Origin of the sequence: Kitasatospora sp. NPDC087315, assembly GCF_044744345.1 — a bacterium.
Classification (GTDB): Bacteria; Actinomycetota; Actinomycetes; order Streptomycetales; family Streptomycetaceae; genus Kitasatospora.
Genome location: NZ_JBIUYD010000012.1, coordinates 158,432 through 212,982 on the forward strand (window position 1 = coordinate 158,432; position 54,551 = coordinate 212,982).

Genomic DNA, 54,551 nt, shown 5'->3' on the forward strand with positions numbered 1-54,551 from the left:
GTGAGGCGGTGATGCCCGCCCGCCTGCCGTACGCGGTCTACCGGCCGTGGGCCCGCCTGGAGCACTTCCGCCTGCTGCGCGCCACCGTCCGGCGGGGCGGGCCGCTGCTGGTCCACGACTGCGGCAGCCGCGCGTGGATGCGCCGCTGGCTCTCCCGTACGGCCGCCCGGCAGGGGCGGACGCTGCACCTCGTCCTGCTCGACGTCGGCGCCGAGACCGCCCTCGCCGGCCAGCGGGAGCGCGGTCGCTGGGCCTCGCGCCGGGCCTTCGCCCGCCATCGCCGAGGGCTCGACCGCCTCCTGGCGGCGTTCACCCGGCACGCTCGCGGCGCCGCCCCCGCACCCGCGCCGGAGGCCGTCTCCGTCCTCCTGCTCGACCGCGTCTCCCGCGAACGTGCCGCCGCCATCCGGTTCGGCCCGGCCCCGCAGGACGGGTGAGGCGGCGTCGGCCCACCGGGTGGGCCCGGTCGACGCCCGTGACGGGCCGGGGTTCCGTACGGGGGAGACTGGGGCAGGAGTGACACGCGAAGCTGATCCGCACGCAGAGAGGTTGTCCCGCATGCCCGGCAGCATCACCACCGAGAGCCCCTGGTTCCGCCGCTTCCATCCTGTCGACACCGCGCCCGCCCGGCTCGTCTGCTTTCCGCACGCGGGCGGGTCGGCGAGCTACTTCCTCGACTACTCCGCCGCGCTCTCGCCGTACGCCGATGTGCTCGCCGTCCAGTACCCCGGCCGGCAGAACCGGTTCGGCGAGCCGGGGATCGACTCGGTGGACGTCCTGGCGGAGCGGGTGTACGAGGCACTGCTGCCCTGGGCGGACCGGCCGCTGACGTTCTTCGGGCACAGCATGGGCGCGGCCGTCGCCTTCGAGGTCGCCCGCTGCTTCGCCCGGGACGGTGCGCCGGGACCGGTGCGGCTCGTCGTCTCCGGCGGTCGTGCGCCCTCCCGGCCCCGGGACTCGGCCGTCCACCAACTGCCGGACGCCGAACTGCTCGCGGAGCTGGCCAGGCTGGGTGGCACCGACGAACGGGTGCTGGCCGACCCGGAGTTGCGTCTGATCATCCTGCCGTCGCTGCGCAGCGACTACACCGCCATCGAGACGTACCGGTGCGCGCCGGACGCCGTGGTGTCGCAGCCGATCACCGCCCTGGTCGGGGACGCGGATCCGCGGGCCACCCTCGACGAGGTCCGTGACTGGGCCCGGCACACCACCGCCGCCTTCGACCTGAAGGTCTTCCCCGGCGGTCACTTCTACCTGGCCGACCAGCGGCCCGCCGTGCTGGACGTGCTGGCCGCCCACCTCGGCGGCTGACCGGGTCTCGGGGAGGGCGGGGAGCCGGGGGCCGGCGCCGGGGCCGGCCGGGGTGGTCGGCCCCGGCCGACATCGAAAGTTGACACGTTTGTGACAAGCGGTCGCGCGTAAAGCCTTCCCCAAGTGTGCCGCTTTCTGGCATGTTGCGTTCAACTCCGTGCGTACCCCCTCGCGCACGGGTTGATCGGAGGACGCACATGTCACCCCTGATATCCCGGCGGCTCGGCCGACCGGTCGCCGCGCTCGCCTTCCTCACCGCCGTGGCGCTGGCCGCTCCCGGGTCGCTCGCCACCGCCGCCCCCACAACTCCCGGCGGTTCCAAGGGCGCTGTCGTCGCCTCCGCGGTCACCGCTCCGGGCGCCGCCGCCGGCTGGGTGGCGGGGACCCGGGCCTACCTGGTCATCGGCGCGCCGGGCGACACCACCGCCGCCAAGGCCGCGGTCACCGCCAACGGCGGCACGGTCTTCGCGAGTTACGACGCGATCGGCGTGGTCGTCGCCCACTCGGCGTCCGCCTCGTTCGCCGTCACCCTGCGCGGTGTCGCCGGCATCCAGCAGGTCGGAGCGACCCGGACCTCCGACGTTCCGGCGGACGCCTACAACCCGGCGCTGCCCGCCAACCCCGCGCAGGCGACGACCACGCTCACCGAGTCCAACCGCTGGGACATGACCCAGATCAAGGCCGACCGGGCGTGGGCCGTGACGACCGGTTCGCCCACCGTCAAGGTCGGGGTGCTGGACACCGGCGTGGACGACCAGCACCAGGACCTCGCGCCGAACTTCGACGCGGCCGACTCGGTGTCCTGCGCGTACGGGAAGCCGGACACCCGTACCGGGGCCTGGCGGGACGTCGACACCCACGGCACACACGTCGCGGGCACCATAGCGGCGGCGAAGAACGGCAAGGGCGTCGTCGGCGTCGCACCGGGCGTGAAGATCGCGTCGGTGCGGATAGCCGAACCGAGCAGCACCCTGTTCTTCGCCGAGAACACCGTCTGCGGCTTCGTCTGGGCCGGTGACCACGGCTTCAAGGTGACCAACAACAGCTACTACACCGACCCGTGGGCCTTCAACTGCCCGAACGACCCCGACCAGGCGGCCATCATCGAGGGCGTCAGGCGCGCCCAGGAGTACGCCGAGGGCAAGGGCTCGCTGCAGGTCGCGGCGGCCGGGAACTCCAACTACGACCTCGCCAACAAGACCACCGACACCACGAGCCCCAACGACTCGGCCCCGGTCACCCGGACCATCACCAACGCCTGCCTGGACATCCCGACCGAACTCCCGGGCGTGGTGACCGTCGCCGCGATGGGCAGCGGCAGCGTCAAGGCCTCCTACTCGAACTACGGCAAGGGCGTCATCGACATCGCGGCACCCGGCGGGGACGGTGCCAACGGCGTCTACTCCACGCTGCCCGGCGGCCGTTACGGGACCAAGAGCGGCACCTCGATGGCGTCACCGCACGTCACCGGCGTCGCCGCGCTGATCGCGAGCACCAACCCGGCCCTCACCCCGGCCGACATCCGGGCCCGCCTCGCCGCCCAGGCCGCCGATGTGGCCTGCCCGGTCTCCGACAGCCGTTGCACCGGCACCACCGCGAACAACGCGTTCTTCGGCGAGGGCCAGGTGGACGCGTTGAAGGCGGTCGGCGGCAGTACTCCGACGCCCGGCGCCTACTTCGAGAACCTGAACGACGTCGCGATCGGCGACAACACCACGGTGGAGAGCCCGATCACGGTGTCGGGCGTCAGCGGCAACGCCCCCGCGGCCCTCAAGGTCGGCGTGGACATCAAGCACACCTACCGCGGCGACCTGGTGATCTCCCTGGTCGCCCCCAACGGCACCGTCTACCTCCTGGAGGACTTCCCGAACGGCGACAGCGCCGCCAACGTCGCCAGGACGTACACCGTGAACGCCTCCGCGAGCATGGCGGCCGGCATCTGGAAGCTGCGGGTGCGCGACGGCGCCTCGGGTGACGCCGGCACGATCGACGCCTGGAACCTCACCTTCTGGTAGTGCTTTGTCAGGTGGTGTCGTAGGTCTGCCATGGGATGGGTTGTCGGCATGTGGGGCAGGTGCCGGTCCAGGTGGCGATGAGGTGTTGGAGGAGGTCCAGGGCCTGGTAGAAGGTCAGGCCCTGGCCAGGGCTTTGGGGAGGGCCCGCTGTTCGGTGAGGAACAGGTGGGCGGCGCTGACGAGGGTGACGTGGCGGTGCCGGCCGATGCAGGAGCGGCCTTTGAAGTGGTCCAGGCCCAGGCGGGTCTTCAGCTCGCGGTAGTCGTGTTCGGTCCGCCAGCGTGACTTCGCCAGCCGGACCAGGTCCTTGGCGGGGATGTCGGCGGGCAGGTTCGAGATCCAGTACCTGACCGGCTCCGCCTCGTTCTCCGGCCACTGCGCGATCAGCCAGGTGAGGGGGATCGTGCCGTCGTGGGCCGGCCTGGGGCGCCGCCCGGCGAGCCGGATGCGCAGGAGGACGAAGTGCGAGCTCATCGCGGCTTTGGAGCCCTTGCGCCAGGTCACGCTCCGCCCGGCCCGGCGTCCGGCGGCCGGAACGTGCTCGCGCGGGGAGACCGGGCGGGAGCGGTGGCGTGGCAGTGGCCGCGGACCGAGGCCTCCGTAGGGCGGCCGGTACGGTTCGGCGTCCTCGCTGTGGGCGGTCATCTCGCCCTTGGCCTGCAGCACGTAGGCCAGGAAGCGGTCCTCCGGGCCGTGACGGAAGTCGGCGTTGGCGCCGTAGGCGGTGTCCGCGACCAGCACGGCGGGCCGCAGCCCCGTGCCCGCGAGCTCGTCGAGCATGTCCAGCGCCAGACGCCATTGGGAGCCGCTGATCGGGTGGCCTGGTGGGCGTGGGCGGAGTGTCCGTAGGGACTGGGGTGGGGGCGTCGGTAGCTTGTGATCGCAGGCTCGGGTCGCCTCCCTGACAAGTCGCGGCCAGGGCCTCGCTCCTGGACGCGCCGGAGGGCTGGTGTCCGCGTACTCGTTGAAGTGCTCAGCCGGGTACGGATAAACGTGCACAGCGTCGTGCGGATCGGCGATGAGGCGAGCGGATGCAGAACCGACGCTTCAACCGACCGCGATCCGACCACCGGACTCAGCGAGACCCATAAGAACAGTCCGGCGGCCGCCGTGATGTTCCGTTCCCGGCGCCCCGGCATCGAGCGTGTGCCGCATCCGCTTCTGCCGACTGTATGGGGACACTGCCGCCTGCCAGCACTGCACTGAGCCGTCCGCAAGGCCAAACATCGGGTGTGTCAGAGCCGTCTCGTGGTGAACAGGGTGGTTCCGTGCGCCGCGTCCACTTCCTTCCGCTCGGTCTCGGTGAACCCGACCTTGGCCAGAACACGGCGAGAAGCGGTGTTCCAGTCCCAGACCGTGGCCCACAGACGTTCGTATCCAGACGATCTCGCCCATTCCAGAACCGCCAACGAGGCCTCGGTCGCGTATCCCTGACACCAAACTCGGCGTAGCAGCTCGAATGCCAGTTCCGGTTCCCCTGTCGATCCTCGCCCGCTGTCTACCAGCCCGCAGTAGCCGATGACGTCATGAGAGGCCTTCCGCTCGACCGCCAGCAACCCGATCGACCACAGCTGGTTGGTGCGGATCGAATCCTCGAGCTCCGCGACCGTGGGATGTCCGTCTGCGTCGATTCGGCGGTGCGGCGGCACTCGTGGATCACGTTCGGTCCACAGCTCACGCTGGACAACAGCCTCGGCTACCCGCCAGGGCCTGAGCAGCAGGCGACTCGTCTCAAGTACAACCTCGCTGTCCGGAGTCGCGCCATCTGTCATGACAGTAACCATCTCACGGGCGAACGCGCTGTCGTGCCACGGGGTGCGGGGTCGGTCCTGCCGATCGTGGACGCTCGATATGCGGGACAACCGAGATCAATCCCTGAGCGTCGTCTTGGACTTGTGCACGTTCACCAGCACGTGGCTGAGCACTCTCACATGTACGCCGCCAGCTGGACCCGCGGGGTCCAGCCCTCCGTGCTGCTGGTGGCGTGTCAGTTCGGGGTGGGGAAGAGAGATTCTTGGGTGGCCTGATAGCGGTAGGACTCGGTGCCGGTCTGGATCAGGATGCAGCGGAAGGTGATCCGGTCGGCGATGGCCGCGCAGAGGCGGGCGTCGCCGAAGGTCCTGTCCCACTCGGTGAAGGGTGAGTTCGTGGCGACGGCAGTGGCCTTGCGCTCCTCGCGCTCGGTGAAGATCTGGAACAGCAGCTTCGCGCCCTTGCGGTCCAGGTTCAGGTAGCCGAACTCGTCCAGACACAAAAGATCGATCTTGCCGTAGCGGGCGATCACCGAGGACAGCCGACGGCTCGCGTCGGCCTCGGCGAGCTCGTTCACCAGCGCGCTGGTGGTGGTGTAGCGCACCGACAGGCCGGTCTCGGCGATCGCGGTGCCGATGCCGATCAGCAGGTGGGACTTGCCGGTGCCGGAGTCGCCGATCAGCACCAGCGGCCGTCCCTCACGGACCCAGGTCGGGGACTTCAGGTCCGCCACGAACTCCGGGGTGACGTTCGGGTTCTTCTCGAAGTCGAAGTCCTCCCACCGCTTGGGCCGCGGAAATCGGGCCAGCCGCTGCTGGCGGCGAAGGTCCCGCTCGGCCTCGAAGTCGAACCCGATCGAGGTCGGCCGGCCGTGGATGTGCCGGGCGTCCTCCGCGATGTCGATCGCGACCAGCCGCTCGTTCAGCTCCGCCAACGAGTCGACCGCGGGAGGCGGGACCAGGTGCTTGCGGCGGAACCGGCCGCCCTCGTGCTCCACCCCGCCCTTCTCGTGGGCGCCGTCCTCGCCGGGCGCGCAGTAGAACGCCGAGAACTCATACCAGGACTTGAACGACGCCCACCGCGCCGACTCCAGCCGCGAGCGCCCGAACAGCACCTGCTTGACCGCCGGCTTCAAGTTGTCGTACCGGATGTGCACCGACAGCACCCCGCCCAGCACCGTGAACGCCTCCACGTGCCCTTCCAGGAACGCCTCCTGGGACGCGGTCGCATAGACCCTTCTCTGTACTTCGCACCCCAATGCCCGAGTGGATCTTGGGCTTCAGTTGGCGGGACTGACCGGTTGAGTCGGCGAGGGCCAGGGGTACGTAGGATCCTCAGTGATCTTCACCTGTTGCGGGGCGTTTCGGGGGAAGGTCCAGATGCGGCCCAGGGTGCTGGTGGCGGTCACCGTGGTTCCATCCAAGGTGACTTCGGTGAACGGATTGGACGAGCAGGAGACCGCGAGCCATTCCAAGGTGTGGTGGTCATCGTCCCGCGTCAGGGCGACCCAGCCGATACTGCCGTGGTCCGATGATTCACCTGCGAGGGCACGGCTTCCGGCGTAGGTGCATGAGGCAAACGTCGTATCGACGTCCATCCAGTCACTGGGGGTCCACGCGGTGGCCCGGAGGACCTCCCACCACTGCCAGTTCTCGGCCCGCATGTCATGGCGCTGATCTGCGGGGGAGAAGCGCATGAGCCTCATCACCGACAGAGATCCGTCGGAGAACATGATGAAGTCTCCGTGGGGTGCCTCCCGGGCACGCCAACGTGCATGGACCAGGTCGGCATTGGGTGTTGCGACGGAGGAATTCACACCCGCCATGATGACATCGAGGAACGGCGCATGCTGAAGGCCTAGATCATCACCGATGAGTGATCGCCTATCCGAGCGATGCGACCCCGGCTTCACCGTGCCCGGCTTGGGCACGTAGGCGTTCGGCCTGCTGTTTCTTGTCGGCGATGTGCCGCAGGCTTTCCTGCAGGCCGGCGACCTCACCGAGCCACTGCATCCGCTGGGCCTCTCCGATGCGCTGGCGGGTGTTGGTCTCGATCTCCAGCAGCCGCGGTTCCTGGGCCGGGTCCAGGCGGAGCATGGGGCACCTGACACAGGCTTCTCTGAACTCGTCGGTTGGGCCCCTGGACCACCTCCGGAACCTCGATGGAGTCGGGGTGATGACTGGGAACCGAGGCCGTTGGCCGAAGATCGATGAGGAACGCGGCGTCGAAGACGTGACGCTTCTGATCTTGGAGTGGCTGGGCGAGCAGGGTGTGAACGCCATGATCAGGATGGACGCCGAGAGACTGGCCGACAACGCGCCAGCGTGGACGTTCGCCGCCAGCGGCGGCCCGTTGGCGCATGGGATGCGAGCCGACGGGAGGACTGTTCAGCAGTGCATGTCCGTTGCTCTGGCCCGCCTGCGCGACTCCGGTCTGTCGGTTCCGTTCTGATCTTCGACCGCCTTTGCTGAACCTCGCCTTGGGAACTCGGTTGGGGCGATCTGATTGCTGGAGGGCTGGTCAAGGCAGGAGCGGTCGGGTTGCGGTCCAGGCCACGAGTCGTTCCCGCACCGGGCCTGGTGCCAGGTAGCCGACCAGGCTTTCGAGATGTGCCGTCAGGTTCTTGTGTCGCCGCAGCTCGCGGATCTGCCCGGTGGGAAGGTCGCGCCAGTCCTCGGCGAGAGCGGCGGCCTGCGGGGGCGTGAAGGACAGTGCGTCGAGCGTGTCGGACGCCAGCGCCGCAGGACTCCAGTCGGGGTCCGTGTCGTCGGGGCCCAGCCGGTCGATTACCCAAATCCGGAGCATGAAGTCCTGCTGAGCCACGCGCGCTGGGTGTCCCTCGGCGTGGTCGAGCATGCGTCGGTTCGCGAGCAGCGACAACTTCGCCCACTGGCGACGGGCTTCCTGGGGATGGCTGGAGTTGTAGGCCTGTCCCTGCGCGGCGACGCGTGCTGTCTCAAGTTGCTGGCCGCGGGCGTCATGGATAAACGTCTGGAGCTGGTCGAGCGTCCACGTGCTCAGATCGTGGCCTGGTTCTTCTCGATGTGCGTCGCTACTCAAGGTCCCCGCTCCTCGTCGTAGGCATGCCGAGGCTGATGGTGGTCTTCTGGAACTGCCTGTCGATCTGGGCGAGCTTATCCTCGGCGCCGGCGAGGCTGACTTTGAGTCCTTCGACCTCTCCGAGCCAGCCCTCGCGCTCGGCCTCGGCAATGCGGGCGAGGAGGTTGTCGCGGATCTCCTCCAACCGGTCGCGCTGGGCCGGGTCCGGCCGGAGGAGCGAGCAACGAACGCAAGCGTGTTCATGAATACAAGGGCTTGAAAAGGCGCGACCGCAGGTGCCGATGGAGACCTTGCGTTTCTCGAAGTGCGCAAGGAATGCGTCCCATTCCTCTTCGGTGGGGGTTCGATACTCTTCGCTGGGTCGGGTTGCCCTGCGGCGGGCGATGAAGGCGCGATGGGCCTCGATGGTCTCGGCGGGGTTGATCGCCTTGTAGCCCATCGTCGTATCAAGACTCTTATGTCCGCAGAGCACTTGGGCGATGTGCGGTGGCAGGCCGTTCATGATGGCGTCGGTCACGAAGATCCTGCGGAAGTCGTGCGGGGAGAAGACGAGGGGTTCGCCGCCGGCATCGGTCAGGCCCGTGGCGGCCAGCGCGTTGATCAGCAGCTTGCGTAGCGCAGTCGGGGTGAAAGCGCGGTGTTCGGTGCCGATAGCGCGTTGGAACAGCAGCGGCATGGGCGGGTTCCAGACCCGCTCGTGGACGTAGTAGGAGGCTACCAGCGGGATCGCGCGGCTTCTTCCTCGCAGGCGGCAGACGATGGTGGAAAGGACGTCCGCCAGTTCCGGGCTGACCAGCAGGAGCCGTTCGCTGTCGGTCTTGGACGGGGCGACCTGCAGCAGGGGCACGACTTCGCCGGTGCTGGGGAGCCGGTATTCGGTGATGCTGTGGTGGGTCAGCTCCAGGAGCTCCTCGTTGCGGATGCCGGTCAAGCGTAGGACCGAATCCCGCAGAGGAGGGTGTCCCTGCCGGGCGGCCCGGAGGACATGCTCATCGACGAGGCATGCCGGGACCTGAAGCTGCCCGCGTTCCGTGAGCGGTTCATCGAACTCGCCGGCACGGCCCGCCGCGAGCAGGCCACCTACAAGCAGTTCCTCCTCGACCTTCTGCAGGTTGAGCTCGCCGACCGCGACGTACGCCGTCAGCAGCGGCTCCTGCGGCTGGCCCGCTTCCCGCGGCCCAAGCGGCTGGAGGACTTCGACTTCACCAAGCGGACAGCACGGCGTCGCCGGCCTCCTGGTGGGCGTCGGCGAGGCGCTCGGCGACCAGGGCGGTGAGCTCGGCAACGCGGCCCTTCAGGTCGACGACCGCGCGCACCGGCAGGACCAGGTCAGCGGTGTCCCACGCGTTTTTCCAGCCAGGGGCGTCCCTGGAGGGGCTGTGACCTGGGCAAGAACATAGCGAACATGTCCGGGACGTGGTTACGGACTCGCTGTGACTCACTCGATCAGGTCTCCCTGGGCGACGGTTGTCCGTCTTCGAGCAGTTGGGCTTCGAGGTCGGCGATGCGTTTGTCGGCGAAGCGGATGTTGTCTCGGGCAGCAGCCAGCCGGTCAGTCGCTCGCCGGTTCTCCTGCTCCAGTTCGCGGACACGCTTTTTGAGAATGGAGTTCTCCGTGGTGATCCGCACGATGTCGTCTTCGGTCCATTCCGTCTGCAAGTCACGGACTTGACCGAGGAGTTCGGCGATCTGTGCACGCTGGTTCAGGACTTCGTCCTGGGTCACCTTGAGTGCGTCCTCGGTGTTCAGGGCCCGTTCCCGCCAGGAGGCCTCGCGTTCTGCGAGTTCGTCGTGGCGCTCCTGGATCCGGCGGCCGGCTGCCCGGCGGGTTCCTTCCTCCACCAGCGTCCGGGCCTGTGGGTGTTCGTAGAGGAAGGTGCGGGAGACGTCCGCGTGCCGGGCAACGGCCGAGACCGTGATGGGGATCTTGGTGTTCTCCATGCGAACGACCGCGTCCTTGATCCGGCGGAGGCTGTCCTCGGTCCGCTGCCGGCGGGCCTTGAGTGCCTGTGCAGTGCGCGGGGCAGGTAGCGCCTGGGTCATTCGGAGCCCTCCGGTGGCTGGTCTGGGTCGTCGTCTTGTTCTTCTGCGGCGAGGTCGGAAGCGCGAAACACGATGCTCCACAGCCGTTGGAAGTAGTCCTGTGGGCGCCGCAGGTCCATGGCGAGCGCTTGGTCGAGCAGGCCGATTGCTGCAAGCGCCCTCTCCAGACCGTCGATGGCTTGGGACGTCGGCTCGAAGACTTGGTGCAGGTAGTCGGCGGTGGCGTCGTCCGGGGCCCGCTCCGCGAGCGATCTCCATTGCTCGCGTTTCCGGCGCCAGTAGAGAAGGTCGGCGCCGGACATGACAAACTTGTCGCACCCTTCGCAGTTCAGCTCCCAAGGGCAGGCGTCGCCGCGAACGACCGGCTGGAAAGTGCAGAGCCCGCCCTCGGCGGGGGTGCTGCGACGGGATAGATCAATCGCCATCGCGCGGGCGGCCTCGCGGCTCATGCCCTGGCTGGGCGAGGAGAGGAGCTTGCCCGGGTGTGCGGAGCCCGGGCCGGCGACCCAGACGTGATGCAGTACGTCCTCGATCTCGGAGGAGGCGACTCGCGCGTAGTGCTCGGCCATACGGCTGGAGACATGGCCAAGGTACTGCTTGATGTGGTGTAGGCCCGCGCCGTGCCGGAGCAGATTGGTGGCCAGCGTGTGTCGGGCCTGGTGGGGAACACACGTCCCGAGATCGAGTTCGCCGATCCACTGCCGGAACCGGTCACGGAATGTGGTGTAGGCGATCGAGTCCCGGCCGTGCGGGTTGCGATCGCGCGTGGGGAACAACGCCATCAGCTTCTTCTCGGCCGGTGTGGGCGGGCGGCCGTGGCGGTCCTCAAAGCGTGCGATGGTCGTCAACTGCCGCTCCGTGATGCGCAGGTAGAGCCGTTCGGGGATCCGGATCGCCTCCCCGTAGTTGCCGACTTTCGTCTGGTCATGCCAAAGGAGGGGCAGCCCACCGTGACGGCTGACGCATTCGAGCCGCAGGTCCAGTACCTCCGTGCAGCGTCGGCCGGTGAACACCAGGGCTTCCCAGGCATCCCGGATGCCGAGGTCGCCGGGATCGTATCGGTCCGCCAACTGCTGCAGGTTCTCCTCGTCGGACAGGGCTTGGGCGACATCGTCGGGAAACGGGTTGCGTCTGCCTCCAACCGGGTTCTTCGCGTAGGGCAGCGCGGTGATGAACGCCCGCGGCAGGCCGATCCGCTCGGCCTCGCCGCTGTCCAGTGCGTTCCTCAAGATCGCGCGAGCGTGGCTGAAGGTGAACCGGCGGGTGTGACCCGTGACGACGGACGGCTCCCCGTTCGCCAGCTGGATGGCCAGGGACGGCAGGCCCTCCCGAACGCGCTTGTTGTGGTCGGCGACGAATCGACGCATGTGCTCCTCGGTGAGGAGCGCCGGTGCGTGTCCACCATCCGGCGCCACTGCTTCGAGGAAAGCGCTCAGTTCGGTGCAGGCGCGGCGGTCGTGGCGGAGCAGGCCCCCTCTGCGCGCTGGCCCCTGGGGCGATCGGAGCCGGTCGGCGAGGTGCTCCCAGAGAAGGTCACGCAGCCATCGCTGGGAGACCTGCGTGAGATCGAAGTCGCTGCGGGAGCGGTGGAAGCGAACCCCAAAGTGCTCGGTCTCGATGTATCCGGCCTCCTTGGTCTCCTCCGGGGTGAAGTAAACGATCCGCAATTCGGCGGAAATCTCGCGCAGGACGCTGGCGAAACGGGTGGGCACGTGCTCGTCGGCCGCCGAGAGATCGACCAGCGACGCGACACGGTGGTCCTGGATGAGACGAACGAAGGCGCGGAGTTCGCTCGCGTGCCAGTCGTAGCGGGATGCCTGCTGTGTATGGGTGAACAATCCCCACTGAAACTCGGCCCTGGTCAGAGGCGGCAGGCTCCGGAGGTCTAGTGTGCCCGCCGCAGGGTCGGGCCGCCGGACCTCGGCCGGCCCAGCCTCGTTGAGGAAGACCCGACGCGTGACACCTTCACGCTGCGCGCGCAGCCATTCCCTCTCGTGGGGACTGCAAATGTCTCTGTGTGACTTTTGGACGTTTCCGCAGCTGGCGACCTTGCAGGCCCAGCCATAGACGGAGTGGTCCGGGGGAATTTTGATCACGGAGTGGCGGTAGAGCGAATCGACCGACGGGCCGCCGAGCAGAGCGGTCAGCACTTCAAGCCTGTCGCGAGTGCGACGGGCACGGACCGGGTCGGCCAGCACGCGGAGCGGTGACGTCGATTCCATCCTCACTCACCCCACGCCATCAGCAGCGCGGCATTGAAGACGGGATCGTTGACGTCCAGGTGGGCGTAGATCTCGTCGACCACCTGCGTGGAAGCCCAGCCGCCGGCATCCCGGGCCACCACCAGGTTGCCGTCCGAGGCGTCGAGAACCGCATTCGCGAAGGAATGACGAAACGCGTGGGGGCGGACCTTGCCCAGGCCCGCTCGGGCCGCAGCCCTGCCGATCATCTTGCGGGCGCCTTCCGGAGCCCAGGGCAGCCCCCGGTCTGGTCCCTGCTGCTGGACCAGCAGCATCCCGTGGGACGCGCCGCGGGGGTACTCACCCGTGAGGTAGTCGAAGTAGGCGTGGATCATTGCCGGGCTGACCCGCTTGATGAGCCCGCCCCGGATCGTGCCGTCCTCCAGCTCCCAGGGCCGCTTCGTCTTCGCCCGGGCGCCGTTGAACAGGCCTTCGCGGTGACAGACGTGGACGTGCGGACCGCTGCACTCGCCGCAGCTGGCGCCTTCACGCAGGTGGAGATCGCACAAATGCAGACCGCACAGCTCTCCGATGCGGAAACCGCCGTCGCTCAGCCAGTCGACAACCAGCCGGTCGCGGGCCGAGTTCACCGCCGACAGCAGCAAGCCGCGGGCGCCGTCAGGCAGCATCTTCGGGTGCCGACGGCGGATTCTCCGCGGAGCCAGCGGGTTCGCCGCCATGTCTTTCGTGATGTGCCCCAACAGAGCGCGGTCCCGATCCTGCTTGGTCGGCATCCGCCGTTTGTCGAGTACCTCGGCCAGCGCAGTGTTGATACCCAGCTCGGCCTGGCGCAGGTAGAAGCCCTTCAGGCACGACGCCGCCGAGGACAGCGCGCTGTTGCTATAGGGGCGCTTGCCAACCCGCCACGGCGACCTCAGCGGAGCGGCGACCTTCGCCCCGACCGCACCCATATACCGCTCCAGATCCCGGAAACCGACGCTCTCCGGGACCAAGCCCTCGTGCTCCAACCACCGCAGATGGTCAACGAGCAGGTACGCGTACGGCCGGTCCGACCCGGTGCCCGCGTACTGGGACAGGAACCGCTCGGCCCCCGCATGTACGCCACCGGCCGGCTGGACGATCGTGTACGACCGCCGTCCGTCCCGATGGATGATCTCCTGCACCCTGAGCTGACCGAGCGACAGCCTGCGTGCCATGTTGCCTCCGTGCCGACCTACCTGGACATGGCGAACACCACGACGCCGGTCGGCAAACGAGCACGGGATGTCCGTGGTCACAGGCACCACGGACATCCCGAACAGCTACAGCACAGGCTGGAAAAACGCGTGGGACACCCCGAGCCCACGCTGGACGGTGTCCTCGATCGCCTCGGCGACGGCCGCCAGGCTGAGGGTCTCCACCAGGGCGTCGGCCGGCGCCCCCAAAACGGCGGCGCCGCCCGGCTCGCCCGCGGTCGTCTGCCCGGCCACGGCGACGGGTGCCAGCGGGGCGAGGGGCTCCCAGACCGAATCGGCGGCGGCCAGATCGGGGACGTCGATGCCGAGGTGGGGCTGCCGGGGGTGCGCCGGGTTCGGGGATCACCCGCAACGGGCATCAAGCCCCGCATGACGATCCCCCACCGTTTGGTCGGCACCGGCGCCCACAAGGTGCTGGTCCTGCACGACTGGTTCGGCACCAGCGCCGGCTGGGGCCCGTTCCCGGACTACCTGGACGGCTCCGCCTTCTGTTACGCGTTCCTCGACTACCGGGGCTACGGCGAGCGCAAGGACGTGCCCGGCGCCTACACGCTGGCCGAGATCGCGGACGACGCGCTCGCGCTGGCCGACCAGCTCGGCTGGCCGGAGTTCTCGCTGGTCGGGCACTCGATGGGCGGCAAGGCCGTCCAGCAGGTGCTCGCCCGGGCGCCGCACCGGGTGCGGAAGCTGGCCGGGCTGGCGCCCGTCCCGGCCGGCCCGTACCCGATGGACGCGGAGGGCGAGGCGCTGTTCTACGGCGCGGCCGAGGACCGGGCGAAGCGGTACGAGATCCTGGACCGGGTGACCGGGCGGCGGGCCGGCCGGGTCTGGCTGGACCGGATGGTGGACAGCTCGCTGGAGCTGTCCACCCGGGAGGCCTTCGGCGGCTACGTGCGGGACTGGACCACCGCCGACCTGGTGGACCGGATCGCCGGCAACCCCGTGCCGGTGCGGGTGTTCGTGGGCGAGCACGACCTCCTGCTGACCGCCGACGCGATGCGCGGCACCTTCCTCGTCCACTACCCCAACGCCGAGGTGGAACAGCTGCCCGCCTCCGGCCACTACCCGATGCACGAGACGCCGGTCGCCCTGGCCGCCGCCCTGGAGTCCTTCCTGCACCCGGGGCCGCCGGCGGTTACCCGAGCTCCTTGATCCGCTCCCGCACGGCGGGCGAGGCCTTCGCCCAGGAGCCGCTGTCGAAGGGCGGCCGGGGGTCGTACTCGGCGTGCAGCTGGATCGCCCGGGCGGTGGTCTCGTCGGTGAGGAGGGCGGCGAGGTGGAGCGCCATGTCGATCCCGGCGGAGATGCCAGCCGCGGTGACGATCCGGTCCCGGCGCACCACCCGTTCGGGGGTGTAGGCGGCACCGAACCCGGCCAGCTCGCCGGCGGCCGCCCAGTGCGTGGTGGCGGCGAGGCCGTCGAGCAGGCCGGCGGCCCCGAGCAGCAGCGCGCCGGTGCACACGGAGGCGGTGAACCGGGTGGTCGCGTGCGTCCGGCGCAGCCAGTCGAGGAACGCCTGGTCGTCCATCAGCGGCCGGGTGCCGTGCCCGCCCGGGACGAGCAGCACGTCGCACGCCTCGACGTCCGTGTACCGGGCGGGCACGTCCAGCCGCATCCCCCCGATGCTGTCGGCCACCGGCCCCGTCTTCCCCGCCGCCACGAACCGCACGGCGGCCCCCGGCAGGTAGCCGAGCACCTGGTAGGGGCCGATCGCGTCGAGCGGCTCGAAGTCGTCGAAGAGCACGATGGCGATGTCCATGTCCCGCAGCGTAGGCTCGAGTTGGCCTCCCGTCCCAGCCCCGGTCAGCGGATTCACGAGAACGAGTGGTCTGCACCACCGGCCTTTACCTCAGCGCATCCAGCTCCGCGCCGATGGCGGTCCGGATCGGGTCGTGGGCGGCGGTGAGGGCGTGGGCCGGGTCGGCCGCCCGGCAGGCCCGCTCGACGGCCTCGCCGAGGCGGTCGAGGTCCTCCAGGTAGGCGATCCGGCGGGGCCGGGGCAGGTCGGAGAGCCCTTGCACCCCCGGCCGGTCGGTGAGCAGGATCGTGTACCCGGGCAGGAACTGCCCGTCCCCGGCCACCGCGAACCCGGCGTCCAGGCGCCGGATGCCGGTGGGGTTCCGGCCCCGCAGTGCGCTGCCGATGCGGTCGGACTTCCAGTCGCGGTTCTCGTCGGTCATCCGCCGATGCTAGGGCGTGACCGGCGGTTCCGGGCGTGCGGAGCGCCCGGCCGGGGAGTCCCGGCCGGGCGCCAGTAGTGCTGGTCGGGCGGTCAGTACTGGGTGCTGACCGTGACGCCGCTGAAGTCGGTGACGGCGTACAGGCTGAGGTAGCGGTAGCCGGCCGTCGGGTTGGTGACGGTGAGGGACTGGGTGGTGCCGCTGCCGGTGGAGGAGGCGGTGAAGGCCTTCGGCGAGGCCCAGGTGTCGGCGTTGTAGTAGAGGTGCGCGGTACCGGTGCCGCCGGAGGTGGTGACCTTCAGCGTGGTGGTGCCGGCCGGCAGGTAGACGTACAGGTAGTCGGAGTTGCCGGCGGTCGCGGCGCGGCCGCTGCGCGAGCAGTTCTTGCCCATCGCGTCGTTGCGCGGCTCGGTGCAGTTCGGCAGGGTGACCGGGCCGCCGGAGGTCACGGTGACCGTGGCCGCGGTGGTGCCGGCCCGGCCGGTGTCGTCGGTGGCGGTCAGGGTGACGGTGTAGCTGCCGGCCTGCGCGTAGGTGTGGCTCGGGTTGCGCTCGTCCGAGTAGGTGCCGTCGCCGAAGTTCCAGCGCCAGGAGGTGATCCGGCCCGGGCCGGTCTGCACGGACCGCTCGCTGACGCTGACGGTCGCGCCGTTCACCGTGGTGTCGAACAGGGCGTTCGGGCCGGCGGCGTAGCAGGCGCCGGCGGCGCAGGCGTCGAGCCAGGCGTCGAAGTCGGCGTCGTACGAGGTGCCGACGTTGTTGTAGACCGCGTAGCCGCCGGGGTAGTCACCGGCGCGGAACCGCGCCAGCATGGCCTGGACGTCGGCCGGGTGCTTCTCCAGCATGTACCGGACGGCCAGGTAGCCCCACGGGTAGGTGCGGGTCGAGTCCGAGTTGCCGTAGGTGCTCTGGAAGAGGGTGCTGAGCTTGTAGGTGTGCTTGGCCGCCTGGGCCATGGCGTCGGTGTCGGTGGCGCCGCGGTAGGTGTGCGAGACGTACTCGGCGATGCCCTCGACCCACCAGAGGTCCGGGACGGACATCTGGAGGTCGTAGTTGCCCTTCATGTCGTAGATGCTGTCGAGGTAGTGGGTGTACTCGTGGTTGAGGTTCCACACCCGCGCGGGGTCGTTGACGTTCCAGGCCTTCTGGTACATCACGGTCACGGCCTGCTTTTTCGGGTCGGTCGCGTCCATGACGGTCTGGCCGCCGTTGTCGGTGCCGTTGCCGAAGATCGCCCACGAGTAGGTGGTGTAGTCGGTCTTGTTGGCGAAGATCCCGAAGGTGACGGTCTTGGCGTACTGGTTCGGGATGGGCCCGTTGTGCTTGACCACGCTCTGGAAGTACCCGTCCTGCTTGCGCAGGCTCTCGCACACGGTGGCCAGTTCGGCGGCCGACAGGGCCTGGGCCTGGAGGGTGCGGTTGTCGCAGACCAGCTGGTTCGGCAGCACCACGGAGGTGAGCTTGGCGCGCAGGTCGCAGATGCCGTAGTAGGAGCACTGGCCGTTGTTGTAGTAGGCCGCCTGGACGGCCGTGTACACGTACAGCGGCGCGTAGGGCGTGAGGAGCGGCGCGGAGTCCAGCACCTTCTTCACCAGCGGCTTGGCCACGGCCTCGGCGGTGGGGCTCGCACCGGCGAACCGGGCCAGGTCGTTGCCCGCGTTGGTGTCGAGGACGGCGTTGGGACCGTTGAGCAGGTCCCGGTGGTTGACCGCGAAGTCGGCGAGCGAGGTGATCAGGGCCGGATCGGCCGCCAGCGACCGGACGAAGTCCGCGTTCCGGTAGCCGCCCCAGAGCGGGTAGAACAGCACGGAGTTGACCGCGCTGATCATCTGCGGGAACGCGTTGTACGAGTTGTCGTACCCGTCCAGTATCCGCTTGTAGACGCCCGCGTAACGGGCCTGGAGGTTGGCGCTGTCGGTGAGCCACACCACCTCCTTGAGGATGCGGCCGTTGTCCTCGGTGACGTCGCGCCAGCGGGTGCCGGCGAAGAGCGTGTCCAGGGCGGAGCTGACGGCGGTGGCGAGCTCGCCGGTGTACGGGCCGGCCGCATCCGGGTAGTAGAACTGGATGTAGTAGCCCACCTGCAGGTACTTCACCAGCTGCGCGATACCGGTCGAGTTGTCGCCGGTGTAGCCGGCCGCCAGGCTCTTGAGGGCGTCCGCGACGGACAGCATCCGGGCCTGCCGGAAGATGCCCGGGTCGGCGCTGCCGCTGGTGTACAGCGACTTGATGCAGTCCGTGGTCGAGTTCTTGACGAACGTGACCAGCTCGGCACCGGTGCGGGCCGCGAAGTCGGCCGGGGTGCAGCTCTGTGCGGCGAGGGACTTGGACAGGGCGGGGGCGCCCGCCCCGGCCGCGGCGGCCGGTTCGTCCAGGCGCGTCGCGCCGATCAGCGCCGGGGGCAGCGGGGCGGTGGGCGCGGCGGGGGCCTCGGACCCCGTCGTGGCGGCCGGGGCCGTCAGGCCGGCCGGGCCTGCGGAGGCGGCGGGGGCCGGCCCGGCGACGGCGGCAGGGGGTGCCGCGAAGGCCTGGGCCGGCAGCACGGCGGTGGCCGTGGCGCAACAGGCGACGACGCCTGCCGCGAGCATGGAGAGTCTGGTGCGCAGGAGCACGCCGAATCCTTCGTCGAGTGGGGGCAGCCCGACGCGGGATCGGGCTGAAGGAAGGAGATTGGCGTGGATCCTGTCACCGACCGCGCGTCAGAACAATGTCACAGTTCATATGACACACGATTTCCAGCCACTCCGCCGCACCACGGGCCGGGAGGTCCGCCCGCTGCCGCGCAGGCCGGCGAACCGGACGGACTGGCCGATTCGCACCCCCGTCCGGGCCGACCCCCGGGGCTCTGAATTGTGACCGGGATCACATTCGGCGGCCGATGAGTTTCCGCGCCGCGTCCGGTCCTGTGAACAACGAACGAAGGAGAGCCCCACCATGACCGCCACCCCCGCCGCCAAGGGTCCCGCCAGCTACTTCCCGTCCATCGAGCAGAAGTACGGGCAGCCGGTCGCGCACTGGAAGGAGCTGATCCGCTCCTCCCCGCTGACCCGGCACATGGAGCTGGTCGCCTGGCTGAAGGCGGAGCACGGGATCGGCCACGGGCACGCGAACGCCCTCGTCAAGCACACGCTCGACGAGGGCGGGAAGCAGGGGCCCGGGAGGGGCGCGGCCTCGGCTTGGAATTCATCCTCGTCGGGCTTGGTGTTCCTTGATCGACTCGGCGCGTTTGACCGTCTTTTCGACGTCGTGACGTGCGGCCCGTTGCTTGTTCTTCGAGCCGGGAGGCCGTCCCGGGCCTGGCCGGGACGGTTTCGGTGCCGCTGCTGGGCGAGCGGTGGTCGGGCGGATGTTGCGAAACCCCCGCCGCACCCGGGCGGGGGTGAGGCGGCGGGGCTCGGCGGGCCGCTCCCAGGGGCGGCGGAGGTCCTCGGCCAGCGGTCGGGCAGGACGGAGTTGGGTGTGGGCGGCGATGATGAGCCAGGTCCACAGGTCGGCGCTGTCGGCGTGGCGGATCTTCGGGGCGGTCCAGCCGAGCCTCTGCTTCATCAGGCGGAAGGTGTGTTCCAGGTCGAATCTGCGCAGGAACGACTGCCACCAGCAGTCCACTTCGGCGCCGGTGGCAGCGGTGGCCGAGCACCACAGCCAGACCGGTTTCGGGTCCCGGTCGCCCGGCAGGCGCTCGACCTTCAACCGCACCAACGTACCGTGGAAGATGGGCAGTTCCTCCTCGGTGTTGTTCAGCCAGGGGCCGCGGTGGGTGAGCCTGGGGTGCATCCGGTCCTACGCGATTGCCTCCGCGGTGCCGTAACGGGTGGTGTCCGTGACCGTGGTGACCTCGGGCCGATGCCAGCTCTCGGGCTTCGTGCTCTCGGGCTTCGTGAAGGTGAGGACGCCACCGTGCCGACGTGGGTGCCCGCCTTTCGGGGTGGAGCGTGCGGGGCCCGCGTCGCGGAGCATGACGCGGTCCGAGCGCAGGCGCCCGACCAGCATGATCGGAAGGTCCACGAGAGCGTGGGAGAGGTAGGCGACGTCGTAGCCCGAGTCCGTCATGATCAGGATCTCCGGGTCGCCCGGCTGCCACTGTTCGGCCTGTTTCAACCGCTCGACGACATCGCGCAGTTGGGCGGCGGTGACGGCGGTTGCGTCGTCGGCCGGCCCGAGGCGCACGGCGTCCAGCAGCGCGACCCAGGAGGTGCGGCCTGTCTCCAGGGCGGCGACGAAGGAGTACGGCCAGCCGGGAACGAGCTCGTCCGTTTTGCGGTCGCCGCGTCCGTGGACGTGACAGAAGAGCCGGTCATCGCTGGTGGGGGCGTCGGGGCGGAGCCAGTTGCTCACGTCGACGGCCAGCACGATCCGGCCGTCGGCCGCCTTGGCGGCGACCTTGATGCCGGAGGCCCAGTGCTGGTTGACGCTGCGCTCGAAGATGTCCTTGCGGTTGGCGGGGGCGGCCGCCCAGTCGTCCTGGTAGCGCTCGGCGATGTCCCGGGTCTGGACGCGGAACATGCCGCGCCCGGGCCGGATCCAGCCGCCGGTGCCGACGTCGCTGCCGGCCTTCAGGCTGTCCTGGTCCCAGCGGCCGTTGACCAGGGTGTCGTAGCGGGTGTCGGCGTCGGGGCGGAACACCAGCCGGGTGCCGCCGGTGCCCGAACCCTGGCCGCGCAGGACGAGGTAGTCGGCGTCGACGTAGATCTGCCGGGAGACGTCGATCCGGCCGGCCGGGAGGGAGATCAGCGAGAGGCTGTCGAAGTTGGCGTCCGGCGAGCAGGCGGCCTTGATGTCGTCGACGGCCTTCTGCGGGCCGGTGGTGTCGTCGGCGCCGTCGTCCGCCCGCACGCCGTACTGCGAGGCGAGCCGGTCCGGGGTGATGCGGCAGGCGGCGTTTCCGGTCAGGTCGCCGCCACCGGGCAGCGGTCGGCCGCCGCGGAATCCCACGCGCGACCAGTCGGGCATGCCGGCGGGCGGGCTCGTGCGGTTGGCGGAGGTCAGGTCCGGCTTTTCCGCGCCGGGACCGGCCGTCACGGCGGCGGCCGGGGCGTCCGCGGCGGGGGCGGCGGTGGAGAGCGCGGGGAGGGCGGCGGTGGAGGGCGCGGGGAGGGCGAGCGGAAGCAGCAGGCCGGCGAGCAGCGCGGCCGCCGGGCGTAGGCGTTTCATGGGATCTCGTTTCGGTGTCGTCGTGGTGCTCCCGGGCCGGGGAGGGCGCACCGGGAGGGCGCACGGGAACGCCCCCGGTACCTCGCGGGGACGGGGGCCGGGGGCGTCGGGACGCGGGCGGGTGCTACGGGCACCAGAAGCGCACGGCCGACAGGCGGTCGTTGAGGTGGTGGTCGGGGGTGTTGAAGCCGTAGTCGCCCTTCGCACCCCAGTTCCAGGTCGGGGTGAAGTCGAGCTGGGACGGGTGCAGCTCGCTGTAGGGGTCGTCCCAGAACTCCACCTGGCACTGGGAGTTGTTCAGCCAGGAGGACACCTGGTCGTTGGCCAGGGTCCCGTTCAGGAAGTGGACCTTGGTGAGGCGCACGATCTCGCCGTTGCCGCCGGCCGCCGGCGGGACGACGATCGCCTTCGACCCCGCGCCGCCGCCGTCCTGGTAGGGGCAGAGCGCCCAGGCCGGGCAGCCGTCGTCGGGCGGGTCCGCAGCGGACGCCGGCGCCGCCGTGAGGAACAGCGCCGCCCCGGCGAGCGCGCCCGCGATGGCGGTCGCCGGCTTGAAGGACTTCAGGGCCACGGTGGAACTCGCTTTCCAGGCGGGGACAGTGCTCGTGCGCGGCGGGCCCGGTCCGGCCCGCCGCAGCACGAGACTGCCCGGGCGGGGCGGGCGGCGGCATCAGTCAAATGACTGCGGATCACCGAGGCCCCGTTTCCCGACGCGTCGCGCCGGGAAACGGACCAGAAACATGGGATGTTGCCGCACCGGCCACTGCCGCGAGGATTCGGACCACGGCGTCGGCCACCGAAGGCAGGTGCCGCGCGCCGGCGATTCCGTTCCCCCCGAGGAGGGTTCTTCCCATGAGTCTTCGCCGACCGGTCGCCGCGGCGGCCACCGTCGCCGTGCTGGCCCCGCTGCTGGCCCTGGCCGCCGGAACCGCTCACGCCGCGCAGGGGCCCGCTACCCAGCCGGGGCCCATCAACGTCGCGCAGGCGCCCGCCCCCGGGTTCGACGTCCTTCCCCCGAACCCCTCGATGCTGCAGCTCACCCGGCGCGACCAGTGCATGGCTTCGTACAACGTCAACTACTGGGTCGGCGGCATGCCGTTCGCGCTGACCCAGCTGAAGGTCTGTCTCAGCGCGCCGGCCGCCCTCGTGCGCGGCGCGCAGATCTTCTTCCCCGGTGACGTGAACTTCGTCCCGTCCGAGCCCGTCCTCGTCCCGTCCGAGCCCGTCCTCGTCCCGTCCGAGCCCGTCCTCGTCCCGACCGAGCCGGCCTTCCCGTGATCCGCCGACGGCTCCGGGACGCGTCGGCCACCTTCGAAGGAGAGTCCACCACCATGCGAATCCGTCGACCGGCCACCGCGGCCGCCGCCGTGGCCGTGCTGGCCCCGCTGCTGGCCATGGCCGCCGCCGCCCCGGCGAACGCCGACTAGGGCGGCACGCCGGCGCCTCCGCCGTACTCCCACGTGGTCTCGCACTCGCAGTACGAGCAGTGCGAGGCGGCATGGAACGTCAACTACTGGTCCGGCGGCGTGGCCTTCGCCACCACCCAGTGGAACCTCTGTATGAGCGCCCCGAGCTGACCTGACCCCCGCGGACAGCCCCGGCCGGATCGGGGGCGGGGCTGTCCGCGGCCCGGTCGCCGGGCGTCCGTCCGGGCAGAGAATCGGCCCGGACGGACACAGACGGCCCGCCGTCCGACCGAACTGTCGAACCGTCAGGCATGATGCGGCCTCGTACCGAATTGGTACAGACCACATGCGGTTCGCTGTGGTAGAACCTCAACTCTGCTCCGCGGGAGGCCCCGTGGCGCGGTGCGCCCGCCCCGCCGCACCCGCCGACCGAAGCTGGAGTCGATGTGATGGCCGCCGACCAGGAACCGGGCACGGAGACCTTCCTGACCACCGAGGGCAGCGTGTTCACCGCGCAGGACCTCTCCCGAGCCCTGCCGCTGTACCGGCTCACCACCCTGCAGTACGACGTGTGGCACACCGTGCTGGGGGAGATGACCGACGGCGGCTTCGTCACCCTCACCCTTGACGACATCGCGGAGCGGCTGGGAACCAGCAAGAGCAACATCTCGCCGGCGCTCAACCGGCTCGCCGAGCTCGGCCTGCTGTGGCGGATCTCCAACGGGCTGCACCGGATCAACCCGCGGATCGCCTTCAAGGGCTCCCAGGAAGAGTGGATCGAGGCCCTGGGGGAGGTGCCGGCCGATGTCCCAGAGGTCGTCCTGCCCAGCTACTGAGCTTTGCCCCGCGACGTGGACACCCTGACACTTGGATCTTGTAGATCCAGAAAGGGAAGTCCAGGCGGGATGTCCGTCGAAGTACTCGGACGAGTTCCGCCGTGATGCCGTCGCGTTGTACCGGGCCTCGGAGGGTCGGCGCACGTTCGCGGCGGTGGCGAAGGAGATCGGGGTCAACCATGAGACCCTGCGGAACTGGGTGCGCGCTGCCGATGCCGGGCCGGCGTCGGCCGGGCAGACGCTGAACGCCGAGGAGCGGGCCGAGCTCGCGCGGCTTCGCACGGCCGAGCGCGAGTGGCAGGTCGAGAAGGAGATCCTGCGCCGGGCAGCCGCGTATTTCACACGGGAGATGAAGTGAGGGCCCGCCGCTGGGACTTCGTCTCCGCCCACGCCGCCGAGTTCGGTGTCCAGCGGTTGTGCGAGATCCTGGGCGTCGCCCGATCCGGTTACTGCGCCTGGCGGGCCGGTGCTCGGGCGCGTGCCGACCGGGCGGCGGCGGAGGCCGCGCTGGTGGGCGAGATCCGCGAGGTCCACCGGGAGACGCGGGGCGCCTACGGGGTTCCGAGGGTGCGGGCGGAACTGCGGGCCCAAGGTCGGGTGGTCAACCGCAAGCGGATAGCCCGCCTGATGCGTGAGCACGGCATCATCGGCCGTCACCTGTGCAAACGCTGCCTAACCATCGTCCAGGACAGGAGCGTGCCGCCGGCGCCGGACCTGGTCGGACGGGACTTCACCGCGGGCGGGCCCGATGTCCGGTGGGCCGGCGACATCACATATCTACCGGTCGGCGGCTCGTGGATGTACCTGGCCACCGTCATCGACCTGCACTCGCGCCGGCTCGTGGGCTGGTCGATGGCCGACCACATGTGTATTCGGCTGGTCGCTGACGTCCTGAAGGCCGCGGTGGCGATCCGCGGTGGCCTGGTCGACGGCGTGATCTTCCACTCGGACGGAGGCTTTCAAGGCGGCTCGGCCGAGTTCGCGGGACTCTGCCGGTGCCACGGGAGCCGGCGGAGCATGGGGAAGGTCGGCTCCAGCTACGACAACGCCGCGGCGGAGAGCTTCTTCGCCTCGCTGAAGCGGGAGTTGATGCACGGGGCCCGATGGGCCAGCCGGCATCAGGCGAGGCTGGAGGTGTTCCGCTGGGTCTCCTTCCACAGCCTCCGCCGTCGCCACTCCACGCTCGGCTACCTCAGCCCGGTCCAGTTCGAACAGCAGACAGCGGCGTCCCGTAGGGTCACCCTCGCCGCATGAAACCCCGGTGTCCACCTCCCGGGGGAAGGCTCAGTCGGCGACCTGGCCCGCCGCTGGGCCCAGGCCAACGGCCAGCCCAACGAACCGGTCGACCGCGACGGGCCCTGCAAATGCCTCGACGCCGCCCCCGACCACCGCCACCCGCCACTCACCGACGACGACCTGGTCGCCCGGCTCCTCACCGACGCCGACCTGGTCCTCGCCTTCACCGACAACCGGGCCCTGGACGCGCAGATCGCCGACGCCGCCGGGCACGCCCGCATCCCCGTCAGGAGGTTCACCGCATGACCAGCACCACCCAGGAGCCCGGCGGCGCCGACCTCGCCCGCACCGCCCTGCGCGCCGCCCGCCCCAACGGGGACCGAGCGCGACCACCGCCCCACGGTCGAGGACGAGCAGGCCCTGGCCGAAGCCGCCCGAGCCCGCGACCTTCTTGCACGTCACCGTGCCGCCCAGGCCGTCGCCCGCGGCCATGCCGTCCCGCTGCGCACCGCCCGCCAGTCGCAGCCCGGCGCCGTGCGCGGTGCCGCGTGAGGACGCCGACCGCCCGGCCGATGCCGAGTAGCCTCACACCCAACGAGAGGAGCGCCGCCATGAGTCAGCCCGCGCACGACGGAGTCGAGCTTATTCCCAGGCCCGAGCAGCACCCGGCCGCTCTCAAGGCCGCCCTGGCCGTGGTCGCCGCGGACCGCCTCCCGGAGATGATCGACGGGCAGACCAAGGCCATGGCCGAAGCCATCACCACGGGCAGCGTCCAGCCGATCCGCTCGTTCGTCGACCGCTGGGCCACCGTTGTCGAGATCGAACGGCACCCGGCCACCGCGCAGGCCTACCACCGGGCGAACTACCTCGCCAACCACGCCACCACCATCGCCAAGCTCTACCGCGCCGCCTAGCCGGCGGTGACCGGATGACCTGGAGCTGGGAGTACCTCCCCAACCCGGAGCACGTCACCGCCGGCGCGCCGGCCGACTTCCTCGCCGCCGTCGAACACCGGGCCAACGAACTCGCCCGGGCCGCCGCAGCGCTCTACCTCGACGGCACCTCCTACCAGGGCAGCGGCGAACCGATGCGCTACCTCTACACCGACCCGGGCAAGCCCCGCATCGCCTGGAACGACGAGCAGGCCCGCGCCGACCTGGTCGACGCCCTGGTCCGTGACGCGCTCAACCTGCTCGGCCGCCTGCCCGAACGGCAGCTGGACGAGAAGGCCGCGGACGCGGTCGGGCTGCTGGCCCTGGTCGCCGGCCAGGACATGGAGGTCACCGACGGCTCCGACAGGCGCGACGGACGCTGGCGCATCGCCCGCGGCACCGTCCACGACCGGGTGGTCTCCACCGTCGATCCCGAGGCCCGCCACACCCACAAGAACCGAACCCGCTACCAGGACGACTTCCGCGCCCACGGCGCCTTCGAACCCGAGACCGGCCTGCTCACCGAGGTCGAGCTCACCGCCGGCACCGGCGCCGAGAACCACGAGGCCGCCGTCGCCCGGACTCTCCTCGCCGACGGGACCGGGGACCTGACCGTCCTCGGCGACACCGCCTACGGCACCGGCGACCTGCGCGAAACCCTCGAAACCGACGGCCGCACCCTGATCATCAAACCGCCACCACCGCGACCCGCCGTCCCCGGCGGCTTCACCGCCGACGACTTCCACGCCGACACCGCCAAAGGCGAGGTGACCTGCCCCGCCGGCCACACCTGGACCCTCGCCCCCGCCGCCACATAACGATGGAGGGGCACCCTCACCCGGGACACCCCTCCACCAACAAGATCTTCAGGAGACTTCTAGGCCTCCGGACGGATCGCGGGCCGGAACGCCGGAGAGGGCGCCGGACGGATCGCAAGACGGACCGGCGGACCGGCCGGACCCGACGGGATGGTCGGGGCCGGTCCGCCGGAGGTGTGATCCCGGGGCCGTTACCGTGCGGTGCCGGCCGCACCGGGCACGAGCGGCCCGGTGACCTGCTCGATGTCGTGACTGTCGTCCTCGTCCGAGGTGACGGCGGTGGTGATCGAGCCGGTGGCCCAGGAGATCAGCCCGATCAGGAGGAACGCCACCAGCAGCCCGCGCCCGCCGCCGCTCAGCACCAGCGGCCGGGTCGCCGACACCGGGCCGCCCGGTACCGAGCCCGGCTCGTCGCCGAAGAGCCGCTTGGGGTAGGCGGAGGAGACAAGCAGCAGATACGCCATGAACCGCATCCGGTAGCGCAGGATCGCCGCCGTCGCCTCGAAGAGCGGCAGCGGCATTCGGCCCATGATCAGCACCACCAGCCAGCCGAAGAACGCGACCGTCCACCACCCGGCGTACAGCAGGCTCTGGACGATCATCGCCGGGACGGCCAGGACCAGCCGGAAGAACACCGCGAGCCGGTTCAGCTCACCGGGCCGCAGTTCCACCCGCACCGGATACTCCGGGGTGTGGAACCGGAACGGCGGATAGCGGTCCACGGTGAGCAGCAGATACGCGTTCACCCGGGTTTCGTACGGGACGTAGTTGGTGAGGTAGACCGCGGCGAAGCCGGGCAGTCGGCCCAGTACCAGTGCGACGAACCAGCCGGCCACGGCGACGAAGAACGCCACCACCGACAGCACCCACACCACCACGAACTGCGGGATCAGCAGCAGGACGCGCACCAGCACGGTCAGCCGGTTCTGCGGGGCCGGGGCGGGCATGTCCAGCACCGGCAGCCACTCGTTCTCGACGGGGGCGGGGGGAGCCTGCCACATCCGGGCCTCCAGGTGTCGACACAACGCGGACGCGGCGGTGGGCGCACCGCGTGCTCCGAAGATCGCAGCCGGGCAGCATCACCGCGCGCTGCGCTGGGCCGAGCGGGGGACATCCGGGGCTCAGGGCCGTGGGCACCCGGAGGGTACGGGACCGAGCGGCGCGGGCGTGGCGCTACCGATCGGTTGGCTGATCGCATTCCGTTCATGGTCAGACATGGATCGGTCAAAAGAGTTCCAAGGAGGGGCACTTCCCGACATCGGGCCTGGCGCCACCGAAGCGGGAGGCAGGATCGCAGCGGCGGTCGGCCACGTCGTGCCACGTCCAGTCATGGAGTGGCATGTCCTGGCCACACAGCGATCACTGTGGGGGTGCCCGTTTTGCCAGCGACCGACGACCTCTTCGAGCCGGCCGACCACGCCGGCCCGGGCGATCTCCCGGACCCGGAGGACCTCGCCGACCGGACCGACCTCTCCGACTTCGACGAGTTCCTCAGGATCTCCGCCGGGCTGACCGGCTTCGACGAGACCGAGCTGCGGGCGACCGGCATGGCCCATGAACACCACCGCACCACGCTGGCCCACCGAGTCCGCGACGAGCACGCCCTCATCCACCTCTGGTACGTCGGAGCCTGGCCCAACGAGGCACCGTCCTCGGCCCGCGCCCACGACGAGGGCCTGATGTGGCGCACCTTCCACGGCACCCCGCCCGGCGCCGCCGCACCCGGCTACGGCAGCTGGGCCGAGGCCCCGCGCGGTGGTGGCGACCGGTGAGCGCGCGCTGGGACGCCATCGTGGTCGGCGCGGGCTTCGCCGGATCGCTCGTCGCCCAACGCCTCGGCGCGCAGGGCTGGCGGGTCCTCGTGCTGGAGGCCGGCCGACCCGCCGACAGCGCCGCCGCCACCGCGACGGCGTACCGCGCCGCGGCCGGGGGCACACCCACCTCCCCGTACCCGCACAGCGCGGACGCCCCGTCCCCCGACGTCGGCGACCTCACCGGGCTCCCGGACGGCGGCTTCACCGCCACCGGCTACCTCGTCCAGCGCGGACCGCTGCCCTACGCCAGCGGGTACCTGCGGGCCAACGGCGGCACCGGCCTGCTCTGGACCGGACTCGCACCGCGCATGCATCCCGAGGACCTGCGCACCGCCGACCTCGGGCACGGCCGCAACTGGCCGATCACCTACCGAGACCTCGAACCGTACTACCGCCGGGCCGAACGGGAGCTCGGCGTCGCCGCCGACGCCGACCAGCAGCGCGAGGCCGTCGGACTGCCCATCCCCGACGACTACGCCTTCCCGATGCGCGCCATCGCGCCGAGCTACCTCGACCGCCGCCTCGCCGACGTCCTCGACGGCCGCACCGTCCGCGACCCCGCCGTGGCCGACCCCGCCACGCTCACCGTCACGGCCACCCCGCACGCCCGCAACGGTCTGCCCACCGAGCCCGGGCGCCCGGGCCGCCCGCTCGGCAGCCCCTGTGCGGGCAGCGCCAGCTGTGTCCCCGTCTGCCCGACCGACGCCAAGTACACCCCGCTGCGCACCCAGGCACGCTGGGCGCCCACCGTCCGGCTGCGCACCGAGGCGGTGGTCAGCCGGGTGCTGGCCGACGGCACCGGCCGGGTCACCGGCGTCGAGTACCTGTCCGGCGGTGCCGCCCACCGGGTGGAGGCGGAGCTGGTCGTGCTCGCCGCCCACGCGATCGAGAACGCCAAGCTGCTCCTGCTCTCCGGCCTGGCCAACCGCAGCGACCAGGTCGGCCGCAATCTGATGGACCACCCGGTGCTGCTCACCTGGGGCCTGATGCCCCGGCCCGTCGGCCCGTACCGCGGGCCGGGTTCGACCAGCGGGCTGGAGGCCTTCCGCTTCGGAGCGCCCCGCCTGCTCCGCGCGCCGTTCCGGATCGAGATCGGCAACTGGGGCTGGTCCTGGGCCGCCGGACCGCCGCAGACGGAGGTCACGGCGCTCCTGGGCGCGGGACTGCGCGGCAAGGAGCTCCGCGACCGGCTGGGCGACCGGCTCGGCCGACAGTTCTCGCTCCAGTTCGAACTGGAACAGCCCGCCGACCCGGCCAACCGGGTCACCCTCGACCCGTCGCTGCGGGACGGCCTCGGCCTTCCGCGCCCGGTGCTCGACTACGACCTCTCCGCGTACGTACGGCGGGGGATGGCCTCCGCCCGGGCCGTCTCCGACCAGCTGTTCGCCCTCCTCGGCGCCGAGGACCACACCCGCTACGAAGCGGGCCCGCAGTGGCCGGGCCGGCTGGAGTTCGAGGGCCGCCCCTACGCCTACCGGGGCGCGGGCCACGCGGGCGGCACCCATGTCATGGGCGACTCGCCCGTGAACTCCGTCGTCGACCAGTGGCAGCGGTGCTGGGACCACCCCAACCTGTATGCCGTCGGCTGCGGTTCCATGCCCTCGCTCGGCACCTCCAACCCGTCACTCACCATGGCGGCGCTCGCGCTGCGCAGCGCCGACCGGATCCACCGCGACCTGCTGGCGCTGCGCCGCCCGGTGACCCTTCCCGCCACCCGGCCGCCGGGGCCTGTCTCCGCCTCCGTCTCCGCGTCCGTCTCCGGGCCGGCGCCGTCCCCCCTGCCCGCGCCGTCCACCCCGCCCGCCGAAACCATTCGGGAGTCCTCATGACCGTCGGCCTTCCGCTCCCGCCCGTGCCGGAGCCCTACCATCTGCCCTTCCACTACGGTGCCCTGCACAACATCGGCGTCGACTACCTGGTCGAGCCCGAGCCGGTGCGCGAACTGCTCGGCAAGCGGCACCCCGGGCTGGCCGCCGCCGAGTTCGACGGCATGGCCTGCGTCTCGCTCAACTACCAGCTCTACTTCGCGCACTACCCGGGCGGCGGCGGGATCACCCAGGAGGTGGAGATCAACGTCATCGCCCACCCGCTGTTCAGCGGCGACCGGGTGCCCGTGCTCAACTACGGCCAGTACGCCCGGGGGTACGACCAGACCAAACTGCTGGGCATCGCCCGGCTGCACGTCCTGTGCGACAACCCGCTCGCCATCGACGCGGGCACCAGGCTGTACGCCGAGCCCAAGTACCCCGGCTGGTTCGAGACGGTGATGCCCTCGCTCAACGCGCCGTCCGTCCGCGAGCGCTGGTCGGTCTCCTGCCGTCGGGCCTCGCTCGGGCCGGACGGCCTGCGGCGCCACGACGAGGAACTGTTCGCCGTCGAGGCGGACCTGGTGGGCCTGACCCCCGAACCGGTCAGCAACACGCCGATCACCGGCTACGGCACCGACGAGGAGGGCACCCTGCTGGCCGGCCCGCTCAACGTCCACCAGCCCTACCGCTACTACGCCCTCGACGACCGCACCGCCGAGCGGGTCCGCCTCGCCCTCGGCAACCCGGCGGAGGAGGCCGCCCGCGACCTCGCCCGGCTCATCGCCGACGCCCCGGCCGCCGGGGTGTGGACCTACCAGTCCGCGCCGGTCGCCGCCCACAACCGTCCCTATTACGTTCGCTGACCGGGAAACGCCCGCCGCCCGCCGCTCGCACCCCCGGGCGGCGCGCGGACGGGCAGCGGCGGGCAACGGACGCACCCGGACGACCGCGCGTCACACCCCGACCCGGGGACATACCACCGCCGAGGGAGACGTCAACCCCACCGCCGAGCGGCCCCCCGATCGACTGATGCGCCGCGGGGCCGGCCCCGCGGCGCCCAGGCGCTGCCAGACTGCCGACATGACGGCCAACTCCGAGAAACCCTTCGAGCCGGGTGCCACCGCCGTCCGGCGGGACATCATGCACGGCAAGGTGTGGACGGCGATGCCGCTGCGCACCCTCGCCGACACCGGCGACACCCTCGCCCTCGCCGCCTGGCCGGGCATCGAGAGCCTCGCGCCGACCACCTGGATCACCTCGCTGCGCACCGGTGACGAGGCGGTGCGCAAACAGGGGATCGCCGATCTCGCCGCCGGCCGCTGGGAACTCGGTCGCTGGGTCTGGCGCGACACCACCGTGCTCAGCTGCTACACAGCCGGCGAGTACTTCAGCGTGCACCGCTTCCTCGACGAGCAGGGCCGGCCGCTCCGCTGGTACGTCAACTTCGAACTGCCCCACCGGCGGACCGCCATCGGCATCGACACCTTCGATCTCTTTCTGGACCTGGTGGCCGCCCCCGACCTCTCCACGCACGCCTGGAAGGACGAGGACGAGTATGCGCAGGCGAGGCGGCTCGGGCTGATCGACGACGCGCACCACCGACTGGTGGACCAGGCCCGCGACCGCGCCCTCGGCCTGCTGCGGCGGCGGCAGGGCCCGTTCGCGCCTGCCGGTTCCACCTGGACGCCACCGCCCCTCTTCCCGCTGCCCACCCTGCCCGACACCGCGCTCTCGGCGCCGCCCGCCCGGCCCTGACCCGCCCCCTGGTGCCCGCCCCTGGTGAGGGGACCGACCAGTTCTCCGCCCTCCGGGGTGGGCGCCGGCGGGCGGAGTTGCTACGGTGGCCCGCCGGTATGGATGATCTCGAAGCTCTCGACCACCTGCACGACGGCGGGGACTACCGCCGCCTCGCCGAACGCACGGCCAACCCCGTGGTGCTGCGCGAACTCGCCCGTTGTGGGTACCCGTTCGTCTGGCACGCGATCGCGGCGAACCCGGCCACCCCGGGAGATGTCCTCGCCGGACTGGCCGATCGCCGGCACACCCCGTGGAACGACAACCGGCTGCTTCTGCTGCTCGCCGAACACCCCGCGACCGTGGGCGAGGCCCTGGACCGCGTGTACGACGCCGTCACCCGGCAACTCGCTGCCGGTCACCGTCCCTTCGCGGCGGTACTGGCCCTGGCCCGGCGCCCCGACCTGCCGGGGGACCGGGCCAGGGGGCTGGGGTCGCTGCCCGGGGCCTCGGCTCGTCTTCGCCGCGGAATCACCCGGGAGCTTGCCACACGCCCGGGTGGCTGACCCGGGCCCGCTGGTCGGCGGGCGTCGCCGGTGGCCCGGGCGCGGCCGGGTCGGCTTCGGGCGGCAACCCGGGAACGGCCCTGTCCGGCCCCGCCTCGTCGGGAGCCCTGGACCAGCGGCCTGCGAGCAGAGTGCCGGCCACCAGCTGAAGCTGGTGGTATGCCATCAGCGGCAGCACCAGCAGGCCGGCCTGCGGTCCGAACAGCACGGTGGCCATCGGCAGACCGTTCGCCAGGCTCTTCTGGGAGCCGCAGAGGACGGCCGCGATTCCGGACGCCCGGTCGAGCCCCAGCAGACGTGAACCGAGGTGGGCGAAGGCCAGGGCGGCGGCGAGGAGCGCGAGCAGCACGGCCAGCAGCCCGAGCAGGGCGGCGGGCGTGGCAAGGCTCCAGATGCCCTGGGCCATCGCCGCGCTGAACGCGGTGTAGACGACGAGCAGGATCGAGCCCCGGTCCACCGGAGTGAGCAGCCGTTTGTGCCGGGTGAGGGATCTGCCGATCCGCGGGCGCAGCAACTGCCCGGCCAGGAAAGGTGCCAGCAACTGCCCGCCGATCCGCAGCAGGCCGTCCGCGGACAGCGCGGTGTGCGAGCCCAGCAGCCAGGCGGCCAGCAGCGGGGTGAGGACCAGGCCGGCCAGACTGGAGTAGGTGCCCGCACAGATGGCCGCCGGGACATTGCCCCGGGCGGCGCCGGTGAGCGCCACCGAGGACTGCACCGTGGAGGGCACCAGACAGAGGAAGAGCACACCGGTCTGCAACTGCGCGGTCAGCGGAAACGGTGTCAGCACGGCGGTGGCGAGCCCGAGCAGGGGGAAGAGGACGAAGGTGCAGGCGAGCACCAGCCCGTGCAGCCTCAGATGGCGGAGCCCGTTCAAGGTCTCCCGGGCGGAGAGCCGGGCGCCGTAGAGGAAGAAGAGCAGCCCGATCGCGAGGTCGCAGGAGAGCTCGGCCGCCCGGGCGGCCGAACCGGTGGCGGGCAGCAGCGCCGCGAGGGCGACGGTGCCCGCGAGCGCCGCCATGTAGGGGTCGAGGCCGCGCAACCGGAGCCGTGGACCGGGCCGATCCCGGTCATCCCGGTCATCCGGGCCAGACGGCGCGGCCGCCCCGGGCGGGCCCGAGGGATCGGGTTCGGAGCAACCGGGGCCGGGTGGCGGCGGGCCGTGCCTCGGAAGCCCACCGCTCATCCGCCGCTCCCTGTCGTCGAGCCGGCCGTCCCGGAGCCCAGCAGGCCGCCCACCAGGGCGTTGGCGCCGTCGTGGTCGCTCCCCGCCGTCCCGCTGCCGGTCTGGAGGTTGGCCGTCCGGTCGACCTCCAGCACCGAGTCGGCGTGCGAGTTGTCGAGCACCGTGATCAGGCTGCCCTCCGCCGACGCGGGCACCGCACCGCAGACGAGTACCGCACAGACCCCGGCCAGCCCGGCGGCCGCCGCCCGCCACCGGGCCACCGCCCACCTCGCCACCGGCTCCGCCCCTGCTCCCGGCTCGGGCCCCGGCCCCAGCCCTGCCTTCGGCGGATCCGGATGGTTCGGCGCGGGCCCGGGCAGCGAGGCCGTCACGCCGTCACCGTCTCGCGCGGGCGGGCGATGTTCCGCTCCAGCAGTTCGGTGGACTCGCGCACCCCCACCTGGCGGCTCTCCCCGGCGGCGGCCGGCAGCCGGCCGTCGGCCACCTTCAGGCCGGCCAGCGCCTCGTCCATGGCGCGGTGCGCCGCGAAGAGGCACGGCGTGCTGTAGATCGCGACATCCACCCCGAGGTCGCTCAGCTCGGACAGCGAGAGCCGGGGCGACTTCCCGCCGGCGATCTGGTTGAACAGCAGCGGTTTGCCGTTGACGACCTGACGGATCCGCCGGATCCACTCCTCGCTGCGTACCCCGTCGACCAGGACGACGTCCGCGTCGGTGGCCGCCAGGGCCTCGGCGCGCTCCAGGATGTCGCCCTCCTCGGTGGCGTCCGTCCGGGCCACCACGACGAGGTCGCTGCGGTTGGCGAGGACGAGGTCCAGTTTCTCCAGGTACTCGCCGAGCGGGAGCACCTGCTTGCCGTCCGCATGGCCGCAGCGGCGTGGCCGTTTCTGGTCCTCCAGGATGACGCCCGAGGCGCCGATGCGTTCGAGTCGGCGCACCACGTGGCAGGCGACCTCGGGATCGACGTAGCCGTCGTCGATGTCGACCAGCAGATGGTGCCGGGGGAAGGCGCCGCGCAGCCGCTCGACGAAGGCCACCATGTCGGGCCAGGCGATGAAGCCGATGTCCGGCAGGCCGTAGTAGGACGCCGCGAAGCCGAAGCCCGAGACGAACATGCCGTTGTAGTGCTCGGCCGCGATGGACGCCGAGTACATGTCGTAGACGCCGATGAGAGGGGTCGCCCCGGGCCTCGCGATCTCCTCGCGGAGCCGCTGTCCATAGCCCGAAGCCGTGTTTTCGTGCAGCAACGCCTTCTCCTCGCTTGTCAGGGAGGCGTCGTGCGGAGGGCCACCGCATCGGCTGCCGACGGGGCCGCCACCCCGCGCGACGCCACGGGACTTTGCCTGGACTTGGCCATATCTAGGACCAACTGAGGCGTAATCACTATGTGGCCTTTAATGTTCCGTGGGCAAATCTTTAAGCGAAGTTCCCTCGTAAGGGTGAATCCAGTCGGATCAATAGGAATGAAATATCAATAGCTGTGGCGCGCGGAGAGCGGTGAGATCCCGGTGGCTTCGGAGATCGGCGCGCAGCCGTGGCGGGGGCATCGGTGCCCGGGCGAGGGCGCGGTCGCAGGCCCGGGGGAGAGCGGACCGCGGTGGTCGGGAAGCGTCCGGGCGGCGGGCCCCGAGGTCACCGCAGCAGGGTGAACACCAGCGCGCAGACGCCGCCGAGTGCCGTTCCGGCCGCGACCTGGGCCGGGGTGTGGGCCCTCAGCGCCAGCCGCGACCAGCCCACCGCCGCCGGGACGGCCGCCGCGAACGGCAGCAGCGCCGGGCCGAACACCAGCACCAGGATCATCGCGGCGCCCCCGGCCACCGTGTTGTGCAGCGAGACCTGCCACCAGACCGTCACCGCCAGCGCCGACAGCAGGCCGCCGAGCATGGCGACGACCAGCGCGCAGACCTCCGCCGGGGCGTGCAGCGCGTACAGCAGTGCCACCCCCGCCAGCACCGACAGCAGGCTCGCCGCCAGCGGCACGACGCGCTGGCGGCGGATCCGGACGTGTTTGTCGGTCAGCGTGCCGCGCCGGACCCCCAGCGCGATGATCCCGATGGGTACCACCCCGCAGAACGAAGCCGCCAGCAGCCCCCACCCGGCGCCCGACCAGTCGTCGGCGCTGTGGGTGCCGACGAGCAGGAGCAGAGCTATGACGAGATGGGCCGGCGCCAGGACGTCGGTGACGATCCGCGCGCCCTTCTCGCGGGGCGAGGCGACCGCGAAAAGCGGCGGCTCCGGCGGGACGAACGTGCTCATCGGGGCAGCCCGGAGGCTATGGGCGAGACGGTGGCGCGGCGCATGGCGACAGCGTACTGACCCCGGCCGGGAGCCGGATCCGGGGCCGGACCGCCCGGCCCGTCCGGGCCGTGTTCAGCCGGTCCGGACCGCCTCGGCCGCGCGGCGGCTGCGCAGCGCCTGGAGCACCCGCCGGGTCGCCCTGGTGGCGACCGGCGGCAGCAGGTCCAGCGCCAGCCGGCGCGAGGCCGACCGGGGCTGCGTCCCGGCCGGCCGCACCGGGCGCTTCAGCCGCAGGACCCGGGCGTCGGCGATGCTGTCCTCGTCCAGGGAGTAGCCCTCAGACCGCCAGTCCCGGCTGAGCAGGACCCGCTGTGCGGCCTCCGCGTCCCCCCAGGTCCCGTAGAACTTCATCGGGGTGAGCAGCACCGGGCGCAGCCCGCCGGTGAACACGGCCTGCCAGACCGCGGCCGAGACGCCCGGGGTGTGCTCGGAACGGTAGTCGTCGAGCACCACCAGGCCGTCCTCGGCCAGCGCGGCCCGGGCCACCCCGATGTCCCCGGCCACGTGCTCGTACAGGTGCGAGGCGTCGACGTGGACGAAGCGACAACTGCCCGCCGGGATCCGCCCGTCGGCCAGCGCAGAGGTGGGCGCCTGCACGATCACCGGCAACCGGGCGTGGAACGCCAGGTAGTTGGCCTCGAAGGCGCTCCTGGTCAGGGTCTTGCGGTAGGACATCGTCATCTCGGCGGCGTTGTCGGCGTCGCCGGCCTCGGAGTCGAACAGGTCGCATACGGTCAGCTGCTCGCCGGGCTTGAGGTGGTCGCCGAGGAGTACGGCGCTGCGGCCGAGATAGGTGCCGAGTTCGAGGATGTCGCCGGTGCGGCCGGCCTCGTTCTGGGCGGAGAGGAAGTGGCCGAAGGCCTCCTGGTCGACGTTGAAGAACCAGCCCGGGATGCCGTCCCGCGTCAGGCGCGGCGGGTGGACGGTACTGGTGGCGGCAGCGGGCATGAGGGCCTCCAGAGGGTGCGGGCGTGGCCCGGCGGACGGTTCACGCCCTGGCGACACCATGGTGTGAGGCGGATCATCATAGCGACGGTTCCGCCCGGTTGCGCCAGGTCCGGAAGGCCGCAATTCCGGTCACCCCTCGCACCGTTCCGGGGGCTCTCAGGCGCGGCCCCGGACGGCCTCGGGCCGGGCCGGAACGCCGGCCCCCGACGGGCCGGGGAGGGCGGCGGCGAGCACGGTGCCCAGGGCCGCGACGACGGCCAGGGCGAGGACGGCCGGGCCGAGCGCGGTGGTGAGCGGCGCGTGGCCGGCCAGCGTGGTCGCGGCGGCGACCCCGACGGCGGGGCCGATGTTCAGGGCGGTCTGCTGGAGGCCGCCGGCGACTCCGGCATGGGTCGCGGCCGCCTCGCGGACGACGACGGCGGTCGCGGTGACCATCACCGTCCCGAAGCCGGCGCCCAGCAGCAGGAAGCAGCCGCCGATCGCGACGGCGCCGGAGGACTCGTCCAGCCCGGACGTCAGCAGCGCGCCCAGGGAGATCAGCGCCATCCCCGGGACTGCGGCGCGCCGCACTCCCTGACGCTTCATCAGAACCGTGGAGGCGGGGGCGGCGAGCACCATGGCCACGGCGAGCGGCAGCGCCCGGAGGGCGCTCGCCAGCGGGTCGAGGGCGAGCACGTCCTGCAGGAAGTAGGTCCCCAGAAAGAGCGTGCCGAAGATCGCCGACGAGGCCGTCAGCAGGACGCCGAGGGCGGCGGTGACCGTCACCGACCCGAGCACGGCCGGCGGCAGCAACGGGTGGGCGGCGCGCCGTTCGTGCCGGGCGAGGGCGAGACCGAGCGCCACGGTGACGAGCAGCCCGAGCCCGGTGGCGGTGGTCCAGCCCCGCTCCGGTATCCCGACCAGCGTGTGGACCAGGCAGACGAGTGTGACCGCGAGCAGTCCGGCGCCCGGCAGGTCGAGCCCGGCGGCGCGGCCGTCCGAGGGCGGCCGCGGCAGCCGTACGGCGAGCGCCGACAGGCCGACCGCGAGGGCCGGACCGACGGTCAGGAAGAAGACGGCGCGCCAGCCCAGTTGGGCGGTCAGCGCGCCGCCGACCAGCGGACCGGCCGCGGCCGCCAGGCCGATCGCACTGGTCCGCAGTGCGATCGGCATCGCGAGCCGGTCGGCCGGGTAGGCCGCGCGGAGCATGCCGAGGGTGGCCGGTTGCAGCAGCGCGCCGGCCGCGCCCTGGGCGACGCGCAGGCCGACGACCCAGCCGATGCCGGGCGCGAGGCCGATCCCGGCCGATGTGGCGGCGAAGCCCAACGCGCCGATGGCGAAAACGTGTTGATGGCCGTAGCGGTCTCCGAGCCGGCCGGCGAAGACCAGCAGGCTCGCCACCGCGATCAGGTAGGCGGTGCTGGTCCACTGCACCGCTCCGAGGGAGGCGTGCAGGTCGCGCTGCATGCTGGGCTGGGCGACGGTGAGTACCGTCCCGTCCAGGGCGACGATCACGGCGCCGGTGATGCTGCCGGTGAGGACGAGGCCCCGGCGGCCGACCCGGTTCACCGGGGCTCCGGGCCGAGGTGGGCGTCCAGGGCGGCCCGCAGCAGCGGCTCGATGTCGTCGGCGCCGGTGGCCAGCCGCAGACTGCCCCAGGTGCGGAGCTGGGCGAGGCCGTGCAGGTTCGCCCAGAGCGCGGTGGCGACGGCCGCCGGCGCCCCGCCGGACGGTGGCCGGACCTCGGCGACCAGGCGGGTGAAGGTCTCGAAGAGCGGCAGGGTGGTCCGCCGCAGGTCCGCACCGCTGCCTTCCAGGAGGTCGTGGCGGAACATCAGCTCGAACATGCCGGGGTCGGCGGCCGCGAAGCCGAGATAGGCGCGGCAGAGCGCGGCGAGCCGGGTGCGCGGGCCGGCCCCGGGGCCCGCCTGGGCGTCGGCGGTGGCCAGGGCGGCGGCCAGTTCACCGAAGCCGTGTCCGGCGATGGCGGCGAGGAGTTCGCGGTGGGTGGGGAAGTGGCGGCGGGGGGCGCCGTGCGAGACCCCGGCCCGGCGGGCGATCTCGCGCAGGGTGAGCGCGTGGACGCCCTCGCCGGCCAGTAGCTCGACCCCGGCCGTCACCAGACGTGCGCGAAGACCCCTGTCCTGATCGTTCATGGACACTGTCTACCAGCGCGCCGTAGACAGTGTCTATCCGCGGGTGCGCACCGGTCGGTGCCGGGGGAGCCGGACGGGGGATTATCGGCGGTATGGACGAAGGCGGCGAGCCGGCCTGCTGGCCGGACCGGGTGTGCGAGGAGTGCGGGCGGCTGCGCGAGCGGTCCGGGCCCGGCCGGTGCGAGCACTGCGGCGCGGAGCCCCCGACGGGCCGGAAGGATCACAAGAACCCGGACGAGCAGGACGGCCGGAAGAGCTGAGGGCGTCTCCTGCGGATCCTGCCGGGTGTGCGACGGGATCCGCAGGAGACGCCCTGGCCTGCTGGGGGTCAGCGCGGCAGGCTGTTGACCTGTTCCTCGTGGGCGAGCTCCGGCTGCTCGGGGATCAGCCCCGGCGGCACGTCCGCGACGGTGGCCGGCGCCGGGCGGCCGCGCCGGCGCAGCGCGCCCAGCCGCTCCACGGCGGGCTGGGTGTACCGGGCCGCGAGCGGGCCGGTGACCACCAGGATCAGGACGTACGCGGTGGCGAACGGCCCGAGTTCGGGTTCGATGCCCGCGGTCACGGCCAGCCCGGCGATGACGATCGAGAACTCGCCGCGGGAGACCAGCGCCCCGCCGGCCCGCCAGCGGCCGCGTTCGGCGATTCCGGCGCGGCGGGCGGCCCAGTATCCGGTGGCGACCTTGGTGAGCGCGGTGACCACGGCCAGCAGCAGGGCCGGCAGCAGCACGGGCGGGATGCTGGCGGGGTTGGTGCTGAGCCCGAAGAAGACGAAGAAGACCGCGGCGAAGAGGTCCCGCAGCGGGCTGAGCAGGGTGTGCGCACCCTCGGCGGCCTCGCCGGAGAGGGCGATGCCGACCAGGAAGGCCCCGACCGCGGCCGAGACCTGGAGCTGTTGCGCGATGCCCGCGACCAGCAGGGTGAGCCCGAGGACGACCAGCAGCAGCTTCTCCGGGTCGTCGTGGGAGACGAACTTCGAGATCAGCCGCCCGTAGCGGAGCGCGATGAACAGCACCGCGCCGGCCGTGGCGAGGGCGATGGCCAGGGTGATCGAGCCCGCGAGCAGCCCGGCCCCGGCCAGCAGGGCGGTGAGGATGGGCAGGTAGACGGCCATCGCCAGGTCCTCCAGCACCAGGATGCTGAGGATCACCGGTGTCTCCCGGTTGCCGAGCCGTCCGAGGTCGCCGAGTACCTTGGCGATCACCCCGGACGAGGAGATCCAGGTGACCCCCGCCAGCACCACGGCCGCGACCGGCCCCCAGCCGAGCAGCAGGGCCGCCGCCGCGCCGGGCAGCGCGTTGAGGACGAAGTCCACGGCGCCTGCCGGGTACTGGGCCTTGAGGTTGGTCACCAGATCGGCGGCCGTGTACTCCAGGCCCAGCATCAGCAACAGCAGGACGACGCCGATCTCCGCGCCGGTGGCGACGAACTCCTCACTGGCGCTGAGCGGCAGCAGTCCGCCCTGTCCGAAGGCCAGTCCGCCGAGCAGGTAGAGCGGGATGGGGGAGAAGCCGTAGCGGCCGGCTATTCGGCCGAGCAGGCCGAGGACCAGGATGACCGAACCGAGTTCGATGAAAACGCTCGCGGTGTGCATCCGATCACTCCCTGCCCAGAATCGCGGCGGCGGCGTCCACGCCCTCGCGGGTACCGATGACGATCAGGATGTCCCCGCCGGCCAGCCGGAAGTCCGGCGCGGGGGAGGGGACGGCATCGGTGCGGCGCAGCACCGCGACGATGGAGGCGCCGGTGGCGGTCCGCATCTGGGTCTCGCCGAGCAGCCGGCCGTTCCAGTGCGAGGTGCCGCTGACCGGGATGCGCTCGGCCACCAGGCCGAGGTCGGTGGTGTGCAGCAGGCCCGGGCTGTGGTGGGCCGGGGTCAGGGCGTCCACCAGGGCGGCGGACTCATCGGCGGTCAGCCGGAACGCCTGGGAGCAGGCGTCGGGGTCGTCGGACCGGTAGACGTTGAGGCTCCGTGAGCCGTCCCGGTGCGCGATGACCGACAGGTGCCGCTGTTCTCGGGTCGTCAGGTCGTACTGGACGCCGACACCGGGCAGGGTGGTGGTCCGGACACGGGGGATCGACACGGCGGCTGTCCTCTCGTCAGGGCTTCCAACGGCGTGCGCGACTGCGCCGGAACAGGGGCCGGCCTGGCGGGCGGTGCGGGGGTGACCTGCGCCGCTCCACGTGCGGCACGCGGAAGCGCTACCGCCAATAGTAATGAGTATGTAAAGTCCGCCGGTGGCCGGGGACGTCGACGGCGTGGCGAGCACCCCGGAGAAGGGGCTCGGCGGCCCGGGGATCGGCCGGGATGCGGAGCCCCGGAAGCGCGGGTCCCGAGACATGCGGCACCCCGGTCCGGATCGGGCGTCGGACCGGGGTGCGGGGTCCACGGGGCGGTCGGACCGCTCCGGCGGGCTGTCGGGCCCGCGAATGGCGCGAGGCCGAGGGCTACTGGGGCGGCTGGTCGCGGAACTGGTCCTTGAGCTTCTCCTGGGCGGTGTCCACCTGCCCGCTGTACTTGCCCTGGGTACGCTCGTCGATCATGTCGCCGCCCTTGTCTACGCCCTTCTCGGCCTGGCTTTCGTGGCCCTTCAGCATCTGCTTGATCTTCTCGATCATGGACATGCGGTCACACTCCTGGATGAGACGCCCCCTCCCTTCCAGGATCACCGCGCGGCCGGGTGTCCGCATCCGGTCAGCTTGCGCGGCGGGGTTGGCAAGCCGACGCCGGGCATGTCAAATCGGGAGTCCCACGGACTGTCGGAAGGACTCGCCTTGAACGCTTGGACCCGTCGCCTGACCGCCCCGCCCCGCTCCTCGGCCGCCCCGGCCCGCCGTGCCGCGGGCGCCGCGCTCGCGGTGGCGGCCCTGGTGACCCCGCTGCTGCTGGTCGGTGCCGGGAGCGCCGCCGCCGACCCCGACCCGGCGCGGAAGGGGGCGAAGCTGGCGGCGCGGCTGGTCGCGGAGAGCAGTGCCCGTGATGCCTACGACACCCTGAAGGTCCTCCAGCGAATCGCCGACCGCAACGGCGGCACCCGGGTGGCGGGCGCGCGGGGGCACGACGAGTCGGCCCGCTACGTCTACGAGCAGGCCCGCCGGGCCGGGCTGAAGGTGTCGAAGCAGGAGTTCGAGTACACGTTCTTCGAGGCGCTCACGGAGCGGCTGACGGTCCTGTCGCCGCAGAACGAGTCCGTGCCCGTGAAGGCGATGACGTACTCGGCCGGCGGCCCGGCGGCCGGCCTCACCGCCGAGCTGGCGGTCGTCCCGGTGGACGACACCACCGGCTGCGAGGCGGGCGACTACGCCGTCGGCGCGTTCACCGGGAAGATCGCGCTGATCAAGCGCGGCGGCTGCAGCTTCGCGATCAAGCAGGCCGCCGCGGCGGCGGCCGGCGCGGTCGGGGCGATCATCTACAACAACACCGAGGGCGACCTCAACGGGACCCTCACCGACCCGACGGCGGGCCGGGTCCCGACCGGCGGGATCACCCAGGCGGCCGGCCAGGCGCTGGCCGCCGAGGCCGCCGCCGGTCCGGTCACGGTCGGCCTGGACATCCGCACCTTCATGGAGAAGCGCACGACCTGGAACGTGATCGCCGAGACCCGCGGCGGGGACGCGAACAACACCGTCTTCATCGGCTCCCACCTCGACTCGGTGGCCGCCGGACCGGGTATCAACGACAACGGCTCCGGCTCGGCGGGCATCCTGGAGGTCGCCAGGAACCTCGGCACCCGGCCGGTGAAGAACAAGGTCAAGTTCGCCTGGTGGTCCGCCGAGGAGTTCGGCCTCAAGGGCTCCGAGGCCTATGTGACGTCCCTGTCCGAGGCCGAGCAGAAGAAGATCAAGCTCTATCTGAACTTCGACATGATCGCCTCGCCCAACTTCGCCCAGTTCGTCTACGACGGCGACGACTCCGACCACGTCGGCTCCGGGCCCGGCCCCGACGGCTCGGCACAGCTGGAGCGGCACATCACCGACTACCTGGACCGCCGGGGCAAGGCCCACGAGGGCACCGACTTCACCGGCCGCTCCGACTACGGACCGTTCATCGACGCGGGCATCCCGGCCGGCGGCACCGACACCGGCGCCGAGGTGATCAAGTCCGCGGCGCAGGCGGCCCGGTACGGCGGCACCGCCGGAGTGGCGTTCGACAAGTGCTACCACAAGGCCTGCGACAACCTGGGCAACCTGGACCTGGGCGCCTTCGACGTGAACATCGACGTGATCGCCGACTCCGTCGGCACCTACGCCTGGGACCTCTCCTCGCTGCACGCGCCGGTGACGCCGCAGCACACCGACGGCCAGGCCGGCAGCGGCGGCGGCCTGCGCGAGGGCCACACCCACGAGGTGGACGCCTGACGCGCGGCCTCCGCCGGCGGGCCCGCCGCTCCCGGTGCGGCCCGCCGGCGGAGGCGGGCGTCCGGAGGGCCCCGATGGGTGCGCCGGCCGGGCTCCTGACACGATGGCATCCGGATCACGTCACCGTGGCACCTCCGGAGGAGTCAGCACCATGAGCAGCACGCACTACGACGTCGTCGTCCTCGGCGCGGGCCCCGGCGGCTACACCGCCGCCGTCCGGGCCTCCCAGCTGGGCCTGCGCACCGCCGTCATCGAGGCGAAGTACTGGGGCGGGGTCTGTCTGAACGTCGGCTGCATCCCCTCCAAGGCGCTGCTGCGCAACGCCGAGCTGGCGCACATCGTCACCAAGGAGGCCAAGACCTTCGGCATCAAGGTCGAGGGCCAGGTCAGCTTCGACTACGGCGAGGCGTTCCGCCGCAGCCGCTCGGTCGCCGACGGCCGGGTCAAGGGCGTCCACTACCTGATGAAGAAGAACGGCATCACCGAGTACGACGGCCGGGGCACCTTCGTCGACGACCGCACCCTCCAGGTCGCGCTCAGCGGCGGCGGCTTCGAGGTCGTCACCTTCGACCACTGCGTCATCGCGGCCGGCGCCACCACCCGGCTGCTCCCCGGCACCAGCCTCAGCGACCGCGTGGTCACCTACGAGGAGCAGATCCTCGCCGAGGAGCTTCCGGGCAGCATCATCATCGCGGGCGCCGGCGCGATCGGCGTCGAGTTCGCCTACGTGCTGCACAACTACGGGGTGAAGGTCACCATCGTCGAGTTCCTCGACCGGATGGTGCCGCTGGAGGACGTCGAGGTCTCCGCCGAACTCGCCAAGCAGTACCGCAAGCTCGGCATCGAGGTGCTCACCTCCACCCGGGTGGAGTCCATCGACGACAGTGACCCGGCCGCCAGGGTGAAGGTCACCGTGGTCCGCGACGGGCAGCAGCAGGTCCTGGAGGCCGACAAGGTGCTCCAGGCGATCGGCTTCGCACCCCGGGTGCACGGCTACGGCCTGGAGAACACCGGCGTCAAGCTCACCGACCGGGGCGCGATCGCCGTGGACGGGCGCGGCCGGACCAGCGTCGAGCACATCTTCGCGATCGGTGACGTCACCGCCAAGCTGATGCTCGCCCACGCGGCCGAGTCGATGGGTGTGATCGCCGCCGAGACCATCGGCGGGGCGGAGACCATGGAGCTGGACTTCGTGATGATCCCGCGCGCGACCTACTGCCAGCCGCAGATCGCCAGCTTCGGCTACACCGAGGCACAGGCCCGGGAGCTGGGACACGACGTCAAGGTCGCCAAGTTCCCGTTCGCCGCCAACGGCAAGGCGCACGGCCTCGGGCACCCGATCGGATTCGTCAAGGTCATCAGCGACGGCAGGCACGGTGAGCTGCTCGGCGCCCACCTGATCGGGCCCGAGGTCACCGAGCTGCTGCCGGAACTGACCCTGGCGCAGCAGTGGGACCTGACGGTGCACGAGGTCGCCCGCAACGTCCACGCCCACCCGACCCTCGGCGAGGCGGTCAAGGAGGCGATCCACGGGCTGGCCGGTCACATGATCAACATGTGATCCGCCGGGACGGCGAGGGCCGCCACCCGCCTCGGGTGGGCCCCGCCGGCGCGCGGCTGCGTGGTCCCCGCACAGAGCACCGTGGGGTCTTCGGTGTCCCGCCAGATTTCCTGCCTCAGGGGCCGTCGGCCTGCTACCGTGGCGACCATGAAGCGCGCTGTTGTCGTCACGACGACGCCGGAGAGAGTCCCGGCGCGCTGACTGCTGAGCTAGTCCGAAGCCCCGGGGTGAGTGCCCCGGGGCTTCGCCGTACCGGTCCACTCGCCCGCAGAACCGAGTGGAGACCACCGCCATGCACGACCATCGCAAGCTCGGCCGCGAGCTCGAACTCTTCGACACCGACCCGCTGATGGGCTCCGGCCTGCCGTACTGGCTGCCGGCCGGGGCTGCCGTCCGGCACACCCTGGAGGAGTTCATCCGTGAGCGTGAGCGGCGGGCCGGCTACCGGCACGTGTACTCGCCGGTGCTCGGCAAACGCGAGCTGTACGAGATCTCCGGCCACTGGTCGCACTACCGCGAGGACATGTTCCCTCCGATGGACCTGGGCGCCGAGCAGGTCGTGCTGCGGCCCAGCCTCTGTCCGCACCACGCCCTGATCTATCGATCCAGGGCCCGAAGCTACCGGGAACTTCCGCTCAGGATGGCCGAGTTGGGTAGCATGTACCGCTCCGAGCCGTCCGGGGTGCTCGGCGGGCTGACCCGGGTGCGGGCGATCCAGCTCAACGACGGGCACGTCTTCTGCACCCCCGAGCAGGCCGGCGACGAGGCGGTGGCCGCGCTGGAGCTCATCCGCGAGGCGCACCGCGCGCTCGGCATCCGTCCGGTCCGCTATCGCCTCTCGCTGCCCGGAGAGGGCGGCAAGTACGTGGCCGATCCGGCGCTCTGGGAGCGGGCCACCGCGCTGCTGACCGAGGTGCTGGAGCGCTCCGGGGTGCCGTTCGAGGCGGCCGAGGGGGAGGCGGCGTTCTACGGGCCCAAGATCGACATCCAGATCGCCGACGCCGCCGGGCGTGAGTCCACCCTCTCCACCGTGCAGATCGACTTCCACCAGCCGGAGCGCTTCGGCCTGCGTTACATCGGCGCCGACGGCGCCAGGCACCGGCCGGTGATGGTCCACCGCAGTGTCATCGGCAGCGTCGAACGCGTGGTCGCCCACCTCATCGAGCTGTACGGCGGCGCGTTCCCGGCCTGGCTGGCCCCCACTCAGATCGTGCTGCTGCCCGTCTCCGACGACGAGCTGCCACCGGCGGACCGGCTCCGGCAGCGCTGCCTCGACCTGGGCCTGCGGGCCGAGGTCGCCGGGCCTGAGCACGGCAGCCTGGGTGCCCGGATCCGGGCGGCCCGACTGGTGCCCTACCAGGCCGTGGTCGGGGCCAGGGAGGCGGCGGACGACCTGGTCGCCCTGCGGCTGCGCGACGGCCGCCGACTCGACCCGCTGCCCGCCGGCCAGGCCCTGGCCCGGATCGGCGCCCTGGTCGCGGCGGGCAGCTCCGACCTGTGGGACGGCGCCGACCTGTGGGACGGTGCCGTGTAGGCGGCCCTGTGAGGGGGAGCGGTGCGTCGGCCGGGGCGGCCGCCGCACCCGCCGCCCGAGGACGGCCCGGTCCGCGACGTCCCGGTGGGCGCCGAGGCCCGCGCGGTGCGGGACGACGTCCTCGCGCCGCCGGGCGCACAGGAGTGCCAGGCGCTCCAGGGTTGCCGCTCCGCGTCCACCAGGGGCCGGCCGACGCGGAGCAGCCGCTACCCGAGTGCCGACGGGCGCCTGGCGCCCGCGAACTCGCCTGCCCAGCGGGGGATTTCGAGCACGCCCTCAAGGCGGGCGACCAGCGTCCCGGTGTGCTCGGCGTGGATCATCGCGCCCTCGCCCGCATAGATCCCGACGTGGTGCAGCGGAGCGTCCGGGCGGGAGAAGAAGAGCAGGTCGCCGGGGAGCAGGTCGGCGCGCGCCACGGCGGCGGAGCGGTGGTACTGGGCGACGGTGTAGTGCGCGAGCTCCACCGCGCCGCCGCTGGCCCGGTACCAGCAGTACAGGGAGAGCCCGCTGCAGTCGAAGCCGACCGTGCTCTCGCCGAGGCACTTGCCGTTCAGACAGCCGTTCTCCTCGTCGCAGAACCCGAGGCCCGCCCCCAGCCGGTCGCCGCCACCCCACGCGTACGGCACCCCGATCTGCGCGGCCGCCACCTCGGCGACCCGCCGGCCGAGCGGGCCCGGCTCGGCGGACGGCTCGGGGGACCGCGCGGTGGTGGTCGGGGCCGCGGCCCCCGCCGGGGCGGCCGCCAGTGCCGGGGCGACGCCCGCCCCCAGGGCCAGCCCCAGCACCCGGCGGCGGCCGACACCTCGACCCGAGGACGACAAGACCATGGCAGACCCCTTGCGCTCCGCTGTCCGACACCCGCTGTCCGACGGAGCACCAGGATCCCGGCCGGGCGGTCCGACCCGCCATCACCCGCAGCGGTGAACCGGGAGCACGGGCGCCGGAAGGCGCGGGCCGGGGGCGCGGACCGTCCGCCGGTAAATCGGTTGACGGGTGATCACCACCTGCCAAGCATGGACGGTGAACGCCCTTCGACCTCTGGAGAGCCCGATGAGCAGTGCCGTCCGACTGATTCGCAACCCGCAGCTCACCCAGGCCGTGGACTACGCCTACGGGGCGGCCGTCGACGCGCCGGTCCGGTCGCTCTGGCTCGCCGGCGCCTGCCCGCTGGACACGGAGGGGCGGACGGTCGCGCTGGGCGACTACGAGGGGCAGGCCCACCAGGCGATGCGCAACCTGAGAGCCGTGCTCGAAGGAGAGGGCGCCGCGCTGACCGACCTCGTCCGGACCACCGTCTACGTCGCCTCCTCGGATCAGGCAGACCTGGTGAAGGTGTGGAACGTCTACCGGGAGTACCTGGGCGGGCATGACGTGCCCAGCACCCTGCTCGGCGTGACCGTGCTGGGGTACGACAACCAGCTCGTCGAGGTCGAGGCGGTCGCCGTGCTCCCCTGAGCCGGGAGCGCGGCCGTCGGGCGTACGCCGCTGGGCGCGTTCTCGGCGGGCCCGTCTCCTCCCGGCGGCGTACCGGGGTACCTCTGCCGATCTACCCTCGGCTCCTCACCTGGGGCGACGACCCGAAGGCCGTGCAACGGCCAGGCTGGCGACAAGGCGGACGGGGCGTCCGCCTTGACCAAGGGGAGGGCTTATGAAACGTCGTTTCGCCTGCGGACTGGCCGCAGCGGTCTGTCTGGCACTGGCGGCTCCGGCCGTACCGGCCGTCGCGTCCACGGTGGGCGCCGTGGACACGGTCGGCACGGCCGGCGCCGAGAATGTGGCCGGCACCTTCGGCGGGGGGCAGCGGCAGACCGCGCTGGAAGGGCTGACCCGGGCCGGCGCGACCTCCGCCATCGCGGAGATCCGTGACCGTGCCGGGGTCTGGCGCGGCACCTCGGGGGTGTCGGACCAGGCCACGGGCGCGCCGGTACGCGGGGACGGACGCTTCCGGGCGGGGAGCGTCACCAAGATGTTCGTCGCCACCACCGTGCTCCAGCTCTCGGGAGAGCACCGGCTCGGCCTGGACGACCCGGTGGAGCGCTACCTGCCGGGGCTCATCCCGAACGGTGCGAACATCACCCTCCGTCAGTTGCTCAACCACAGTTCCGGACTCTGGGACCCGACCAACGAGAAGGGCGGGATCTTCCCCGACGAGGCCGATCTCCCCGCGCTCCGGGAGTGGGTCGCCAAGGGCGGGCTGAACCGCACCGTCACCGCGCGCGAGCTGGTGGCCGCGTCGACGGCGCACGCGCCGTACTTCCCGCCGGGAACGCGGCACCACTACTCCAATGTCAACTACACCCTGCTCGGCATGATCATCGAGCGGGTCACCGGGCACGGCTACGCGCAGGAGGTCTCGGCGCGCATCCTGCGGCCGCTCGGGATGACGCGGACCACCTTCCCCGGACTTTCCAGGGGCATTCCGGGGCCGCACGCGCACGGCTACCTCACGCTGGGCGAGTCTCCCGACCCGGCCCAGAACGACGTGGACGTGACCGAACACAACCCGTCCTGGGCCGGTGCCGCGGGGGAGCTGATCTCGACCACCGACGACCTGCTCCGCTTCGAACGCGCCCTGATCGGAGGCAAGCTGCTGAAGCCCTCGCTGATGCGCGAGATGACCTCGATGATCCCGCTCGGGGAGGAGAAGAAGGTCCAGGCGGAGTACGGGCTCGGGCTGGCCCGGGTGCAGCTTTCGTGCGGGGAGATCCTCGGCCACAACGGCGGGATCTTCGGCTACTCCACCGAGCTCTGGGGGACCGCGGACCGGCAGGTCGCGCTCTCCTTCACCCCTCGTGGTGGTGAGGCCGAGCAGACGGCGCAGGCGCAGGCGGACTGGGCCTTCCTGAACGCGGCCTTCTGCGGCAAGCGCTGACGGCGGCCCGGGCGGGTACCACGGCTCCTCGGCCGCGGTACCCGCCCGGGCGGCGGGCGGTGGAGCGCCCGAACGGCGGACTACTCCTGCTTGATCGCGGAGATGTCGAACTCCAGCACCACCTTGTCGCCGACCAGGACGCCACCGCCCTCCAGCGCGGCGTTCCAGGTGATGCCGTAGTCCTTCCGGCTGATCGTGACCGAGCCCTCCAGACCGACCCGGAGGTTGCCGAACGGGTCGCGCGCGTTGCCGGTGTACTCGAAGTCGATGCTGACCGGGCGGGTCGTCTCCTTGATGGTGAGATCGCCGGTGACCACGTAGTCGGTGTCGCTCTTCCGCTCGACCGCCGTCGAAGTGAAGGTGATCGCCGGGAAGTTGGGGGCGTCGAGGAAGTCGTTGGTACGCAGGTGGCCGTCCCGCTGCTCATTGCCGGTGTCGATGCTGTCGGTGGTGATCGACACCCGGCCGGTGGAGCGGCCCGGGTCGCCGCCGTCCAGATGGGCGGTGCCCTCGAAGGTGTGAAAGGACCCGCGGACCTTGGTCACCATGGCGTGGCGCGCCACGAATCCGATCCGGGTGTGCGCGGGGTCCAGTACGTAGTCGCCGGTGAGGTCGGAGAGGGTGGCAGTCATGGTCAGCGGGTCTCCTGGCTGGTGCGGTGGCGGCGGTGCGACGGCGGTGCCGATGCGGGCCGGGTGGCCGGTCGAACGCGGGCCGGGCCGCCTGGGGCCACGCTAGGCGGATACGTCCGGCCCCGCATGCGGTTGTTCACCCGGACGGCCCAGCTGGGTGCTGGCGGGTGCTGCCGGGCGCGGGCGGGCCGGTGGCGCGGCGACGCCGGTCCGGCCATGCGTGGCCGAACCGGTGGGGTGTCGCGGTGGGGGAGCCGCCCGTCGGTGCTACGCGCATAGCGCCGACGACCTGCGGATTCTTCGCGCGGAAGATTCCGGCAGTTCCTTGACCCTCGGAGTTCGGCTGTGCCACTCTCTCAGCCAGGTCTGGACCAATGCCCTATGGAGAGGTGTTCGGGGCCGGCCTGATGGGGCGCAACGGGGAGAGTGTCAGGTTCCATGCACAGAGCCACGGTTGTCGATGCCGAAAACGCTTCCGGCGGGACTGCGTCCGATGGGGGCGCTGCCGGTGGGACTGCCGTCGGCGGGACCGCTTCCGGTGCGGCCCGGGTGGCCGGGCCGCCGGCCGGCCGCACCGTGCACGGTCTGCTGGAGCTCCGCTCGGCGGCACAGCCCGACCGCACGGCGATCAGCACGGACGACGGGCAGCGGCTGACCTTCGCCCAGTGGCAGGACCGCTCGACCGCCGCGGCGACCGCCCTGGTCCGGCGCGGAATCCGGCCCGGTGACCGGGTCGGCCTGCTCTTCGGACTGCGCGACTGGCCCGAATTCGCCGTCCACTACTGCGCGGTGACCAGGGCCGGCGCCGTCGCCGTGCCGGTCTCGGACCGCCAGCCGGCCGAGGCGGTCGCCTATGTGCTGCGCCACTGCGGGGCCGCCGGCCTGATCGCGGGCCCCGCCGCGACCGTACCCGGCGGTTCCTGGTGGGTCGCCGGGCCCGCCGAGCTGGCCGCCGAAGTGCCCGAACCGGCTCTGGAGGACGTGGAGTTGCCGGAGGTCACCGCCGAGCACCTGGCCCAGGTGCTCTACACCTCGGGCACCACCGGGCGCCCCAAGGGTGTCCTCGCCACCCACGGCAACGTCGTCCACGGCACCCGGCCGACGGCCAGGCACCGGCCGCTGGCGCACTCGGAGGAGTTCCTGCACTCCTTCGCGGTCGGCACCAACGCCGGGCAGACCATGCTGATCAACGCGCTCACCGCACACCCGGCCGCCCTGGTCGCCACCCGCTTCACTCCGGGCCGGTTCGCCCGGCTGATCCAACAGCGGTCGGTGGGAAGCGTGTTCGTGGTCCCCGCGATGGCCGCCGAACTGCTCAACGCCGGCGTGCACACCCGCTACGACCTCTCCTCGGTACGACTGCTCGGCTCGACCGCCGCCGCGCTGCCGCCCACCGTGGCCGCCGCGCTGACCCGGGCGTTCCCCAACGCCACCGTGGTCAACTACTACACCTCCACCGAGGCCGCGCCCGCGCAGACCGCGATGATCTACGACCCGGACCGCCCGACCGCACTCGGCCTGGCCGTACACGGCACGGTCATGGTGGCCGGGCCGGACGGCCGACCGCTGCCGCCGGGGGAGACCGGGGACGTCCACCTGCGCTCGCCCGGGGCCCAGCGCGCCTACTACCGTGACACCGAGGCGAGCGCGGCGGTCTTCCGCACCGGCTGGGTCCGGATGGGCGATGTCGGCTTCCTCGACGAGGACGGCTACCTGCACCTGGTGGATCGCGAGTCCGACGTCATCAAGTCCGGTGCGTACAAGGTCTCCACCCTCCAGGTCGAGGCGGCGGCGCTGGAGCACCCGGCGGTCGCCGAGGTGGCCGTCGTCGGGCTGCCGCACCCCGTCCTCGGGATGAGCGTCGGCGCGGCCGTCGTCCCCGTCCCCGGCGCCGGGTTCGAACCGGCCGACCTCCGGGCCTTCCTCGCCGACCGGCTCGCCGGGCACGAGATCCCCGTCCGGATCACCACCCTGGACACGCTGCCGCGCAACGAGGGCGGTAAGCCGCTCAAGCGCGCCGTGCGCGAACTGCTGGCCGCCCCGGCCTGACCGGGACCGCCGCTCCGTCAGGGCCCCGCCTTCCCGCCTTCGTACCTCCACCTTCACGGCCCACCCGCCGTCCTCGGGGTCACCCGGCGCGTCGGCGTACCCGCCGTCCGACCGGAGTGCCCCGCGCGTCTCCCCCTCCCCTGGCACCTCCCGACTCCGAAGCGAGCTGTCGATGCCCGACCGCACCCCCGAACCGTCCCCCGTCACCCCCGCCGCCGTCGGCCTTTCGCGGCAGGGCGTCTGGCTGACCGAGCGCCTCGGCGCCGCGCGCACCGGCTTCCACCTTTCGCGGCGGATCACCTTCGAGCGGGTGGACGCCGCCGCCCGGATCCGTACGTCCCACGGCGTGGACGTCGAGTTCGACGTCTTCTTCGACACCCCCCATGCGACCGGCCTCGCCGAGGCCGTGAAGGAGCAGCTGTGACCGACCGTGTGAGCACCGTTCAGGCCGAGGGCCTGCTGGCCATCCTGGCCGGCTTCGTCGCCGAGGCCTCCGACGGAGCCGTGACCGCCGCTGAGCTGATGGCCGCGGCAGACACCCCGTTCGTCGCGCTGGGCATTGGTTCGCTCGCCCAACTCCGCCTGGTGGACGCGGTGGAGGAGCGGTTCGAGGTCTTCCTCGACCTCGACGGCGGCGGCGACTTCCTGCGCAGCCTCGGCGCGCTCGCCGAGCACCTGGCGGTCGGGCACGGTGTGGCCGGCCCGGGAGGGAGCTGACGGCACCTCGGCAGGTGCCGCACGGTGTCCGGCGGTTTCCCGCAGGCGTGACTCAGGGGGAAACCCGGGTCCCCGCCCGATGCGTCGGCGGCGTTCGCGGCGAGCACCCCGGTCCGCTGCGAACGCCCGCCAGGGCCGATGGGTTGGGTCAGCGCGCGGCCCGGGTGACGCGTTCCTCCACCGCTCGGAGGAAGGGCTCGACCTCGGCTGCGGGGAAGTACCGGGTGTCCACCAGCAGGGTGGCGAGCGCCTCGCCGTCGCGGTGCGCCAGGCCGAAGAAGAACTTGCAGTCCTGCCGGGCCCATCGCGACCGCCACCCGAAGCGCCCGGCCGGGAGACCGTCCGGATCCCCCTGCTCCGGTGCGGCGCCGCCGCCCGGCGGGCGGTCCGGTTCGCGGTGGTCGTTGAAGAGCGCGTTGAGGTCCAGTTCGGTGCCGCGTCGCTTCCCCTCCTCCGCCACCGCCGCCGCCAGCGCGCCGGGGTCGTAGTGGCCGTGCCGGAAGGTCTGCATCTGGGACCGCCAGGCCCGCTGGGCCAGTTCGTCGAAGTCGCCGGAAGTCCCCAGGACGACAAGGCCGTTCTGGGCGAAGGCGCCGACCGCCGTCCGCTGGGCCTCGCTCACCCGGTTGCCCATGATGACCTTCAGCGGGACGGCGTCGGCACCCGTGTGCTCGCCCAACTCCACCCCGACGGCGGCCAGGACGACCGCGCTCGCCGACGTTCCGGTGCGGACCGCCGCCACCCGGCTCGCCGAGTCCAGCCGGGGGCAGACGAGTTCGCCCTCCCACCAGCGCTCCGCCTCCCCGGGGCCGGCCTCCTCGGGCCACAGGGAGGCCGGAATCCCGGCGAGTTGTCGGGTCCAGAGGCCGATCGCGGCGTTGCTGCGGGCGGCCGCCTGCGGGCCGGCCTCGTACGCGGCCTGTTCCCTCGGCCGGCGGCCCGGTGGTGGCGGCGGCAGGGTGCCCGGGCGCCGCCGCGCCTGGACGAGCAGCCGGCGCAGGTCGTCCCGCACCACCTGCGCTCCGGTGCCGTCGGCGGCGATGTGCGCCACGGTCAGCACCGCTCCCGCCACCAGGCCGTCCACCAGCACCGCACTGACCCGCAACGGCAGCCCGTCCCCGAGCAGTTCGAAACGGACCGCCCTGTCCTGCGCGGCGACGCGCCCCAGGGCGGTGGCCACCGGCTCGCCGGCCGGGGCCGGAACCAGCCGGACGGGCAGCATGCCCCGCCCGTGCAGCCGTTGCTCCAGCGAGCCGTCGGGTGCCAGGCGGTACAGGGTGCGCAGGGACTCGTGCCGCTCCAGCAGCGCCCGCAGCGACGCCCCGAACGCCTCCGGTTCGACGGGACGGCGCAGTTCCAGCGGCAGCGCGATGTTGAAGTAGTGGTCGTCGGGCGCGTACCAGGAGATCGGTGCCCAGATCGTCCGCTGCCCCCAGGTCGCCGGTCCGGTCTCCTCCGCCAGCCCCTCGAAGCGGACCTCCAGCCGCCCGCCCTTTTGCAGCCCGTCGTCGTGCATCGGCATCGGGACGTCCCCCGCCTTCCGGTGGTACAGACCATCATGTGGCACCGGATCCTAGGGCGTTCCATCGTGCCCGGGCTACCGCCTGCCCACCGTGCGGACCAGCGGCAGGGCGGCCGCGACCAGCACCGCGCTGACCCAGAGCGGCGAGCGGTAGCCGAGGCCCGCGTCGATGGCGGTGCCGCCGAGGAGCGGGCCGGCCGTCGCCCCGGCATTGAACGCGGCGGTGGCGAAGGCGCCCGCGAGCGTCGGGGCGTCCGGTGCCGCGTAGAGGACCTCCGCGACCAGCGTGGCGCCGACGGCGAAGGAGAACGAGCCCAGGAGCAGGACCAGTCCGAGGGCGGCGACCGGCTCGTCGGCGGTCATCGCGAAGGCCGACCAGGCGGTGAGCAGAACCGCCCCGCCCGCCGGCAGCAGGAGGCCGGGCCGGGTGTCGGCCAGGCGGCCGGCCGTGGTGACGCCGGCGAAGGCACCCAGCCCGAAGAGCGCCAGCACCGCCGGGACCCATCCGGGCGTGATGGCGGTGACGGTCGTGACGAGGGGCGCGAGGTAGGTGAAACCGCAGAACGTGGCGCCGTTCACCAGGGCGGCGAGCAGCAGGATGCGGACCAGCCGAGGCCGGCGCAGGGCGCGCAGTTCATCGCGAGGGG

General features: G+C 71.9%; 54 protein-coding genes and 4 pseudogenes (2 of these 58 running past the window's edge). 26 read left to right on the forward strand and 32 right to left on the reverse strand.

All coding sequences use genetic code 11. The annotated features are described in order from the left end of the window. The 3 genes from ACIO5D_RS19280 to ACIO5D_RS19290 all read left to right on the forward strand — a co-directional run. Window positions 1–437, forward strand: the 3' portion of a protein-coding gene (locus ACIO5D_RS19280; RefSeq protein WP_400796535.1) for an AAA family ATPase. 274 nt of this gene lie to the left of the window's left edge; 437 of the gene's 711 nt are visible here — the last part of the coding sequence; its start codon lies beyond the left edge, outside the window; its stop codon occupies window positions 435–437. Between the two features lie 121 nt (window positions 438–558). Beyond that, window positions 559–1,311, forward strand: coding sequence for a thioesterase II family protein (locus ACIO5D_RS19285; protein WP_400652937.1), 753 nt, complete (start codon window positions 559–561; stop codon window positions 1,309–1,311). A 197-nt stretch (window positions 1,312–1,508) separates the two neighbouring features. Then, window positions 1,509–3,326 (forward strand): S8 family peptidase, encoded by a 1,818-nt coding sequence (locus tag ACIO5D_RS19290; protein ID WP_400796538.1) that lies wholly within the window; start codon window positions 1,509–1,511, stop codon window positions 3,324–3,326. Between the two features lie 114 nt (window positions 3,327–3,440). On the opposite strand, the gene ACIO5D_RS19295 is transcribed toward ACIO5D_RS19290, so the two are convergent. The 5 genes from ACIO5D_RS19295 to ACIO5D_RS19315 all read right to left on the reverse strand — a co-directional run bounded on the left by ACIO5D_RS19295 (window position 3,441) and on the right by ACIO5D_RS19315 (window position 7,174). Next, a complete protein-coding gene (locus ACIO5D_RS19295; RefSeq protein ID WP_400796541.1) occupies window positions 3,441–4,325 on the reverse strand; it encodes a transposase in 885 nt (294 codons plus the stop codon). 236 nt (window positions 4,326–4,561) lie between these two features. After that, window positions 4,562–5,098, reverse strand: a complete 537-nt coding sequence (locus ACIO5D_RS19300; RefSeq protein WP_400796544.1) for a GNAT family N-acetyltransferase — start codon at window positions 5,096–5,098, stop codon at window positions 4,562–4,564. A gap of 215 nt (window positions 5,099–5,313) precedes the next feature. Continuing rightward, a complete protein-coding gene (gene istB / locus ACIO5D_RS19305; protein WP_400796546.1) occupies window positions 5,314–6,270 on the reverse strand; it encodes an IS21-like element helper ATPase IstB in 957 nt (318 codons plus the stop codon). Window positions 6,271–6,357: 87 nt separating this feature from the next. Further along, complete coding sequence (locus tag ACIO5D_RS19310; RefSeq protein ID WP_363615201.1) at window positions 6,358–6,810, reverse strand: hypothetical protein; 453 nt, start codon at window positions 6,808–6,810, stop codon at window positions 6,358–6,360. Window positions 6,811–6,961: 151 nt separating this feature from the next. After that, window positions 6,962–7,174 (reverse strand): hypothetical protein, encoded by a 213-nt coding sequence (locus tag ACIO5D_RS19315; protein ID WP_363615199.1) that lies wholly within the window; start codon window positions 7,172–7,174, stop codon window positions 6,962–6,964. A 79-nt stretch (window positions 7,175–7,253) separates the two neighbouring features. On the opposite strand from ACIO5D_RS19315, the gene ACIO5D_RS19320 reads away from it, so the two are divergent. Then, complete coding sequence (locus ACIO5D_RS19320) at window positions 7,254–7,529, forward strand: hypothetical protein (protein WP_041135040.1); 276 nt, start codon at window positions 7,254–7,256, stop codon at window positions 7,527–7,529. A gap of 69 nt (window positions 7,530–7,598) precedes the next feature. On the opposite strand, the gene ACIO5D_RS19325 is transcribed toward ACIO5D_RS19320, so the two are convergent. Both ACIO5D_RS19325 and ACIO5D_RS19330 read right to left on the reverse strand, forming a co-directional pair. Then, window positions 7,599–8,138, reverse strand: coding sequence for a hypothetical protein (locus tag ACIO5D_RS19325; protein WP_363615195.1), 540 nt, complete (start codon window positions 8,136–8,138; stop codon window positions 7,599–7,601). After that, the gene (locus ACIO5D_RS19330; protein WP_400796551.1) at window positions 8,131–9,069 is read right to left on the reverse strand and encodes a tyrosine-type recombinase/integrase; all 939 of its coding nucleotides are present in this window, start codon (window positions 9,067–9,069) and stop codon (window positions 8,131–8,133) included. Before ACIO5D_RS19330 ends, ACIO5D_RS19325 begins: the two co-directional genes overlap by 8 nt. A 27-nt stretch (window positions 9,070–9,096) precedes the next feature. On the opposite strand from ACIO5D_RS19330, the gene ACIO5D_RS19335 reads away from it, so the two are divergent. Then, window positions 9,097–9,414: an ATP-binding protein gene (locus ACIO5D_RS19335; RefSeq protein WP_400796554.1), complete on the forward strand. Its 318-nt coding sequence runs from the start codon at window positions 9,097–9,099 to the stop codon at window positions 9,412–9,414. A gap of 170 nt (window positions 9,415–9,584) precedes the next feature. Here the strand turns inward: ACIO5D_RS19335 and ACIO5D_RS19340 are convergent, their stop codons facing one another. The 4 genes from ACIO5D_RS19340 to ACIO5D_RS19355 all read right to left on the reverse strand — a co-directional run bounded on the left by ACIO5D_RS19340 (window position 9,585) and on the right by ACIO5D_RS19355 (window position 13,851). Further along, window positions 9,585–10,181: a DUF6262 family protein gene (locus ACIO5D_RS19340; RefSeq protein ID WP_400796557.1), complete on the reverse strand. Its 597-nt coding sequence runs from the start codon at window positions 10,179–10,181 to the stop codon at window positions 9,585–9,587. Beyond that, the gene (locus ACIO5D_RS19345; RefSeq protein WP_400796560.1) at window positions 10,178–12,403 is read right to left on the reverse strand and encodes a tyrosine-type recombinase/integrase; all 2,226 of its coding nucleotides are present in this window, start codon (window positions 12,401–12,403) and stop codon (window positions 10,178–10,180) included. Before ACIO5D_RS19345 ends, ACIO5D_RS19340 begins: the two co-directional genes overlap by 4 nt. A gap of 2 nt (window positions 12,404–12,405) precedes the next feature. Next, window positions 12,406–13,578: a tyrosine-type recombinase/integrase gene (locus tag ACIO5D_RS19350; protein ID WP_400796563.1), complete on the reverse strand. Its 1,173-nt coding sequence runs from the start codon at window positions 13,576–13,578 to the stop codon at window positions 12,406–12,408. Between the two features lie 105 nt (window positions 13,579–13,683). After that, complete coding sequence (locus ACIO5D_RS19355; protein WP_400796566.1) at window positions 13,684–13,851, reverse strand: hypothetical protein; 168 nt, start codon at window positions 13,849–13,851, stop codon at window positions 13,684–13,686. 135 nt (window positions 13,852–13,986) lie between these two features. Here ACIO5D_RS19355 and ACIO5D_RS19360 point away from each other — a divergent pair, with 135 nt between their 5' ends. After that, complete coding sequence (locus ACIO5D_RS19360; RefSeq protein WP_400796569.1) at window positions 13,987–14,769, forward strand: alpha/beta fold hydrolase; 783 nt, start codon at window positions 13,987–13,989, stop codon at window positions 14,767–14,769. Here the strand turns inward: ACIO5D_RS19360 and ACIO5D_RS19365 are convergent. The 3 genes and pseudogenes from ACIO5D_RS19365 to ACIO5D_RS19375 form a co-directional block, all read right to left on the reverse strand. Continuing rightward, complete coding sequence (locus tag ACIO5D_RS19365) at window positions 14,753–15,376, reverse strand: DJ-1/PfpI family protein (protein WP_400764118.1); 624 nt, start codon at window positions 15,374–15,376, stop codon at window positions 14,753–14,755. The two genes, ACIO5D_RS19360 and ACIO5D_RS19365, sit on opposite strands and share 17 nt — an antisense overlap. A gap of 154 nt (window positions 15,377–15,530) precedes the next feature. After that, window positions 15,531–15,797: pseudogene (locus tag ACIO5D_RS19370) on the reverse strand (diadenosine tetraphosphate hydrolase); the annotation flags it as partial. Window positions 15,798–15,889: 92 nt separating this feature from the next. Further along, complete coding sequence (locus ACIO5D_RS19375) at window positions 15,890–18,409, reverse strand: collagenase (RefSeq protein ID WP_400796572.1); 2,520 nt, start codon at window positions 18,407–18,409, stop codon at window positions 15,890–15,892. Between the two features lie 322 nt (window positions 18,410–18,731). On the opposite strand from ACIO5D_RS19375, the pseudogene ACIO5D_RS19380 reads away from it, so the two are divergent. After that, window positions 18,732–18,938, forward strand: a pseudogene (locus tag ACIO5D_RS19380) (DUF4287 domain-containing protein); the annotation flags it as partial. Between the two features lie 42 nt (window positions 18,939–18,980). Here ACIO5D_RS19380 and ACIO5D_RS19385 read toward each other — a convergent pair. Both ACIO5D_RS19385 and ACIO5D_RS19390 read right to left on the reverse strand, forming a co-directional pair. Beyond that, window positions 18,981–20,168, reverse strand: a pseudogene (locus ACIO5D_RS19385) (NF041680 family putative transposase); the annotation flags it as partial. Window positions 20,169–21,072: 904 nt separating this feature from the next. Further along, a complete protein-coding gene (locus tag ACIO5D_RS19390) occupies window positions 21,073–21,519 on the reverse strand; it encodes a peptidase inhibitor family I36 protein (protein ID WP_400796575.1) in 447 nt (148 codons plus the stop codon). A gap of 281 nt (window positions 21,520–21,800) precedes the next feature. Here ACIO5D_RS19390 and ACIO5D_RS19395 point away from each other — a divergent pair, with 281 nt between their 5' ends. The 3 genes from ACIO5D_RS19395 (at window position 21,801) to ACIO5D_RS19405 (ending at window position 24,444) form a co-directional block, all read left to right on the forward strand. Then, window positions 21,801–22,226, forward strand: a complete 426-nt coding sequence (locus ACIO5D_RS19395; protein WP_400796578.1) for a hypothetical protein — start codon at window positions 21,801–21,803, stop codon at window positions 22,224–22,226. A 577-nt stretch (window positions 22,227–22,803) separates the two neighbouring features. After that, on the forward strand, window positions 22,804–23,190 hold the full coding sequence (locus tag ACIO5D_RS19400; protein WP_400796580.1) for a MarR family transcriptional regulator: 387 nt from the start codon (window positions 22,804–22,806) through the stop codon (window positions 23,188–23,190). Between the two features lie 31 nt (window positions 23,191–23,221). Then, window positions 23,222–24,444, forward strand: a protein-coding gene (locus tag ACIO5D_RS19405) for an IS3 family transposase (RefSeq protein ID WP_400796583.1) whose coding sequence is annotated in 2 segments (ribosomal slippage) — window positions 23,222–23,483 and window positions 23,483–24,444 — 1,224 coding nt in all. Because the reading frame shifts where the segments join, the coding sequence is not laid out codon by codon here. A gap of 30 nt (window positions 24,445–24,474) precedes the next feature. Here ACIO5D_RS19405 and ACIO5D_RS19410 read toward each other — a convergent pair. Next, window positions 24,475–24,699 carry a hypothetical protein gene (locus ACIO5D_RS19410; protein ID WP_363612329.1) on the reverse strand — a complete coding sequence of 75 codons (225 nt, stop codon included), beginning with the start codon at window positions 24,697–24,699 and terminating at the stop codon, window positions 24,475–24,477. Window positions 24,700–25,037: 338 nt separating this feature from the next. Here ACIO5D_RS19410 and ACIO5D_RS19415 point away from each other — a divergent pair, with 338 nt between their 5' ends. Together ACIO5D_RS19415 and ACIO5D_RS19420 are read left to right on the forward strand one after the other, a co-directional pair. Next, the gene (locus ACIO5D_RS19415) at window positions 25,038–25,340 is read left to right on the forward strand and encodes a hypothetical protein (RefSeq protein ID WP_400796586.1); all 303 of its coding nucleotides are present in this window, start codon (window positions 25,038–25,040) and stop codon (window positions 25,338–25,340) included. 185 nt (window positions 25,341–25,525) lie between these two features. Next, window positions 25,526–26,143 (forward strand): annotated as a pseudogene (locus tag ACIO5D_RS19420) (transposase); the annotation flags it as partial. A 224-nt stretch (window positions 26,144–26,367) separates the two neighbouring features. On the opposite strand, the gene ACIO5D_RS19425 reads toward ACIO5D_RS19420, so the two are convergent. Then, the gene (locus tag ACIO5D_RS19425; RefSeq protein WP_363612325.1) at window positions 26,368–27,177 is read right to left on the reverse strand and encodes a DUF4389 domain-containing protein; all 810 of its coding nucleotides are present in this window, start codon (window positions 27,175–27,177) and stop codon (window positions 26,368–26,370) included. A gap of 378 nt (window positions 27,178–27,555) precedes the next feature. Here ACIO5D_RS19425 and ACIO5D_RS19430 point away from each other — a divergent pair, with 378 nt between their 5' ends. The 5 genes from ACIO5D_RS19430 (at window position 27,556) to ACIO5D_RS19450 (ending at window position 32,098) form a co-directional block, all read left to right on the forward strand. Next, entirely contained in the window at window positions 27,556–27,948 is a 393-nt protein-coding gene (locus ACIO5D_RS19430; RefSeq protein WP_363612323.1) for a hypothetical protein, read from the forward strand. Then, window positions 27,945–29,819, forward strand: coding sequence for a GMC family oxidoreductase (locus ACIO5D_RS19435; RefSeq protein WP_400796589.1), 1,875 nt, complete (start codon window positions 27,945–27,947; stop codon window positions 29,817–29,819). Before ACIO5D_RS19430 ends, ACIO5D_RS19435 begins: the two co-directional genes overlap by 4 nt. After that, window positions 29,816–30,661: a hypothetical protein gene (locus ACIO5D_RS19440; protein WP_400652973.1), complete on the forward strand. Its 846-nt coding sequence runs from the start codon at window positions 29,816–29,818 to the stop codon at window positions 30,659–30,661. The genes ACIO5D_RS19435 and ACIO5D_RS19440 overlap by 4 nt, the downstream gene beginning before the upstream one ends. 217 nt (window positions 30,662–30,878) lie before the next feature. Then, window positions 30,879–31,553: a DUF402 domain-containing protein gene (locus tag ACIO5D_RS19445; protein ID WP_400652975.1), complete on the forward strand. Its 675-nt coding sequence runs from the start codon at window positions 30,879–30,881 to the stop codon at window positions 31,551–31,553. 98 nt (window positions 31,554–31,651) lie between these two features. After that, a complete protein-coding gene (locus ACIO5D_RS19450; protein WP_400796592.1) occupies window positions 31,652–32,098 on the forward strand; it encodes a hypothetical protein in 447 nt (148 codons plus the stop codon). Here ACIO5D_RS19450 and ACIO5D_RS19455 read toward each other — a convergent pair. The 7 genes from ACIO5D_RS19455 to ACIO5D_RS19485 form a co-directional block, all read right to left on the reverse strand. Further along, the gene (locus ACIO5D_RS19455; RefSeq protein ID WP_400796673.1) at window positions 32,064–33,116 is read right to left on the reverse strand and encodes a bile acid:sodium symporter family protein; all 1,053 of its coding nucleotides are present in this window, start codon (window positions 33,114–33,116) and stop codon (window positions 32,064–32,066) included. The genes ACIO5D_RS19450 and ACIO5D_RS19455 overlap by 35 nt on opposite strands. A 161-nt stretch (window positions 33,117–33,277) precedes the next feature. Beyond that, entirely contained in the window at window positions 33,278–33,556 is a 279-nt protein-coding gene (locus ACIO5D_RS19460) for a hypothetical protein (RefSeq protein ID WP_363612313.1), read from the reverse strand. Between the two features lie 92 nt (window positions 33,557–33,648). Next, a complete protein-coding gene (locus ACIO5D_RS19465) occupies window positions 33,649–34,527 on the reverse strand; it encodes an isocitrate lyase/PEP mutase family protein (RefSeq protein ID WP_363612311.1) in 879 nt (292 codons plus the stop codon). Window positions 34,528–34,912: 385 nt separating this feature from the next. Then, window positions 34,913–35,536, reverse strand: a complete 624-nt coding sequence (locus ACIO5D_RS19470) for a hypothetical protein (RefSeq protein ID WP_400796594.1) — start codon at window positions 35,534–35,536, stop codon at window positions 34,913–34,915. Window positions 35,537–35,650: 114 nt separating this feature from the next. Continuing rightward, on the reverse strand, window positions 35,651–36,526 hold the full coding sequence (locus ACIO5D_RS19475; RefSeq protein WP_363612307.1) for a class I SAM-dependent methyltransferase: 876 nt from the start codon (window positions 36,524–36,526) through the stop codon (window positions 35,651–35,653). Between the two features lie 156 nt (window positions 36,527–36,682). Next, window positions 36,683–38,074, reverse strand: a complete 1,392-nt coding sequence (locus tag ACIO5D_RS19480) for an MFS transporter (protein ID WP_400796597.1) — start codon at window positions 38,072–38,074, stop codon at window positions 36,683–36,685. Beyond that, window positions 38,071–38,661 carry a TetR/AcrR family transcriptional regulator gene (locus ACIO5D_RS19485; RefSeq protein WP_400652982.1) on the reverse strand — a complete coding sequence of 197 codons (591 nt, stop codon included), beginning with the start codon at window positions 38,659–38,661 and terminating at the stop codon, window positions 38,071–38,073. Before ACIO5D_RS19485 ends, ACIO5D_RS19480 begins: the two co-directional genes overlap by 4 nt. 92 nt (window positions 38,662–38,753) lie before the next feature. Between ACIO5D_RS19485 and ACIO5D_RS19490 the strand changes: the two genes are divergently transcribed. Continuing rightward, window positions 38,754–38,921 carry a hypothetical protein gene (locus ACIO5D_RS19490; protein WP_400796600.1) on the forward strand — a complete coding sequence of 56 codons (168 nt, stop codon included), beginning with the start codon at window positions 38,754–38,756 and terminating at the stop codon, window positions 38,919–38,921. A gap of 68 nt (window positions 38,922–38,989) precedes the next feature. Here the strand turns inward: ACIO5D_RS19490 and ACIO5D_RS19495 are convergent, their stop codons facing one another. The 3 genes from ACIO5D_RS19495 to ACIO5D_RS19505 form a co-directional block, all read right to left on the reverse strand. Further along, a complete protein-coding gene (locus ACIO5D_RS19495; protein ID WP_363612297.1) occupies window positions 38,990–40,252 on the reverse strand; it encodes a cation:proton antiporter in 1,263 nt (420 codons plus the stop codon). Window positions 40,253–40,256: 4 nt separating this feature from the next. After that, window positions 40,257–40,742 (reverse strand): TrkA C-terminal domain-containing protein, encoded by a 486-nt coding sequence (locus tag ACIO5D_RS19500; RefSeq protein WP_363612295.1) that lies wholly within the window; start codon window positions 40,740–40,742, stop codon window positions 40,257–40,259. A 364-nt stretch (window positions 40,743–41,106) separates the two neighbouring features. Next, the gene (locus ACIO5D_RS19505) at window positions 41,107–41,283 is read right to left on the reverse strand and encodes an antitoxin (protein WP_363612293.1); all 177 of its coding nucleotides are present in this window, start codon (window positions 41,281–41,283) and stop codon (window positions 41,107–41,109) included. A 171-nt stretch (window positions 41,284–41,454) separates the two neighbouring features. Between ACIO5D_RS19505 and ACIO5D_RS19510 the strand changes: the two genes are divergently transcribed. The 3 genes from ACIO5D_RS19510 to thrS all read left to right on the forward strand — a co-directional run bounded on the left by ACIO5D_RS19510 (window position 41,455) and on the right by thrS (window position 46,112). Next, window positions 41,455–43,017: a M28 family metallopeptidase gene (locus ACIO5D_RS19510; protein ID WP_400653055.1), complete on the forward strand. Its 1,563-nt coding sequence runs from the start codon at window positions 41,455–41,457 to the stop codon at window positions 43,015–43,017. A 151-nt stretch (window positions 43,018–43,168) separates the two neighbouring features. Then, window positions 43,169–44,578 carry a dihydrolipoyl dehydrogenase gene (gene lpdA / locus ACIO5D_RS19515; protein WP_363612291.1) on the forward strand — a complete coding sequence of 470 codons (1,410 nt, stop codon included), beginning with the start codon at window positions 43,169–43,171 and terminating at the stop codon, window positions 44,576–44,578. 277 nt (window positions 44,579–44,855) lie between these two features. Continuing rightward, window positions 44,856–46,112, forward strand: a complete 1,257-nt coding sequence (thrS, locus tag ACIO5D_RS19520; protein ID WP_400652988.1) for a threonine--tRNA ligase — start codon at window positions 44,856–44,858, stop codon at window positions 46,110–46,112. A gap of 206 nt (window positions 46,113–46,318) precedes the next feature. Here the strand turns inward: thrS and ACIO5D_RS19525 are convergent, their stop codons facing one another. Next, a complete protein-coding gene (locus tag ACIO5D_RS19525; RefSeq protein ID WP_400796603.1) occupies window positions 46,319–46,939 on the reverse strand; it encodes a C40 family peptidase in 621 nt (206 codons plus the stop codon). A gap of 223 nt (window positions 46,940–47,162) precedes the next feature. Between ACIO5D_RS19525 and ACIO5D_RS19530 the strand changes: the two genes are divergently transcribed. Further along, window positions 47,163–47,567 (forward strand): RidA family protein, encoded by a 405-nt coding sequence (locus tag ACIO5D_RS19530; protein ID WP_400652992.1) that lies wholly within the window; start codon window positions 47,163–47,165, stop codon window positions 47,565–47,567. Window positions 47,568–47,760: 193 nt separating this feature from the next. Next, window positions 47,761–48,984 (forward strand): serine hydrolase domain-containing protein, encoded by a 1,224-nt coding sequence (locus ACIO5D_RS19535; protein WP_400796606.1) that lies wholly within the window; start codon window positions 47,761–47,763, stop codon window positions 48,982–48,984. Window positions 48,985–49,064: 80 nt separating this feature from the next. On the opposite strand, the gene ACIO5D_RS19540 is transcribed toward ACIO5D_RS19535, so the two are convergent. Further along, window positions 49,065–49,616 (reverse strand): YceI family protein, encoded by a 552-nt coding sequence (locus ACIO5D_RS19540; RefSeq protein WP_363612281.1) that lies wholly within the window; start codon window positions 49,614–49,616, stop codon window positions 49,065–49,067. Between the two features lie 549 nt (window positions 49,617–50,165). On the opposite strand from ACIO5D_RS19540, the gene ACIO5D_RS19545 reads away from it, so the two are divergent. From ACIO5D_RS19545 to ACIO5D_RS19555, 3 genes are all read left to right on the forward strand, one after another. Then, window positions 50,166–51,665 carry a class I adenylate-forming enzyme family protein gene (locus ACIO5D_RS19545; RefSeq protein ID WP_363612279.1) on the forward strand — a complete coding sequence of 500 codons (1,500 nt, stop codon included), beginning with the start codon at window positions 50,166–50,168 and terminating at the stop codon, window positions 51,663–51,665. A gap of 172 nt (window positions 51,666–51,837) precedes the next feature. Then, the gene (locus ACIO5D_RS19550; protein ID WP_400796609.1) at window positions 51,838–52,089 is read left to right on the forward strand and encodes a hypothetical protein; all 252 of its coding nucleotides are present in this window, start codon (window positions 51,838–51,840) and stop codon (window positions 52,087–52,089) included. Further along, window positions 52,086–52,382 (forward strand): phosphopantetheine-binding protein, encoded by a 297-nt coding sequence (locus tag ACIO5D_RS19555; RefSeq protein WP_400796612.1) that lies wholly within the window; start codon window positions 52,086–52,088, stop codon window positions 52,380–52,382. Before ACIO5D_RS19550 ends, ACIO5D_RS19555 begins: the two co-directional genes overlap by 4 nt. A gap of 148 nt (window positions 52,383–52,530) precedes the next feature. Here ACIO5D_RS19555 and ACIO5D_RS19560 read toward each other — a convergent pair whose 3' ends face one another. Together ACIO5D_RS19560 and ACIO5D_RS19565 are read right to left on the reverse strand one after the other, a co-directional pair. Beyond that, window positions 52,531–53,904, reverse strand: coding sequence for a condensation domain-containing protein (locus ACIO5D_RS19560; protein WP_400796615.1), 1,374 nt, complete (start codon window positions 53,902–53,904; stop codon window positions 52,531–52,533). A gap of 75 nt (window positions 53,905–53,979) precedes the next feature. Then, window positions 53,980–54,551, reverse strand: the 3' end of a protein-coding gene (locus tag ACIO5D_RS19565; protein ID WP_400796618.1) for a Cmx/CmrA family chloramphenicol efflux MFS transporter. The gene runs 580 nt beyond the window's last position; the window shows 572 of its 1,152 coding nt (coding positions 581–1,152); its start codon lies beyond the right edge, outside the window — the gene reads right to left on this strand; its stop codon occupies window positions 53,980–53,982.

What these genes read in the sequence shown, in the direction of transcription:
- ACIO5D_RS19285 (WP_400652937.1), top strand. Translation starts at nt 559, where the DNA reads ATGCCCGGCAGCATCACCACCGAGAGCCCCTGGTTCCGCCGCTTCCAT.
- ACIO5D_RS19290 (WP_400796538.1), top strand. Translation starts at nt 1,509, where the DNA reads ATGTCACCCCTGATATCCCGGCGGCTCGGCCGACCGGTCGCCGCGCTC.
- ACIO5D_RS19300 (WP_400796544.1), bottom strand. Translation starts at nt 5,098, where the DNA reads ATGACAGATGGCGCGACTCCGGACAGCGAGGTTGTACTTGAGACGAGT.
- ACIO5D_RS19310 (WP_363615201.1), bottom strand. Translation starts at nt 6,810, where the DNA reads ATGTTCTCCGACGGATCTCTGTCGGTGATGAGGCTCATGCGCTTCTCC.
- ACIO5D_RS19315 (WP_363615199.1), bottom strand. Translation starts at nt 7,174, where the DNA reads ATGCTCCGCCTGGACCCGGCCCAGGAACCGCGGCTGCTGGAGATCGAG.
- ACIO5D_RS19320 (WP_041135040.1), top strand. Translation starts at nt 7,254, where the DNA reads ATGACTGGGAACCGAGGCCGTTGGCCGAAGATCGATGAGGAACGCGGC.
- ACIO5D_RS19340 (WP_400796557.1), bottom strand. Translation starts at nt 10,181, where the DNA reads ATGACCCAGGCGCTACCTGCCCCGCGCACTGCACAGGCACTCAAGGCC.
- ACIO5D_RS19345 (WP_400796560.1), bottom strand. Translation starts at nt 12,403, where the DNA reads ATGGAATCGACGTCACCGCTCCGCGTGCTGGCCGACCCGGTCCGTGCC.
- ACIO5D_RS19350 (WP_400796563.1), bottom strand. Translation starts at nt 13,578, where the DNA reads ATGGCACGCAGGCTGTCGCTCGGTCAGCTCAGGGTGCAGGAGATCATC.
- ACIO5D_RS19360 (WP_400796569.1), top strand. Translation starts at nt 13,987, where the DNA reads ATGACGATCCCCCACCGTTTGGTCGGCACCGGCGCCCACAAGGTGCTG.
- ACIO5D_RS19365 (WP_400764118.1), bottom strand. Translation starts at nt 15,376, where the DNA reads ATGGACATCGCCATCGTGCTCTTCGACGACTTCGAGCCGCTCGACGCG.
- ACIO5D_RS19395 (WP_400796578.1), top strand. Translation starts at nt 21,801, where the DNA reads ATGAGTCTTCGCCGACCGGTCGCCGCGGCGGCCACCGTCGCCGTGCTG.
- ACIO5D_RS19400 (WP_400796580.1), top strand. Translation starts at nt 22,804, where the DNA reads ATGGCCGCCGACCAGGAACCGGGCACGGAGACCTTCCTGACCACCGAG.
- ACIO5D_RS19415 (WP_400796586.1), top strand. Translation starts at nt 25,038, where the DNA reads ATGAGTCAGCCCGCGCACGACGGAGTCGAGCTTATTCCCAGGCCCGAG.
- ACIO5D_RS19425 (WP_363612325.1), bottom strand. Translation starts at nt 27,177, where the DNA reads ATGTGGCAGGCTCCCCCCGCCCCCGTCGAGAACGAGTGGCTGCCGGTG.
- ACIO5D_RS19440 (WP_400652973.1), top strand. Translation starts at nt 29,816, where the DNA reads ATGACCGTCGGCCTTCCGCTCCCGCCCGTGCCGGAGCCCTACCATCTG.
- ACIO5D_RS19445 (WP_400652975.1), top strand. Translation starts at nt 30,879, where the DNA reads ATGACGGCCAACTCCGAGAAACCCTTCGAGCCGGGTGCCACCGCCGTC.
- ACIO5D_RS19450 (WP_400796592.1), top strand. Translation starts at nt 31,652, where the DNA reads ATGGATGATCTCGAAGCTCTCGACCACCTGCACGACGGCGGGGACTAC.
- ACIO5D_RS19455 (WP_400796673.1), bottom strand. Translation starts at nt 33,116, where the DNA reads ATGGCGGCGCTCGCGGGCACCGTCGCCCTCGCGGCGCTGCTGCCCGCC.
- ACIO5D_RS19470 (WP_400796594.1), bottom strand. Translation starts at nt 35,536, where the DNA reads ATGAGCACGTTCGTCCCGCCGGAGCCGCCGCTTTTCGCGGTCGCCTCG.
- ACIO5D_RS19475 (WP_363612307.1), bottom strand. Translation starts at nt 36,526, where the DNA reads ATGCCCGCTGCCGCCACCAGTACCGTCCACCCGCCGCGCCTGACGCGG.
- ACIO5D_RS19485 (WP_400652982.1), bottom strand. Translation starts at nt 38,661, where the DNA reads ATGAACGATCAGGACAGGGGTCTTCGCGCACGTCTGGTGACGGCCGGG.
- ACIO5D_RS19490 (WP_400796600.1), top strand. Translation starts at nt 38,754, where the DNA reads ATGGACGAAGGCGGCGAGCCGGCCTGCTGGCCGGACCGGGTGTGCGAG.
- ACIO5D_RS19495 (WP_363612297.1), bottom strand. Translation starts at nt 40,252, where the DNA reads ATGCACACCGCGAGCGTTTTCATCGAACTCGGTTCGGTCATCCTGGTC.
- ACIO5D_RS19505 (WP_363612293.1), bottom strand. Translation starts at nt 41,283, where the DNA reads ATGTCCATGATCGAGAAGATCAAGCAGATGCTGAAGGGCCACGAAAGC.
- lpdA (WP_363612291.1), top strand. Translation starts at nt 43,169, where the DNA reads ATGAGCAGCACGCACTACGACGTCGTCGTCCTCGGCGCGGGCCCCGGC.
- ACIO5D_RS19525 (WP_400796603.1), bottom strand. Translation starts at nt 46,939, where the DNA reads ATGGTCTTGTCGTCCTCGGGTCGAGGTGTCGGCCGCCGCCGGGTGCTG.
- ACIO5D_RS19530 (WP_400652992.1), top strand. Translation starts at nt 47,163, where the DNA reads ATGAGCAGTGCCGTCCGACTGATTCGCAACCCGCAGCTCACCCAGGCC.
- ACIO5D_RS19535 (WP_400796606.1), top strand. Translation starts at nt 47,761, where the DNA reads ATGAAACGTCGTTTCGCCTGCGGACTGGCCGCAGCGGTCTGTCTGGCA.
- ACIO5D_RS19540 (WP_363612281.1), bottom strand. Translation starts at nt 49,616, where the DNA reads ATGACTGCCACCCTCTCCGACCTCACCGGCGACTACGTACTGGACCCC.
- ACIO5D_RS19550 (WP_400796609.1), top strand. Translation starts at nt 51,838, where the DNA reads ATGCCCGACCGCACCCCCGAACCGTCCCCCGTCACCCCCGCCGCCGTC.
- ACIO5D_RS19560 (WP_400796615.1), bottom strand. Translation starts at nt 53,904, where the DNA reads ATGCCGATGCACGACGACGGGCTGCAAAAGGGCGGGCGGCTGGAGGTC.